This is a genomic window from Streptomyces sp. NPDC000594 (assembly GCF_040299965.1).
Taxonomy (GTDB): domain Bacteria; phylum Actinomycetota; class Actinomycetes; order Streptomycetales; family Streptomycetaceae; genus Streptomyces.
Map to the genome: position 1 here is coordinate 1 of NZ_JBEPCY010000001.1, position 57671 is coordinate 57671.

Annotated in this window: 5 protein-coding genes (1 of these 5 running past the window's edge); 3 read left to right on the top strand and 2 right to left on the bottom strand. The window is 73.0% G+C overall.

Going from position 1 to position 57671, the window contains the following annotated elements:
* Window positions 1-160 precede the first annotated feature (160 nt).
* Both ABT354_RS00005 and ABT354_RS00010 read right to left on the bottom strand, forming a co-directional pair.
* Entirely contained in the window at window positions 161-2194 is a 2034-nt protein-coding gene (locus ABT354_RS00005) for a 3-hydroxyacyl-CoA dehydrogenase NAD-binding domain-containing protein (RefSeq protein ID WP_502983301.1), read from the bottom strand.
* A gap of 105 nt (window positions 2195-2299) precedes the next feature.
* Window positions 2300-3490, bottom strand: a complete 1191-nt coding sequence (locus tag ABT354_RS00010; protein WP_351486667.1) for a cytochrome P450 — start codon at window positions 3488-3490, stop codon at window positions 2300-2302.
* Between the two features lie 750 nt (window positions 3491-4240).
* Between ABT354_RS00010 and ABT354_RS00015 the strand changes: the two genes are divergently transcribed.
* The 3 genes in view from ABT354_RS00015 to ABT354_RS00025 are tightly spaced (each overlapping or abutting the next) and all read left to right on the top strand, a layout consistent with a single transcriptional unit that may run on beyond the window.
* Complete coding sequence (locus ABT354_RS00015; RefSeq protein WP_351486670.1) at window positions 4241-32869, top strand: SDR family NAD(P)-dependent oxidoreductase; 28629 nt, start codon at window positions 4241-4243, stop codon at window positions 32867-32869.
* Window positions 32866-46788 (top strand): SDR family NAD(P)-dependent oxidoreductase, encoded by a 13923-nt coding sequence (locus ABT354_RS00020; protein ID WP_351486673.1) that lies wholly within the window; start codon window positions 32866-32868, stop codon window positions 46786-46788. Before ABT354_RS00015 ends, ABT354_RS00020 begins: the two co-directional genes overlap by 4 nt.
* Window positions 46785-57671, top strand: partial view of an SDR family NAD(P)-dependent oxidoreductase gene (locus tag ABT354_RS00025; protein WP_351486676.1) — the 5' portion only. 7194 nt of this gene lie beyond the right edge of the window; 10887 of the gene's 18081 nt are visible here — the first part of the coding sequence; its start codon is at window positions 46785-46787; the stop codon falls past the right edge of the window. Before ABT354_RS00020 ends, ABT354_RS00025 begins: the two co-directional genes overlap by 4 nt.

The following is a 57671-nucleotide window of genomic DNA, read 5'->3' on the forward strand; positions in this document are numbered from 1 at the left end:
GTTGGGGGTCGGGGCGCCGGTCGGGGAGCGCCGGGGCGGCCCGGGGTGAGCTGGTCGCCGGGGCGCTCCGGTCCGGGTTCCGCGCTCCGGTCCGGGTTCCGCGCTCCGGTCCGGGTTCCGCGCTCCGGTCCGGGTTCCGCGCTCCGGTCCGGGTTCCGCGCTACTCGGCGGGAACGCTGGCGATGCCCGGTGGCAGGAACCGCCGGCCGGTCACCCGCTCCGACACACCGGTCCGGTCGAGGTACGGGGTGATCCCACCGAGCCAGAACGGCCAGCCGACGCCCAGGATCAGGCACAGGTCGACGTCCTGCGCCTCGGCCACCACGCCCTCGTCCAGCATCCGCCGGATCTCGTCGGCGAGCGCCGCGGCTGTGCGGTCCAGCACCTCCGCCGGGGTGGACGGCGAGGAACCGGCCTGCCACCCGGCCAGGACCTCGGGGTCGGGGGTCTTCCCGCCCGCGGCGTCCCGGAGCCATACGGAGGTCCTGCCCGCTTCGACGAGCCGCCGCAGGTTCCCGCTCACCGTGAACCGGTCGGGGAAGGCCGCGTGCAGGGCCTCGATGACGCGCAGGGCGGTCGCGGGACCGATGAGCTCCAGCAGGTCCAGCGGTGTCGCCGGCAGCCCCAGCGGGTGGAACGCCCGGTCCGCCGGCCCGAAGGGGGTGCCCTCGTCCAGGATCGCGACGATCTCGCCCAGCAGGCGGGCCAGCACCCGGTCGACGACGGACGCGGGCGTGTCCGGGATCAGTACACCGGTCTTGCCCAGCCCCTTGCCCAGCGCGAAGGCCGTCGCCAGCGTCGCCTCATCGGTCCCGTCGGCACGGATGATCTCCACCAGCGGCATGACGGCTGCCGGGTGGGCGAAGCGGAGCCCCACCACCCGTGCCGGGTGGCGCAGCTTGAGCGCGACCTCCGCGGGCGAGGTGCCGGGCGCGGTGGTCGCCAGCACGCACCCGGGCGGGACCTGCTCCTCGATCTCCGCGAACACCCGCTGCCGGGTGGGGAGATCGCCGTCCAGTGCCTCGACGACGAGACCGGCCTCCCGGAGCGCCTCCCCGTCCGGCGACCCCGACACCCGTGCCTTGACCCGGACGGCCGCGTCCGGGGTCAGCAGGCCGCCGTCCAGCAGTGCGTCGGCCTCGGTGTGCACACGGGCCACGGCCTCGTCCACCTGCGCCCGGTCGGCGCCGGTCAGGACGACGGGGACGTCCAGCTGTCGCGCGAACAGCAGGGCCAGCCCGGTGGCCCCGGGACCCGTACCGGCGATCCCGACGCTCTCCACCGGGCGGGCCAGCGACTCGTCGGGCAGGCCCGGCTGCTGGGCCGCACGCCACTGCACCAGGCTGAACGCGTACAGGCTGGCCCGTGCCTCATCGCCCATCAGTACCTCGGCCATGGCCTCGGACTCGGCCGCGTAGCCGCGGTCCAGGTCGTGGTGGCGGGCGAGGTCCAGCAGCTCCACGGCCCGCTCCGGCCCCGGTGACGCGCCGTGGGTCTTGGCCTCGACGAGGGCCCGCGCCCGGGCGATGGCCGCGTCCCAGCCCGCGCCGCGGTCGAACTCGGGGCGGGGGACCGCGGTCGTGCCGTCGACCACACCGGCGATCCAGCGCAGTGAGGCGTCGAGGAAGTCCGCCGAGTCGAGCAGCACATCGGCGACGCCCAGTTCGACGGCGTCGGCGGGCTGGAGCATCGTGTTGGTGAACGCGTTCTCGATGATCACGGTGACCGCGCGGTCCGGACCGATGAGGTTCGGCAGCAACTGGGTGCCGCCCCAGCCCTGGAACAGGCCGAGGGCGCACTCGGGGAAGCCCAGTGCGGGCACATCGGATGCCACGGTCCGGTACTGGCAGGACAGTGCCAGTTCCAGTCCGCCGCCGATCGCGACCCCGTTGACCAGGGCGAAGGTCGGGATCGTGGAGTCGGTGAAGCGGCGGAACGCGTCGTGGCCGAGCTTGCCGACGGCCAGCGTCGTCTCGCGGTCCATCCCGACGGCGGCCAGGTCGGCGCCGACGGAGAAGCAGAAGGGCTTGCCGGTCACCGCGATGGCCGCCGGGTCCGCGGCCAGCGCGGCGTCGAAGGCGGCGTCGATACTGCGGAGACCCTCGCGGCCGAAAGTATTCGGTTTAGTGGGGTCGAGCCCATTGTCCAGGGTGATCAGTGCGACCGGCTTCGCCAGTCCGGAGACCGGGATCATCCGGGTGGTCGCATGGGTCACGACTTCGTTTCTCACTTGCCCCTCCAGTGTGGGTTCTGCCTGATCATGGTGTGGCGCGGCGGCATACCTGTGTCGCCGGCCGCCTCACCAGGCAATAGGGAGGGAGAGCAGCCCCTGGACTGTGTCGCCCGGTGCACAGGGGAGCTGGTCGACCGGGCCGGTCAGGCGCAGGCCGGGCAGACGGGTGAAGAGGGCCCGCAGCGCGATCTCCATCTCGGCGCGCGCGAGATTGTGACCGAGGCAGAGGTGGATGCCATGGCCGAAAGTGATGTGGTGGCGTGCCGAGCGTGTCAGGTCCAGCTCATCGGCGGCCGGGTAGACGGACGGGTCCCGGTTGACCAGTGAGGTCGCGAAGAACACCGCGTCGTCGGGGCGGATGACCACGTCGCCGATCTCGATGTCCTGGGTGGCCACCCGGGCCAGGCCCTCCACGATGGAGAGGAACCGCAGGAGTTCGTTGACGGCGTTCGGGAACAGGGTGTCGTCGGCCCGCAGTGCGGCGAGTTGCTCGGGGTGTTCCAGCAGGGTCAGGGTGCTCAGTGTGATCATGCTGGCGGTCGACTCATGGCCGGCGATGAGCATGAAGATCGCCAGGCTGACCGCGTCCTGCCGCTCCAACTCGCCCGCGTGCATGTGCTCGACCAGGGTGTCCAGCAGGTCGCCGCCCGGCTCGCTCTCCTTGTGGGCGATCAATTTGCCCATATAGGCCATGAGTTGCATGGCGGCACCCGCGGCCTCCTCGCCCGTGGTGGCGCGCAGCAGGAGGGAGGACTGCTCCTCGAAGAAGTCGCGGTCGGAGACCGGTACGCCGAGCAGTGCGCAGATCACGCTGGAGGAGAGCGGGAGCGCGAACTGGCTGACCAGGTCGGCGGTCGGGCCCTTCTCGATCATGTCGTCCAGCAGTTCGTCCACCAGCTGCTGGATCTGCGGGCGCAGGTCGGCGACGCGCTGATTGGTGAAGCGCGGCATCAACATGCGCCGCTGGGCGTGCTGTTCGGGACCGTCGGCACCGAGCAGCGGGGTGCGGCGCTGTTCGAGGGGGATGGCCGCGAAGCGCGGCGAGGTCACCGGGAAGGCCGGGTTCTCACGGACCGAGGAAAGGCGATCGTCGGTGAGGAGTTGCCGTGCCTCGGCGTGCCCCGTCACGATCCACGCTTCGCGTCCGTCGTAGAGCCTGACGCGGGAGATCGGCCCCTCGTCCACCAACGGCTGATAACCGGTGGGCGGGTGGTAGGGGCAGGAACGATCCTGCGGGAAGGAAACGGCTTCGGTCACGAGTGAACCCTTCGCGAATGTCGGTCCCCGGCAGCTACTGCGCCAGGCCTCGGATCATCCCGGTGCGCCTCTGACGGGTCAACAGCACTCAGGCGCGCGCGGGGCGGTGGGGATGCCGCTGCCGCGCACTGCGACATCCTGCCGAAAACGGCTGTGACCTGCGATGACGCACTTATCGTCCCGGTTGGGACGCCCGAAGGGTCCCGGCCGCGAGGATTGTCCGCAGGGAAAATGATCAAGCCTGATCGAAGGGTTTGACGGGCCTGCCTTGTGGGGTAGCGTGTGGCTGCGGACCGAACGAACAGGCGAGTTCACGCAGCGTAGTTGACGGAGGCGATGGGGGCATGGCCGTGGAACGGCAGGCACGCGTACGCGTCGCAGGAGTTCTGCGTCATTGTCCGGAACCACACCTCCTTCCTCCCTTGTTGTGAACCGCCGGTCCCGGCACTTTCTGCACACCCCCGGCCTCGCCGACGATGCCGGTCGCACCATCCACACCGTTTGCCTCATGCAAGACGGCTGCCCCTTCTCGGTGCCCCCTGTCCGCTACGCGGCCTGAGGGAGACCACACCGAGGGGTGACCGGGCGGATGCCGGGGCAACGGGGCCCGTACGGCGGGGGCTTGCACCACGGCCCTGTTCCGCTGTCGGATCAACGCGCGAAGTTCGAAGTTGAAGTCCTTTCCTGATCGCCACTCGCGGTTGTGGCCTGTCTCGATCGGGATGTCGGGGTTTGAAAGAGGGCTTTTCTGTGCAGAGCAACGACATCGCCATCATCGGCATGTCCTGCCGGTTCCCCGGTGCTGACGACTACCGTCAGTTCTGGGCCACGGTGGAGGGCGGTCGCTCCCACATCGGTGAGGTTCCGCGCGGCCGTTGGGACTGGCGGAGGTACGCCGACACCGAGGGCCCGGGGACCAGCAGGTGGGGTGCCTTCCTGACCGATGTGGCAGGCTTCGACGCCGCGTTCTTCCGGGTGTCCCCGCTGGAGGCGGAGAGCATGGACCCGCAGCAGCGGATCATGCTGCACCTCGCCTGGTCCTGTTTCGAGGATGCCGCCGTACCTCCCGCGGAGCTGGCGGGCCGCGATGTCGGGGTCTTCATCGGCGCCTTCAACCTGGACTACAAGGGGCTCCAGGAGACAGCGGTACGCGAGCCGGCGGCGCACCACGCCACCGGGACGGCGGGTGCCGTCATCGCCAACCGCGTCTCCCACTTCTTCGACTTCACCGGCCCCAGCGTGACTGTCGACACGGCGTCCTCCGCATCGCTGGACGCCGTGCACCTGGCCGTGCAGTCCCTGCGGCAGCAGGAGTGCGGCCTCGCGGTCGCGGGCGGGATCAGCCTGGTGCTGACGCCCGAGCGGACCGTCTCCTTCTCCAAGGTCGGCATGCTCTCCCCGACCGGATCCTGCAAGACCTTCGACGAACGCGCCGACGGATATGTACGCGGTGAGGGCGGCGGCGTGGTGCTGCTCAAGCCGCTCGCGGACGCCGTCCGCGACGGCGACAGCATCCACGGTGTCATCAGGGGCAGCGCGGTCAGCCACGGCGGGCGGACCAGGAGTCTCACCTATCCCAGCGCCGACGCGCAGGCCAGGGTCATCGCGAAGGCCTTCGCCCAGGCGGGCGTCGCACCGGAGACCGTCGGCTATGTCGAAGCGCACGGCACCGGCACACCGACCGGCGACCCGATCGAGATCCGCGGACTGGTGGAAGGGTTCCGTGCGGCCCGGGGCGGGGCGGCGGACCCCGGTCCTGACCACTACTGCGGGCTCGGCTCCGTCAAACCCAACATCGGCCATCTCGAACCCGCCGCGGGAATCGCCGGTCTCATCAAGGTCCTGCTCTCGATGAAGAGCGGCACGATACCCGGCCTGCCGGACTTCGAGCGGCTCAACCCCGCCATCACACTGGACGGGACACCCTTCTACATAGCGGACGCCCCGAGGGAGTGGGAAGCGCCCCGCTCGGAGACGGGCGAGCCGCTCCCGCGCCGCGCCGGGGTCAGCTCATTCGGCTTCGGCGGGACGAACGCGCACGTCATCCTGGAGGACGCGCCGTCCGGTGAGCCGGTCACGCCATGGGCAGGGCCCGCCTATCTCATCTGTCTGTCCGGCAGGACCGCGACGGCACTGCGGCGGCGGACCGGTGATCTCGCGGACTGGCTCGGCCGGGCGGACACCGCCGCCGGTATCGACCTGATGAACCTGAGCGCCACGCTGCTGCGGGGACGGGAACACTTCGGCGTCCGGGCGGCCTTCGTCGTACGGAGCGCCGACGAGCTCCGCGACATGCTGGACCGATTCACGGAGACGGGCCACGCCGCCGATGGGGTCCACCACCTCGGCGAGGACGCGGGCGTGGGAGCGAGAAAGCTGAGACCGGGCCCTGCCGGCTTCCGTCTCGCCACGGAGCCGGCCGCCCCCGAGTACCTCGCGCACCTCTCCGACCTGGCCGAAGCCTTCGCCGCAGGCGCCGAACTCCCCACGGACAAGCTCTTCGCCGGGATCCGCACCGAGAAGCTCCGGCTGCCCACCTATCCGTTTGACGCACAGCAGTGGTGGATCACGGCCGACCCGGTGTCCGGAGTTCCCGTGCCCGAGGTCCCCGGGCCCGCAGCCCCGGCGTCCGATACCCCGGCGTCCGAAGCCCCGGTGTCCGCAGCTCCGGCGGAACGATTCTTCGCGAGACGCGACGACCGACCGGAGACGGCGGAACTGCTCCGGGCCGACCTCCGCCGCATCGCCTCCGCCGTCCTCAAACTGTCGGAGGACGGCATTCGGCCCGCCGACAACCTCTCCGACCTGGGCTTCGACTCCGTCGGCAACACCCGGCTGGCCACCGAGCTGAGCGAGTACTACGGCATCGGCCTCACCCCCTCGGACCTGTACACCCACTTCACCCTGGGCATGGTCCAGGACCACCTGCTCCAGGACCACGCCGAGGCCGTCGCCCGGACGTACGAGGGCAGGGGCGAGGAGACCGCCGACACCCCGCGCCCACGGCAGGACACCGCCCCCGTGCCCCAGCGGGACACCACCCCCGTACCCCGGCCGGAGCCCACTGCCGCACCCGCCGCGCCGTCCGGCGACGACATCGCCATCATCGGTCTCAGCGGGCGTTTCCCGCAGGCGCGGACCGCCGACGACCTCTGGGACATCATCGCGGGCGGCCGGGACGTGGTCGGGCCCCTCCCGGCCGAACGGCGACAGGACTGGGCCGGAGCACCCGGCGACCACCCGCCCCAGGGGGGATGGCTCCCCGGCGCGGCCGAGTTCGACCCGCTGTTCTTCGAGATCGTTCCCAGCGAGGCCGAGGCCATGGACCCCCGGCAGCGACTGCTGCTCCAGGAGTCCTGGCGGGCCCTGGAGGACGCGGGCTACGGCGCGGCCCGGCTGCGCGACAACACCATGGGCATGTTCGTCGGCGCCGAACAGGGCGACTACCAGCGGCTCGCCGGCAGTGGTGAGACCCTCACCTCCGCCCACGACGGCATCCTGGCCTCGCGCCTCGGCTACTTCCTCAACTTCTCCGGACCGGTCGTCGCGATCAACACGGCATGCTCCGCCGGACTGGCCGCCGTCCACCAGGCCTGCGCGAGCCTGCGCGCCGGCGAGTGCGACACCGCGCTCGCGGCGGGCGTCAACATCCTGGCGACCTCCCAGTTCTTCCAGCACGCCGACCGCGCCGGAATGCTCTCCGACGACGGCGTCTGCCGCCCCTTCGACCAAGGCGCCAACGGCATGGTCGTGGGCGAAGCGGTCGCCATCGTGGTCCTCAAGAGCCTGTCCCGGGCCGTGGCGGACGGCGACCGGATCCACGCCGTCATCCGCGGCAGCGGCATCAACTACGACGGCCGTACGAACGGCATCACCGCCCCCAGCAGGTCCGCGCAGTCCTCACTGCTGCGCTCCGTGTACGAGCGGTTCGGCATCGACCCCGGCGAGATCGGGCACATGGTGGCCCATGGCACCGGGACCCGGCTCGGCGACCCCATCGAGGTGAACGCCCTCGCCGATGCCTTCACCCCGTACACCGACAAGAAGCAGTACTGCGCGCTGACCTCCGTGAAGAGCAATCTCGGGCACACCCTGGCCGCGTCCGGCGTGGTGAGCCTGATCGGCCTGGTGCAGTCGCTGCGGCACGAGACCCTGCCCGCCAGCCTCCACTGCGAGCAGGACAGCGACTACATCGACTGGGCCCACAGCCCCTTCTACGTCAACAAGGAGACCCGGCCCTGGAAGAGCGGGCCCGGCGGGAAGCGACTGGGCGCGGTCAGTTCCTTCGGGATCAGCGGAACCAACGCCCATGTCGTCGTCGAGGGATACGAGCCACCCCCGGCCCCGGAGACCGGTGACCCCGCGCGGCGCCACCTCCTCGTCCTCTCGGCCAAGACCCCCGAGGCGCTCACCGCCGCAGCCGCCGAACTCCTGACCTTCCTGGAGAACCACGGTCACCGGCCGGCGGATCTCGCCCGGATCAGCGCCACCCTCCTGCTCGGCAGACACCACTTCGCCCACCGCTGCGCCCTGTCGGCGGCGACGGCCGAGGAGGCCGTACGGCTGCTCCGCCAGGTGGTCGCGGGGCAGGAGGGGGCCGACACCTTCCGGGGCGTCCGCCCACGGGACTTCGCACCGCAGGTCGCGCTCGCCGAGTACGCCGGTCAGCTCGTCGAGCGCGCGGGCGGCCCGGCCGAGGACCGGAGCAGGCACCAGGACACCCTCCGTGCGCTGGCCGACCTCTACCGCCAGGGCTACGACCTGGAGTGGGCTGGTCTGTTCGGCGACCGGGTCCCGCCGGTCACCTCCCTGCCCCTGTACCCCTTCACCCGTGAGGAGTTCTGGACCGGAGGGCGGCACGAGTCGGCGGCGGAGCAGCCGCTCGCCGCCGCCCCCGGCAGCGAGGACCTGCACTTCTATGTACCGCGCTGGGTGACGGCGGAATCCGGGGCGGAATCCGGGGCGGACACCGGGACGGAGACCGGAGCGGACGCCACGGCGGAACCGGGCTCCGTGCCCGCCCTGCTCGTCCTCGACGACGAACCGGCACGCGTCGCGCTCTTCCGCCGCCACTACCCGGGAACCGTGATCCAGGTACGGTCCGGCACGTCCTTCGCGGCCCACACCGCCGACCGGTACACCGCCGACCGGTACACCGTCGACCGGCGCGGCCAGGCGGACTTCGACCGGCTGCTCTCCGCGGTGGGCCCGGCGGGGCGGACACCGCTCGCCGTCGTCAACCTCTGGCCCCTGGCCTCGGACGGCTCGGACCGCACCATCGAGCTGGAGAGCCTCCTCCACTTCTTCCGGGCGGCACACCGCACCGGACTCGAACACGACCTCCGGCATCTGTCCGTCGTACCGGGTGAGCCGGGACCGGCCGGAGCGGCGGCCCAGTCGCTCGCGGGGTTCGCGCGCGCCATGACCCCGGTGAACCACCTGATCCGGATGAACACCCTGGAGTTCGCCGGGACGCCGGACGCCGGGACCGTGGTGGCCGGGGTGCTCGACGAACTCCGTGTCATCGAGCGGACCTCCGCCCGCGGCCAGGAGATCCGGCGGGCTGGCGGCCTCCGGTCGACCCGGGTGCTGCACCGGTGGACCGGCGGCACGGACGCCGCCCCGTCCGGACTGCCGCTGAAGGAGAACGGCGTCTATCTCATCACCGGCGGCGCGGGGGAACTCGGCGGCCACCTCGGCACCTATCTCGCCGAACAGTGCCGGGCGAGGCTCGTCCTGCTCGGCCGCCGGGCCCCGGACACGGGAGTGCGCCAGCGGATCACGGCGCTGGAGGCGGCGGGCGCACAGGTCGAGTATCTCCGCTGCGACGTCGCCGACCGCGACGCGGTGCGCGCCGCGCTCGACACGGCCCGGAAGCGGTTCGGCGGACTGGACGGCGTCTTCCACAGCGCGGGCGTCATGGGCGCCAGCGACGCACTGACCGTGTCGAAGAGCGAGTTCGACGGGGTTCTGGCGCCCAAGGTCCACGGCACCGTCCACCTGGACGAGCTGACACGTGAGGAGTCGCTCGACTTCTTCGTCCTGTTCTCGTCGATCGCCGCCCACCTCGGCGACTTCGGACAGGGCGGCTACGCCGCCGCCAACCGCTTCCTCGACGCCTATGCCCACCACCGTGAGGCGCTGCGGGCCGGGGGCGAGCGCCTCGGCCGGACCATCGCGGTCGACTGGCCCTACTGGGCCGAGGGCGGGATGCTCGGCGACATCGCGGACGACGCCACGTCGAAGGCCCTGTACTTCGACCACTCCGGCCTGCGCGGACTCGGGACGGCCGAGGGCATCCGGGCCCTGATGGCGATCCTGACCTCGGACGAGACCCAGGTCGTGGTGGCCAAGGGCGAGCGGAAGAAGATCGAGCGGGTCCTGCGCGTCGCGGAACGCGAGCCGGCGGACGGTGTCGCCCGGAGCGCGCCCCAGTCGGTGCGCCCCGTGGCCGAACCGGCCGGGACGGCCGCCCCCGACCTGTTCAGCGGGGCCGTCGGCTATCTCAGGGGCAGGATCTCCGAGATCTTCAGGATCGCACCGGAGCGCATCGACGCCGCCGCCGAACTCGGCGAGTACGGCATCGAGTCGATCCAGATCCTGGAGCTGCTGCGGCTGCTGGGGAAGGACTTCGACTCCCTGCCCGGCACCCTGTTCTTCGAGTACCGCACCATCCATGAGCTGGCCGGGTATCTCGTACGCGAACAGGCGGAGCGGCTGACCGCCCTGCTCGGCACCGGCTCTGCGCCTGTCTCCGTGCCTGCGGCCGCCCCGGCGGCCCCCGTCGCGCGGTCCAGGGTGACCGTGCCCGCCGAGGCGCCGGGCGGGCCCGGGCAGCCGGGGGCCGGCGGTGCCGGGCGCTCCCGCGATGTGGCCGTCATCGGGATCAGCGGCCGCTATCCGCACGCCGCCGACCTCGACCGTTTCTGGGACGTGCTGCGCCGGGGCGAGGACTGCGTCGAGGAGATTCCGCCGCACCGGTGGGACAAGGACGCGTACTACGACCCCGAGGCCAAGCCCGGCCGGACCACCGGCAAGTGGGGCGGCTTCATCGACGGCGCCGAGAACTTCGACAGTATGTTCTTCGGCATCCCGCCCAAGCGGGCCGCCGTGATGGACCCGCAGACCCGGCTGGTCCTCCAGGCCGCCTGGGCCGCCATGGAGGACGCCGGGTACACCCGGCAGGGCCTGAACCCCGACGGGACCGGCACGGTCGGCGTGTATCTGGGCATGACCTGGAACGAGTACCAGCTCTACAGCGGCCAGGACGTGTCCGACCGTGCGGAGGCCGCCAACCTGGTCTCGTACTTCTTCGACCTCCACGGCCCGAGCCTCACCGTCGACACGGCCTGCGCGTCCTCGCTGTACGCGGTCGCCATGGCGTGCGAGAGCATCAGGAGCGGCGAGACCTCGATGGCCTTCGCGGCGGGCGTGAACCTGTCGCTGCACCCCAACAAGTACGTGGCACTCAGCCAGATGAACTTCCTCGCCGCCGACGGACGGTGCCGCTCGTTCGGCGAGGGCGGCACTGGATACGTCCCCGGCGAGGGCGTGGGCTGTCTCCTGCTCAAGTCCCTGGACCGGGCCGTCGAGGACGGCGACCACATCCACGCGGTGATCCGGGGAGTGGCGACACGGCACGGGGGAAAGACCAACGGCACCACCGTCCCCAACCCGGCGGCGCAGGCCGATCTGATGGTCGCCGCGCTGCGGGACGCGGGGATCTCCGCGGACGACGTCAGCTGTATCGAGGCGCACGGAACCGGCACGGAGCTCGGCGACCCGATCGAGATCACCGGTCTGACCCGGGCGTTCCGCGAGGACACCGACAGGACGGGCTTCTGCTCGATCGGCTCGGTCAAGTCGAACATCGGCCATCTGGAGGCCGCGGCGGGCATCGCGGGCATCACCAAGGTGGTCCTCCAGATGCGGCACGGGATGCTCGCGCCCTCGCTGCACGCACGGCGGCTCAACCCCTACATCGACTTCTCCGGCTCACCGGTCCGGGTGCAGCAGGAGTTGGAGCCGTGGCGGCGGCCCACGCGGACCGTCGCGGGAGTGACCACGGAGGTGCCCCGTATCGCGGGCGTCTCCTCGTTCGGCGCCCACGGTGCCATCGCCAGTGTGCTGATCGAGGAGTACGACGCCCCGGACGTCCGTCCGGTCCCCGACGCGGCACCGGAGCTGGTGGTGCTGTCGGCGAAGAACGCCGAGCGCCTGCGGGAGAAGGCGGGCGAGCTGCTGCGCTGGCTCCCGGAGGGCGGCCGGGACCTCCGGATCGGCGATATCGCGTACACCCTCCAGACCGGCCGGGAAGCCATGGAGGAGCGGCTCGCCCTGCGGGTGGCGAGCCACGGCGAACTGCGGGACGGGCTGCGGGCGTTCCTCGACGGAGCCCGGGACACCGACGGTCTGCGCCACGGCCGGACCCGGCGGACCAGGGAGGCACTCGCGGAGTTCGAGGCCGACGAGGAGCGGCAGCGGACGGTGCGGCGCTGGCTGGAGCGCGGCGAGCACGGGGAGCTGATGGACCTCTGGACGGACGGCTTCAGCGTGGACTGGACCCTCCTCGCCCGCACCACGGCGCCGGCCCGGGTTCCCCTGCCCACGTACCCCTTCGCGGCCGAGCGCCACTGGGTGGCCGCCCCGCGGGCGGCGGAGGCGGTCACGGACGAGGGCGGTACCCGGCTGCACCCGCTGGTGCACGCCAACACCTCGACGCTGGAGGCCCAGCGGTTCGCATCGGTCTTCTCCGGCGAGGAGTTCTTCCTGCGGGACCATGTCGTCACGGGTGACCGTGTGCTGCCCGGCGTGGCGTATCTGGAGATGGCGCGGGCGGCGGTGACGGCGTCCGTCGAGAGCCGCCCCGATGGGCTGAGCCTGCGCAATGTGGTGTGGGCGCGCCCCGTCAAGGCGGACGGCCGGCCCGTCCGGGTGCGTACGGAGCTGTACCCCGCCGGGGACGACGGGATCGCGTTTGAGATCTCCAGCCTTCCGGAGACAGCCGGTGATGAGACTGCCGGTGACGAGGCGGGCGGTGTTGCGACGGCCGGTGGTGAGGCGGTTCCGGTCGTGCACAGCCAGGGCGTGGTTTCGCTCGGTGCGGCGGAGCCCGTCGGCCCGCTGGACCTGGCCGGTCTGCGGGCGGCGTGCGACGGGCCGCGGCTCGACGCGGAGCACTGCTACCGGAGCTATGAGCGGCTCGGTCTGGCGTACGGGCCCGCGCATCGCGGCGTCGAGAGCGTCTGGGCCGGGGACGGCCAGGCGCTCGCCCGGCTGCGGCTGCCCGCCGAGGTGCGGGACTCGTTCGCGGCCTGGGTGCTGCACCCGAGCCTGCTGGACTCGGCGTTGCAGGCGGCGATCGGTCTGGGGCAGGAGGACGCGGCCCGCGTCCCCTTCGCCCTGGACGAGCTGCGGGTCCTCGGGCCGTGTCAGGAGGTGATGTGGGCCTGGGTACGTCCCAGCGCCGACGACAGACCCGGGAGCCGGGTGCGCAAACTCGACATCGATCTGTGCGACGCATCGGGCACCGTCTCCTGCCGGTTCACGGGGTTCTCCGCCCGGCCCTATGGAACCGGGACCACCGGTAGCACCGACAGCACCAGTAGCACCGAGAACACCAGTAACACCGAGAACGCTGGCAACGCCGAGAACATCGAGAACATCGAGAACACCGGGCTCGGGGCCGTGCGCCCCACCCCGCCGGAGCTGCCCGGCAGGGCCGCCCCCGGGCCGCAGGACGCCATTCCTGCCACTCCTGCCACGCCCGCCGCACCGGCCGGCCCGGCCGTGAGCGGGCCGGGACTCGACGACCGGACCTCCCGGTACCTCATCGGACTGCTCGCCTCCGAGCTGGGCCTCGCCGAGGACCGGATCGACGCCGACGACGCGTTCGAGGTCTACGGCATCGACTCCGTCATGACGATGGCCCTGACCACCACGTTGGAGCAGGCCTTCGGCTCCCTGCCCAAGACCCTGTTCTTCGAGTACCAGAGCATCCGCGCCCTGACGGAGTACTTCCTGGAGGCCCACGCGGACACGCTGAACGGGCTGCTCGGCACGGCGACGCCGACAGCGGGGACCGGCCCGTCCGCCATGGACTCCGCGCCTGTCACTCCTGTCACACCTGTTGTGCCTGCCGCGCACGCCGTCGGCGCCTCCGTCACGGCCGTCGTACCGGCCGCGGCGCCCCGGCGGCGCTTCGCCCGGCCGACCGGGCCCGTGGCGCGGCCCCGCCCCGAGGGCCCCGTCGACATCGCTGTCATCGGACTGGCGGGCCGTTACCCGCAGGCCCGGAACGTCCGGGAGTTCTGGCGGAACCTGGCCGAGGGCAGGGACTCCGTCACCGAGGTGCCGCGCGACCGCTGGGACCACGGCCGGTTCTTCGACCCGGACGTGCACGCCGACGGCCGGACGTACTCCAAGTGGGGCGGCTTCCTGGAGGGGGCCGACCGCTTCGACCCGCTGTTCTTCAACATCTCTCCGCGTGAGGCGGAGTACATGGACCCGCAGGAGCGACTGTTCCTGGAGTGCGTACAGGAGACGTTCGAGGACGCCGGGTACACCCGTGCCGCGCTGGGGGCCGCCGGGGCCGGCAATGTCGGCGTGTTCGTCGGGGTGATGTACGAGGAGTACCAGCTGTACGCGGCCCAGGAGCAGGCCAGGGGCCGCAACCTCACCCTGGCGGGCAGTGCCTCGTCGATCGCGAACCGTGTCTCGTACTTCTTCGATCTGCACGGACCGAGCATGGCCGTCGACACGATGTGCTCCTCGTCGCTCACGGCGATCCAGCTGGCGTGCCAGAGCCTGCTGACGCACGGCTGCGAACTGGCCGTGGCGGGCGGGGTGAACCTCTCCGTGCACCCCAACAAGTACCTGATGCTCGCGGGCGGCAAGTATCTGTCGAGCAAGGGGCAGTGCGAGAGCTTCGGCCAGGGCGGCGACGGCTATGTGCCGGGCGAGGGCGTCGGTGCCGTCCTGCTGAAGCCGCTGGCGAAGGCGGAGGCGGACGGCGACACGATCCACGGCGTGATCCGGGGCGTCGCCGTCAACCACGGCGGCAAGACCAACGGCTACTCCGTGCCCAACCCCCGTGCGCAGTACGACGTCATCGGCCGGGCGCTGCGCGAAGCGGGCGTCGACGCGCGGTCGGTGAGCTATGTCGAGGCGCACGGCACCGGCACCTCCCTGGGCGACCCGATCGAGGTCGCGGGCCTGGCCAGGGCATTCCGTGAGTACTCCGACGAAGACCAGTTCTGTGCGATCGGTTCGGTGAAGAGCAACATCGGCCATGCGGAGAGCGCCGCCGGTATCTCGGGGCTGACCAAGGTCCTGCTCCAGATGAAGCACGGGCAGCTGGCGCCCTCGCTCCACTCAGAGGTGCTGAACCCGCACATCGACTTCGCGAACAGCCCCTTCTTCGTCCAGCGCGAGCTGACCGAATGGCGGCGCCCGCTGTCGGACGACGGGACGGAGCTGCCGCGCGTCGCCGGGGTGTCCTCCTTCGGCGCCGGCGGCTCCAACGCCCATCTGATCGTGGCGGAGTACATCCCCGGTCCGCGGCTCCGGCAGCCGCAGCAGGGCCCCGAGGTGGTCGTGGTCTCCGCCAGGACCCCGGACGCCCTGCGGCAGCGGGCCGAGCGGCTGGTGGAGTGGCTCGCCGGTGAGGAGGGTGCCGGGGCCTCGCTCGCGGATGTCGCGCACACCCTGCGGACCGGCCGGGACGCGTTCGAGGAGCGCCTCGGTCTCGTGGCGGACACCACCGCCGGGCTCGTCGCCGGGCTGACGCGCTTCCTCACCGAAGGCGGGGCTCCCGGTCTGCACCGGGGCACGGTCAAGCGGCGCAAGGACGACGCGCTCCACCTCTTCAGCGCGGACGACGACATGGCCCGCACGCTTGCGGCCTGGGCGGAGAAGGGCAAGTTCGACAAGCTGCTCCAGCTGTGGGTGACGGGCGTGGCGGTCGACTGGGACCTGCTGCCCCGGCAGGGCGTACCGCGGCGGATCTCCCTGCCCTCCTACCCCTTCCAGCGCGAGCGCCACTGGCCCACCCTGACCACCGGGACCGGGGCTTCGTCGCAGGCGGCGGCCCTGCTCCACCCGCTGGTGCACACGAACACCTCCAGCCTGACCGGGCAGCGGTTCACCTCCGTGTTCACCGGGGACGAGTTCTTCCTGGCCGACCACCGGGTGCACGGCGAGCGGGTGCTCTCCGCCGCTGCCTGCCTTGAGCTGGTACGGGCCGCTGTCGAGGCCTCGCTGGACGAGCCGTACGCGGTGCTGACCATCGCCGACGCCGTGTGGGCGCGCCCGGTCACGGTGGACGGGGAACACCGGTCCGTCGAGGTCCGCCTGCTCCCCCGGGGAGCGGACGAGATCGGCTACGAGATCGTCGGCCCGCGCTCCGGCGCGGACCCGGTGGTCCACGGCGAGGGCGTGGTGCGGCTGTCGCGGGAGCCCGCCATGGACCCCGCCGGGACCGAGCTGGACATCGAGCGCCTCCGCGCCGCCTGCGAGGGCACCACGGTGGACGCCGACCGGATGTACGACTGGTTCCTGGCCCAGGGCATCACCTACGGGCCCGGCCACCGGGGCGTCGAGCGGCTGTGGATCGGCGAGGGCGGGGCCATGGCCCGGCTGACGCTGCCGGACGCCGTCGGCACGACCCTGCCGGAGTACGGACTGCACCCCGCCCTGGTGGACTCCGCGCTCCAGGCGTGCGTCGGTCTCCTCCCGGGGGACGGGCCGCAGCGTGAGCTGTTCCTGCCGTTCGCCGTGGACGAGGTGCAGGTCCTCGGCGCGTGCACCGCGTCGATGTGGGCGTGGGCGCGGACCGCCGACGGCACACCGGTGGCCGCGGACGCCCCGGTGCGCCGTCTCGACATCGATCTCTGCGACGACGCGGGAACGGTCTGCGTCCGGCTCCGGGGCGTCGCACTGCGGGCGCTCCCGGCGGGGCGGCGCGGAAGCGGTCGGCCCCTGGCCGAAGAGCCCCTGGGCGGGCTGCTCGCCGCGCCGCGCTGGGTCGCCCACGACCGGGCCCGGGAGGCGGACGGGGCGACGCCCGCCGCGCTGGCCCTGCTCATCGGTCTTCCCGAGGTCGCCCGGGTGCTGCGGGCGCGCGGGGCCGGCCGGGTCGTGCTCCTGGACTCTCCCGAGGTGAGCGTCGACGGCCGCTACTCCGACCACGCCCGGCAGGTCCTCGCACGGGTCAAGGAGCTGCTCGGCGAACGGACGCACCACCCCGTCCGGCTCCAGCTGGTGGTTCCCGCGGACGCGGACGCATGGCTGTGGACGGGTCTGGCGGGCATCCTCAGGACGGCTCAGCTGGAGAACCCCCGTATCGCGGGCCAGTTGGTCCTGGTCGACCCGGCGGACGGCCCGGAACGTGCCGCGTCCGAGGTGGCGGCCGACCGGTCCGCGCCGCAGGACACGGCGGTCCGCTACCGGACCGGTGTGCGCGAGGTGCTGGAGTGGCACGAGTCCGATTCCGGGTCCGAGCCCGAGTCCGATTCGGAGTCCGGATCCGGATCCGGGTCCGAGCCGCCGCCGTGGAAGGACGGCGGTGTCTACCTGATCACCGGTGGCGCCGGCGGGCTGGGCGCGCTGTTCGCGCGGGACATCGCCACCCGGGCGGACCGGCCCCGGCTGGTGCTGACCGGGCGGACCGCGCGGGACGAGGGCAAGGACGAACTGCTGGAGCGGCTGCGGCTGCTGGGCGCCGAGGCGGAGTACCGGCAGGCGGACATCGCTGTCGCGGAGGACGTCGTCTCGCTGGTGGAGTGGACCCGTCGGACATACGGCGGGCTGGACGGCGTCCTGCACTCCGCCGGGGTGCTCAGGGACGGTTTCATCCTCGGGAAGACGCCCGAGGACCTCTCCGCCGTCCTCGCCCCGAAGGTCTCGGGACTGGTGCATCTGGACGCCGCGACCCACGACGCCGACCTGGACTTCCTCATCCTCTTCTCGTCCTTCACGGGCGCGTTCGGCAATGTGGGACAGGCCGACTACGCGGCGGCCAACGGCTTCATGGACGCCTTCGCCGCGTACCGGAACGGACGCGTGGCGCGGGGCGAGCGCCGGGGCCGCACGGTGTCGGTGAACTGGCCGCTGTGGGCCGACGGCGGGATGCGGGTCGACGCGGGCGTGGAGGAGTGGCTCCGGACGCGGTTCGGCCTGGTTCCGCTGCGCGAGGAGACCGGGGTACGGGCCCTGTACCGGGCGCTGGCCGCCCCGGACGACCAGGTGCTCGTCCTCGAAGGCGACCGGGCCCGGATGCGGCACACCCTGCTGACCGCGCCTGCGGCCGGGACCGAGGCCGGGACCACGGCCGCGTCGCGGCATACGGAGGACCGCCGCCCGGCACCGGCACCGGCATCAGCACCGGCAGCGGCACCGTCGGCGCCGGTGGCGGGGGAGCGGGCGGAAGCCCTGGCCGGCCGCGCCGAGGCCTACTTCAAGAAGCAGCTGTCCTCGGTGATCGGCCTGCCCCCGGCCAGGATCGACGCGGAGGCGGCGCTCGACGACTACGGCGTCGACTCCGTGATGACCATGACCATGACGCGGGCCCTGGAGGAGGTCTTCGGACCGCTGTCGAAGACCCTGTTCTTCGAGTACCGCACCATCGAGGCGCTCGCCGCGTACTTCCTCGAAGCCCATCCGGAGCGCATGCGGGAGCTTCTGTCCACGGGGGAGACCGGCGCCGGCGCCGGGGAAGCGGTCCGTGCCGCCGCCTCGACGAGCGCCGCCGGGCAGCAGCGCGCCTGGCGGGTCTCCGCGACCCTCCCCGCCGCACTCCCCGCGCGGGCCACCGCCCCGGAGGCAGTGGCTCCGGAGGCCGTCGCCCCGGGACGTACCGACATCGCGATCGTCGGCCTGGCGGGCCGCTACCCCCAGGCGCGCGACACGGCGGAGTTCTGGGAGAACCTCGCGGCGGGCCGGGACAGTGTCACCGGCATCCCGGAGTCGCGCTGGGACCACGGGCCGTTCTTCGATCCGCGCAAGGACGCCGCCGGGACCTCGTACAGCCGATGGGGCGGGTTCCTCGACGGTGTGTACGAGTTCGACCCGCTGTTCTTCAATATCTCGCCGCGCGAGGCGGAGATCATGGACCCGCAGGAACGGCTGTTCCTCCAGTGTGTGTACGAGACCCTGGAGGACGCCGGGTACACGCGGGGCGGCCCGAGGCACCGGACCGGCCGGGTGCTGGACGGGCAGGTCAGCGTCTTCGTCGGCGTGATGTACGAGGAGTACCAGCTCTACGGGGCCCAGAACCAACTGCTGGGCGGCGGTTCCGCGGTGGCGGGCAGCTCGGCCTCCATCGCCAACCGGGTCTCGCATGTCTTCGGCTTCCACGGCCCGAGCCTGAGCCTCGACACCATGTGCTCGTCCTCGCTGACCGCCGTTCACCTCGCCTGCCAGAGCATCGCCTCCGGCGAGTCCGACGCGGCGGTCGCGGGCGGTGTCAACCTCTCGCTGCACCCGAACAAGTACCTGCTGCTGAGCCAGGGCAGGTTCGCCGCCACCGACGGCCGGTGCCGGAGCTTCGGCGCGGGCGGCGACGGCTATGTGCCGGGCGAGGGCGTCGGCGCGGTGCTGCTGAAGCCGCTGGCGAAGGCCATCGCCGACGGGGACCGGATCCACGGGGTCATCAAGGGCACCGCCGTCAACCACGGCGGCGGCGCCGGGGGATACACGGTGCCCAGCCCGAAGGCACAGTCGGAGGTGATCGGCCGTGCCCTGGCGGCCGCCGGGGTCAGCCCGCGCGCGGTGAGTTACATCGAGGCACACGGCACCGGGACCGCGCTGGGCGACCCGATCGAGATCACCGGCCTGTCGAACGCCTTCCGTGACGGCGGTGACGGCGGTGACGGTGGCGCCGGCACGGACGACCGGCAGTTCTGCGCGATCGGCTCGGTGAAGAGCAACATCGGCCACGCCGAGAGCGCCTCGGGCATCGCGGGCATCACCAAGGTGCTGCTCCAGCTGCGCCACGGCAAGCTCGCGCCGTCCCTGCACGCCGAGACCCCGAACCCGCACATCGACTTCGCGGACACCCCGTTCGTCGTCCAGCGGGAACTGGCCGACTGGACCCGGCCCGTACTGCCCGGTGGCGGTACGGGAACGGAAGCGCCGCGCATCGCCGGGATCTCGTCCTTCGGCGCGGGCGGATCGAACGCCCATGTCGTCATCGCGGAGTATCTGCCGGACGGCCACCAGGAGACCTCCTCGCCCGCCCCCGCGCTCGGCGCGGTGGTGCCGCTGTCGGCACGCACCGAGGACGGGCTGCGAGCGCTGGCCGGGAATCTGCTGACGTGGCTGGAGCAGCCGGCGAACGCCGCCGTCGAGCTGGCCGATGTGGCGTACACGCTCCAGGTCGGCCGGGAGGCGATGGAGGAACGCCTGGGCGTGCTCGCCGCCTCCCTGCCGGAGCTGGCGGCGGCGCTGCGCGCCTTCCTGGCCCCGGACGGCGCCCCGGACGGCGGCCAGGACGGCCCGGCGGGCGGTGCCACCGGGGACGTGGTGCGCGGTTCGACCCGCAGCGACAGCGGTGTGCGGACGCTGCTGGGCGCCGACGCCGACCTGGGCACGATGGTCGCGACCTGGGCCGCCAAGGGGAAGTACGACAAGCTCCTGGAGCTGTGGGTGAACGGTGTGCCCGTCGACTGGAGCGTCCTCTACGACGGCCGTCCGCCGCGCCGCATCGGCCTGCCCACCTACCCCTTCGCCCGCGAGCGCTACTTCCCCTTCGACGGCCAGCCGCTCACCGGGGCCCAGCACGCCGGACAGGCCCAGTACGCCGGTCAGATTCAGAACGCCGGTCAGGTTCGGTCCGCCGGTCAGGTCCGGCCCGGCGCGTCCGCCGGGCGGGAGCGCCCGCGACCCCTCGTCTTCACCGAGGGCTGGGAGCCCGAGCCCCTGCCGGAGCCGGTGGCGGGCCGGGCCCGGCGGCTCGGCAGCGTCGTCGTCCTCTGTGACGGTGCCGGGGACCGGGCCGAGGTCGCGCGGGCGGTCCGTGCGATCGACCCCGACGCCCGCGTCGCCTTCCTCGGGCAGGGGACCGAATGCCGCCGGATCTCCCCGGATGTGTACGAGGTCCGCCCGGCGGAGGCGGGCGACTACGCGGAGGCGTTCGGCGCCATCGCCGCCGGCCACCAGGGCATCGACCTCGTCTGGGACCTGTGGAAGCTGGCACCGGACTCCCGCCCCGACGACATCGGCGAGGTCGTCCTCGTCCTCCAGGCCCTGGCCCGGACCGGGGTGACCGCCCGGCGGTTCGTCCTCGCGGGCCAGTACCGCGACGGTGCCGGGCGCGCCCACCTCGAAGCGGCCATCGGCTTCGAGCGCTCGCTGGGGCTCGTCCTGCCGCAGACCGCGTTCACGGTCGTGCTCCAGGACGCGGCCGATCCGCGGCGACCCCGCGGACTCGCCGACTGGGTCGGGCGGCTGGCCGCCGAAGGGAGCCGGGAGACCGTCTCCAGCGCCCTGTACCGGGACGGCGAACGCCATGTCAGCCGGGTACGGCCGACGGAGCCGGCCGAGGCTCCCAGTGTCTTCAAGCGCGGTGGGACCTACCTCGTCACCGGTGGTCTCGGCGGTCTCGGTCTGCTGGTGGCAGGACATCTCGTCCGCACCTATGGGGCCGGGGTCGTGCTGACGGGCCGCTCCGCACCCGACGAGCGGAGCCGGGAGAAGCTCAGCGGACTCGGCGCGGACAAGGTCCTGTACCTCCAGGCCGACGTCTGCGACACGGAGGACATGAGGCGTGTCCTGACCCGGGCGCGCGAGCGCTTCGGAGCCGTGCACGGCGTCATCCACGCCGCGGGCGTCGAGGGCGAGGGGAGCGTACTGGAGAAGAGCCTGACCGCCTTCGAACGGACGACGGCCGCCAAGGTCGCGGGCACGCTCGCGCTCGACGAGGCGCTGGCGGGGGATGTCCTCGACTTCGTCTGCTACTTCTCCTCGACCTCCGCGGTGATCGGTGACTTCGGCACCTGCGACTACGCGTTCGGCAACCGCTTCCAGACGGCCTATGCCGCCCGGCGCGCCGAACGGGGTGCCGCCGGAGAGGTCTCCGGCAAGACCGCGGTGATCAACTGGCCGCTGTGGCGCGACGGAGGCATGCGTCTCGACGACGACGCGACCGACCTGTACCTGCGCTCCAGCGGTCAGGGTCTCCTGGAGACGGAGGACGGCCTGCGGCTCTTCGAGACCCTGCTGGCGCAGGACGCCGTCCAGCACATGGTCGTGGTCGGGGAGCCGGACCGGGTGCACCGCTTCCTCGGTCTGCTGCCGCCGCCCGCGGCGGTCGCCGCCACGGAGCCCGCCACGGAGTCCGTCACCGTATCCGCCACGGGGCCTGCCCCCGCGCCTGCCACGGTGCCCCTCGCGACCCGTCCCGGGCCGTCGGGAGCGGGTGTCGACGCGGCGCTCGACCAGGACCTGCGGGATCTCGTCCGCCGGGTGGTCAGGATCGCGCCCGACCGGATCCACGAGGACGACAACCTCTCCGAGTACGGCTTCGACTCGGTGAGCCTCGTCGAACTGGCGACCGGCATCGGCAAGCACATCGGCGTCGAGGTCACCCCGTCGGTCTTCTTCAGCCACCCCACCCTCGGGAAGCTGCGCCGCCACCTCGCGGGCAAGCACCGGGACGCCCTTGAGGTGCTGTACGCGCCGACTGGGGCCGAACCCGCCGACCCGCCCGCCGTCCCCGTACAACAGGACGTACAGCAGGACGTACAACAGGACCGGCAGGACCGGCAGGAGACCGCTCGCACGGCCCGGACGGCGCTCCCCGCGCCGCCGCGCTCCACCGACGACGACGAAGCCGTGGCCATCATCGGCATGAGCGGGCGCTTCCCCGGCGCGGGCGATGTCGACGAACTCTGGTCCGTGCTCGCCGAGGGCCGCGATGTCGTCGCCCCGGTGAGTGCCGAACGGCTCGCGCTCTGGGGCGAGCCGGCGGACAGCCCGCTCGGCGCCTTCCGCTGCGGACAGCTCTCCGGGCCGGAGGAGTTCGACCCGCTGTTCTTCGAGCTGTCCCCCAAGGAGGCCCGGGCCCTGGACCCGCGTCAGCGGCTGGTTCTCCAGGAGTCGTGGCGGGCGCTGGAGGACGCGGCGTGGAAGCCCGGCGCACCGGGCAAGGTCGGCATGTTCGTGGGCGTCGAGCACGGCGACTACGAGGGCCTGGCCGGGAGCACGGGCAGCATCACCGCCAACCACGACGGGGTGCTCGCCGCCCGGCTCGCCCACTTCCTCGACTTCACCGGCCCGGTCCTGGCGATCAACACCGCCTGCTCCTCCGGACTCGTCGCCGCCCACCAGGCCTGTCTGAGCATCCGCGCGGGCGAGTGCGACACGGCACTCGCCGCGGGCGTCAGCCTGATCACCACCCCCCGGCAGCTCACCGATATGCGGCAGGCGGGAATGCTGTCGGAGGACGGCGTCTGCTACGCCTTCGACGAGCGGGCCCAGGGCATGGTGGCCGGTGAGGCCGTCGCCGTCGTCGTCCTGAAGCGGCTGTCGGCGGCCGTCGCCGACGGCGATCGGATCCATGGCGTCATCCGCGCCAGCGGGATCAACTACGACGGCAGGTCCAACGGCATCACCGCGCCCAACGGCGCCGCACAGGTCGAACTCCTGCGGTCGACCTACGAGAAGTACGCCATCGACCCGGCGGAGATCGACTACCTGGTCGCCCACGGCACGGGCACCCGGCTCGGCGACCCGGTGGAGGTCAACGCGCTCAACGAGTCCTTCAGCGGCCTCACCGACCGGCGCCGGTACTGCGCGCTGACCTCGACCAAGCCCAACGTCGGCCACACACTCGCGGCGTCCGGGCTGGTCAGCCTGATCGGGATCCTCCAGGCCATGCGCCACGAGACCATCCCGGCCAGCCTGCACTGCGAGCAGGAGAGCACCTACATCGACTGGCAGGACAGCCCGTTCCTCGTCAACCGGGCCAACAGAGCGTGGCCCCGCACGGCGGGACGCGAGCGCCTCGCGGCCCTGAGCGCCTTCGGAATGAGCGGAACCAACGCACACATGGTGGTGGAGAGCTTCGTGACCCCCGAGACCGAGCCCGACCCGACGGTGCCCGCCCATCTGTTCGCCGTTTCGGCGAAGGATCCCGAGGCGTTGCGGCGGCGCGTCGCCGACCTGGCGGACTTCCTCGGCGCCGGCGCCGGCGGGCACGGCCCGCGCGAGATCAGCGCGACGCTGCTCGACGGCCGGACCCACTTCCGGCACCGGTGCGCCGTCGTGGCCCGTGACACGGACGAGGCCGCGCGCCTGCTCCGCGACTGGCTGGACGGCGCGACACCGCCCGGCACCGCCCACGGCAGTGTGGCCAAGGGCTTCGTACCACGGACCGACATCCAGGAGTCCGGCAACGGTCTGCTGCGGGAGGCGTATCTGCTGCGCCACGACCGGCAGGCGTTCACGGAGGCACTGCGCGCCGCCGCCGGACTCTACTGCCAGGGGTACGAGCCGGAGTGGCGGGAGCTCTTCGGCGGCAGCCGCCCGGCCCCCGTATCGCTGCCCGGATACCCGTTCGCCCCACGGCACTGCTGGCCCGCCGAGGTGGCGCCGCCGGCGGCCGGGCCCGCCGGTGGAGCCGGCACCGGGGGCGGGAGCGTCGGGGACGCCCTGCTGCGGCGCGTGATCGCGGACTCCGGGAGCGGCCGGGGATTCGACGACGACCTCCTGTGCGGACTGCTCCTCGCACAGCTGCGGGAGCTGGGCCTGGCGGCGGAGGGCGGCTCGGTCGCCGCTCTCCGGGACGGCATCGAGCCGGGCCCCGTCCACCGCCGCTGGCTCGACGAGAGCCTCCGGTTCCTGGCCGGGCACGGCTGTCTGGAGCTGGACGCGGAGCGCTACGCGCCGACCCCGAAGGGGGCGGAGAACGCCGCCACCGCCTGGCGGCGCTGGGCGGCCGTCTGCCGGGACGGCGCGGACGCCAACCCTTACGTCAACCTCATGGACCGGGCGATCCGCGGGTGCGCCGATGTGCTCTCCGGCCGCAGCAGGGGCACTGACGTGATCTTCCCCGATGCCTCCACCTCGCTGGTCGAGGGCGTCTACCGGCGCTGCGACAGCGCCGAGGCGCTCAACGAGCTGGTCGCGGAGCAGGTCGCGGAGCGCGTCGCGGCCCTGCGCGCCGCCGACCCCGGCCGCCGGGTCCGTATCGTGGAGATCGGCGCGGGCACCGGCGGCACCACCGAGAAGGTGCTGCGCGCGCTGGACCGCCACCCGGACGCCGTCGCCGAGTACCGCTACACCGATGTCTCCGCGCACTTCCTGCGCACGGGGAAGCGGGAGTTCGGCGCCGACCACCCGTATCTGGGCTTCGGCCACTTCGACGTGGAGCGGAGCCCGGCGGAGCAGGGCCTGGCCGAGGGGGCGTACGACATCGTCCTCGCGACCAATGTCCTGCACGCCACCGGTGATGTACGGGCGGCGGTGCGCCATGCGCGGGCCCTGCTGGGGGACGACGGCACGCTCGTCCTGAACGAGCTGGCCGGGCGCACCCTGTTCTCGCACCTGACCTTCGGCCTGCTCGACGGATGGTGGCGCTACCGGGACCCGGAGCTGCGGATCGACGGATGTCCCGCGCTGGAGCCCGACCGCTGGCGGTCGGTCCTGCGGGACGAGGGTTTCGCGGCCGTCTCCTTCCCCGCCGACGCGGTCCACGCCGCCGGACACCAGATCGTCGTCGCCCGAAGGGGCGTTGGGGCCGGCGCGGGGGACACGGGCCACCGGGACCCCGGTACGCGGATGGGCGCCGGCCAGGACCGTGCCCCGCAGGGCCAGGACCCCGACGGCCGTGCCGTACGCGAAACGGCCGTACGCGAAACGGCCGTACGCGAAACGGCCGTGGGCGGAGCGGACGTGCGCGCACTCGAAGCACGGGTGCGGCGCGCGATCGTGGCCCAGCTCCAGACAGCCCTGGAGCTGGCGGAGCACGAGATCCACATCGAGGACTCGTTCGCCAACTACGGTGTGGACTCCATCGTCGGGGTCCAGCTGGTCCAGGACCTCAACGAGATCCTCGGCGGGGTACTGGAGCCCACCGACCTGTTCGACCACAGCTCGGTCCAGCGGCTGGCCGCCCATGTCACCGGGAACTTCGCGGACCGGATCCTGGCCCTTCCAGGGTGGCGCGGGCAGGACCACGAGGCCGCGCCCCCCACCACGGATACGGCCCGTACGGCCCGTACGGTCCACAGGGCCCCCGCGGCCCCTGTGGTGGAGCCGGCCGCCGGTACCGACAGGGAGCCGGCCGGGCGCGCCGATCCGCAGCTGGAGCCGATCGCGATCGTCGGTATGAGCGGCCGGTTCGGCCGGGCGGAGAGCGTCGACCGGCTGTGGGAGCACCTCGCCAACGGGGAGAGCCTCGTCGGAGAGATCACCCGCTGGGACATCGCGCGGTTCGCCGAGCCCGGCGCGGACCTCCCCCGGTACGCGTCCGCGATGAACGACATCGACCTGTTCGACCCGGCGTTCTTCCAGATCTCCGGCGTCGAGGCCACCTATATGGACCCCCAGCAGCGCATCGCCCTGGAGGAGTCCTGGCGGGCACTCGAGGACGCGGGCTACGCGGGCTCCGGCACCCGGAGCACCGACTGCGGTGTCTACATCGGTACGCAGCCCGTCGACTATCTGCCGTCGCCGGGGGCGGACACCCCGGCCCAGGCCATGTGGGGCAACGCCGAGTCGATCATGCCGGCCCGGATCTCGTACCACCTCGACCTGCGGGGTCCCGCCATCGCCGTCGACACCGCGTGCTCGGGCTCGCTGGTCGCCGTGCACCTGGCCTGCCAGGCGCTGCGGGCCGGCGAGGTCGGGATGGCCCTGGCGGGAGGGGTCTCCGTCCAGTGCGCGCCCCACTACTACCTCCAGGCCCACCGGGCCGGGATGCTCTCTCCGAACGGACGGTGCCACACCTTCGACGAGCGGGCGGACGGTTTCGTCCCCGGCGACGGTGTCGGCTTCGTCGTCCTCAAGCGCCTCGGCGACGCGCTCGCCGACGGCGACCACATCCATGGTCTGGTCCGTGGCTCCGGCCTCAACCAGGACGGCACCTCCAACGGCATCACCGCGCCCAGCTCGAAGTCCCAGGAGCAGCTGGAGCGGGCCGTCTACGACAAGTACGGCGTCGACCCCGCCGACATCGGGCTGGTGGAGGCGCACGGCACCGGCACCCGGCTCGGTGACCCGATCGAGTTCCAGGCGCTGACCCGGGCGTTCCGCGGCTACACCGACAAGCGGGAGTACTGCGCCATCGGCTCGGTCAAGACCAACATCGGGCACACCTCGCCGACGGCGGGCGTCTCCGGGCTCATCAAGATCCTGCTCGCGCTGCGGCACCGCGAGATCCCGCGCTCCCTCCACTTCGAGCGGGGCAACGCGCACATCGACTTCGCGGCGAGTCCGTTCTATGTCAACACGGTCCACCGGGAGTGGCCCGCCGAGGCGGGCCGGCCCCGGCTGGCGGCGCTGAACTCCTTCGGGTTCAGCGGGACCAACGCCCACCTGGTGGTCGAGGAGGCGCCGGTACGGACGCGTGAGGGCGCTCGCCCCGCCGTCCATCTCATCGTGCTCTCGGCCTTCTCCCTGGAGCAGGTGCGCACCCAGGCGGCCCGGCTGGCGGACCAGCTGGCCGCCGACCCCGGCGCCGAGCTGGGCGATGTCAGCCTGACGCTGCTGCTCGGGCGGAGACACTGCGCGGTCCGGCTGGCCTGTGTCGCCCGGACCACCGGTGAGCTGGTGGAGCTGTTGCGGGAGTGGCTGTCGACCGGACGCGAGGAGCGGGTGCGCGTCGCCGATCTGTCCGAGGGGAGCCGGGGCGGCGACCTCGACCAGGAGCAGCGCGGCACCTCCCACCTCCGGCGGTGCGCCGCCGGTGCGCCGGAGGGGGAACGCGCCGAACTCCTCGCGGTCGTCCGCGACCTCTATCTCCAGGGCTGCGAACTGGAGTACGCGGAGCTGTTCGCCGGTGGGGTAGACCGGCGGACCCCGCTGCCGGTCTACCCCTTCCAGCGCCAGCGGTACTGGCTGCCCGAGGCGGTCGAGGCCCCCAGCAGGCCCCCCGTCGCCCCCCGGGATCCGGCGCCGGCCGGACCCACGGCCCTGGCGCCGGCCGCCGCGCGGACCGTACCGGCGGAGCCCGTACCCGCAGGCCCCGTACCCGCAGGCCCCGTACCCGCCGACGGCGACCGTCTGACGCTGACCCCGGTATGGGTCCGGGAGCAGGCCCCCGTACCGGAGCCCCTCCCGCACTCCGGGGTGATCGTGTTCGGCGCCGACCCGGCCGAACGCGCCCTCCTCGCCGCCGCGTTCGGCGCGCCCGTCTTCCTGGACGCCGGACCCGCGCTCGGCGAGGCGGAGCTGACCGCACGGCTGCGGGACGCCGGGCCCGTCCGGCACCTCGTCTGGATCTCGCGAACGGGAGACGAGGCGGACGCCACCGCCCTGCTGCGGCGGACCGACGCAGGGGTGATCGCCTTCTTCCGCCTCGTCAAGGCGGTGCTCGCGCTGGGGCACGCGGGCTCGGACCTGACCTGGACCGTCGTCACCCGGCAGACACAGCCCGTACGGCAGGGCGAGCAGGTCCACCCCGCGGACGCGGGCCTGCTGGGCCTGGCCGGTGTGATGGCCCAGGAACTCCCCAACTGGCGGGTCAACCCGCTCGACCTCGGCGCCGACGACGCCCTCCCCGTCCCCGCCCTGTTCAGCGCCGCGTCCCAGCCGGTCCGCGCACTGCGCGGCGGGCAGTGGTTCCGCCGGCGGCTGACGCCCACCGCACTCGCCGGGCCGTCCGGCAGCCCGTACACCAGGGGCGGCGTGTACGTCGTCCTGGGCGGGGCCGGAGGTCTCGGCGAGATCTGGAGCGAGGATGTGATCCGGCGCTTCGGCGCCCAGGTCGTGTGGATCGGCAGGCGGGAGCAGGACGAGGAGATCCAGCGCCGGATCGACCGGCTGGCCGGGCTGGGCCCCGCGCCCTGGTACGTCCGCGCCGACGCCGCCGACCGCGACTCCCTCGCCGCCGCCCACGCACGGATCAAGCAGCGGTTCGGCACCGTCGACGGTGTGGTCCACTCCCTGTTCGGCCTGGTGGACCAGAGCCTGCCCAACACCGACGAGCAGCGGCTGAGGCTCGGCCTGAGCACCAAGCTCGACGCCAGTGTGTGGATGGCCGAGATCTTCGGCGCCGACGGCCTGGACTTCATGCTGTTCTTCTCGTCGATCTCCTCGCTCAACCCGGCCATGGGGTTCTGCAGCTATGTCGCGGGCGGCGCCGTCGAGGACGCCCTCACCCACCGGCTGGCCGCCGAGCGCCCCTACCCCGTACGGGTGATCAACTGGGGGTACTGGGGCGCGGTGGGCAGCGGCGTCGGGGTGCCGGAGCACATCAAGGAGCGGCTGTACGAGCAGGAGGGCCTGGCCGACATCGACCCGGCCCTCGCCATGGCCACCGTCGAACGGCTGCTGGCCTCGCCCGTGGTGCAGGTGGCCCATCTCCATACGCGCAAGCCGGAGAAGCTGGCCTCGTTCGACGGCCGGGAGTCGGTCCGGGTGCTGGGGCCCGCCGTGCTGGGACCCGCGCTCTCCCCGTCCCTGCCGTCCCGTGCCGAGCAGGTACGGGAGGTCCGGACCGGCACCAAGGCCAAGGCGATGGAGCTGGACGAGATCCTGGCCCGGCTGATCTGGAGCGACCTGCGCGAGCGGGGCTGGTTCGACAGGCGGACCTTCGATGTGGCGTCCTTCCTGCGGGACAACGGGATCCAGGACGGATTCGACCGGTGGGTCGGGGAGTGCTTCACGGTCCTGACCCGCTTCGGCCATATCGAGGAGACCGGCGACGGCTTCTTCACCGCCGTCGGCGACCGGCTGGACGCGCGCCGCTGCGCGGAGGAGTGGGAGCGCGGCAAGCGCGCCTGGCTCGCCGACCCCGAGCTGCGGGCCACGGCCGTCCTGGCCGACCGGACCTTCCGGGTACTCACCGGGATCCTGACGGGGACGGTATCGGCCGTCGAGATCATCTTCCCGGGCTCCTCGGTCGAACTCGTCGAGGGCATCTACAAGCACAACATGATCGCGGACCACTTCAACGACGTCGTCGGCGACTGTGTCGTCGAGCTGGTCGAGCGCCGGATCGCCGAGGACCCCGACGCCCGGTTCCGCATCGTCGAAGTGGGCGCGGGCACCGGCGGCACGACCGCGACGGTGATGCGGCGGCTCAAGCCGTACCAGCGGAACATCGGCGAGTACTGCTACACCGACATGTCGAACGCCTTCCTCATCCACGGCACCCGTGAATTCGGCGCGGACAACCCCTTCCTGCGCTGTCAGCTGTTCGACGCGAGCAGGCCGGTGACGGAGCAGGGCTTCACCGAGGGCGCCTACGACCTCGTCATCGCGACCAATGTGCTGCACGCCACCCGCGACATCCGTGAGTCGCTGCGCAACGCCAAGGCGCTGATGAAGCCCGGGGCCGCGGTGGTCATCAACGAGATCGACGGATACACGCCGTTCAGCCTGATCACCTTCGCGCTCCTGGACGGCTGGTGGCTGTACGACGATCCGGAGCTGCGCACCGAGGGCGGCCCCGCGCTGTCGCCCGGGATGTGGCGGTCCGTTCTGGAGTGGGAGGGGTACGCGGCGGTCGAGTTCCCCGCCGCGGACGCGCAGATACTCGGGCAGCAGGTCGTCGTGGCCTACAGCGACGGGGTGATCCGGCAGACCGGTGGCGGCGAGCGGCCGGTGGCCGCCGGAGCGGGGGCGCCCGTGACGTCCGCCGTGCCGCTCCCGGCCGTGGCGTCCCCCGCCGCGCCGGACCCGGCCGTGGCGGACCCGGCACCCCGTACGGCGGCCCGGGTGGACCCGGGAGCCCTCCGGGAGGCCGTGGTCACCCACCTCAAGGATCTGGTGGCGCGCACGCTGATGATCCCGGCGGACTCCATCAGGACCGCGGAGCCGCTCTCCACGTACGGCATCGACTCCATCCTGATCCTTCAGCTGATCAACGGCCTCCAGAAGGACCTGGGGGAGGTCAGCAGCACGCTGTTCTTCGAGTACCGGACCGTCGGCGCGCTGGCCGACCACTTCGTCGCCGACCGGCAGGAGGAGATCACCCGGGTGGTGGGCCTCGCGCCGTCGCGGGAGGACACCCCTGCCCCGGCGCCCGCCCTGCCCCCTTCCGCCGGAACTCCTTCCGCCGGAACCCCTTCCGCCGGCCCCGGTGCCGCCGTGGTACCGGCTCCCGTGGTGGAGCCCCGGCGGCGGGAGCGCGCCGTACGGCCGCGCCACGACGGGGATGTCGCGATCATCGGTATGAGCGCGCGGTTCCCGCAGGCCGACACCCTGGACGAGTTCTGGGACGGTCTGCGGTCCGGCAGGGACTCGATCACCGAGATCCCCGCGGACCGGTGGGGGCTCGACGGCTTCTACGAGGCCGACAAGGACCGCTCCGCCGACGAGGGCAAGAGCTACAGCAAGTGGGGCGGCTTCCTCGACGGCTTCGCCGAGTTCGACCCGCTGTTCTTCGCGATGACGCCCAACGAGGCGCTGGAGGTCGACCCCCAGGAGCGCCTGTTCCTCCAGGAGACCTGGAAGGCCTTCGAGGACGCCGGCTATACCCGGGCGCGCCTGGAGCGGCAGCACGGCGGGCGCGTCGGGGTCTTCGTCGGCATCACCCGCGCCGGTCACAACCTCTACGGTCCCGAACGGTGGCGGCGCGGCGACACCACATCCCCGTACACCTCCTTCGCCTCGGTCGCGAACCGGGTGTCGTTCAAGCTGAACCTGAACGGCCCCAGCATGCCCGTCGACACCATGTGCTCCTCCTCGCTCACCGCGCTGCACGAGGCGTGCGAGCACCTGCTCAGGGACGAGTGCGAGCTGGCCCTGACGGGCGGGGTCAACCTCTATCTGCACCCCTCGGGCCATGTCGCCCTCTCCCGGCTCCAGATGCTCTCGGACGACGGCAGGTGCCGCAGCTTCGGACGCGGCGGCAACGGGTTCGTCCCGGGCGAGGGCGTCGGCGCGCTGGTCCTCAAGCGGCTCGACGACGCGGAACGGGACAACGACCGCATCCACGCCGTCATCCGCGCCACCGGCATCAACCACGGGGGCACCACGAACGGCTACACCGTCCCCAACCCGGTGGCCCAGGGGGACCTGATCCGCCGGACGCTGGACAGGGCGGGCATCGACGCCGCGACGGTCAGCTATGTGGAGGCCCACGGCACCGGCACCGCGCTGGGAGACCCCATCGAGATCAACGGACTGAAGCGCGCGTTCGCCGCCGACACCCGGAACACTCAGTTCTGCGCGATCGGCTCGGTGAAGAGCAATATCGGGCACGCGGAGGCCGCGGCGGGTGTGGCGGGCATCTGCAAGATCGTGCTCCAGATGCGCCACGGCGAGCTGGCACCCACCCTCCACGCGGACGAGGTGAACCCGCACATCGACTTCGCGTCCTCGCCGTTCGTCGTCCAGCGCGAGCGGGCCGTGTGGCGGCGCCCCGTCGTCGAGGTCGACGGCGTCGCCCGCGAGGTACCGCGCAGGGCCGGTGTCTCCTCATTCGGCGCGGGCGGCGCGAACGCCCACGCGCTGATCGAGGAGTACCGCCCGGCCGGGCCCCGCTCCCCGCGCGTCCCGGACGGCGGACCGGCCGTGATCGTGCTCTCCGCGATGGACGGCGAACGGCTGCGCGAGCAGGCCGACGCGCTCCTGCGCTGGCTGTCCGGCCCGGAGCGGGAGGAGGTGCCGCTCGCCGACATCGCGTACACGCTCCAGATCGGCCGGGAGGCCATGCCCGAGCGGCTCGGCACGGTCGTCGCCTCCTCGGACGAACTGGCGGACCGGCTGCGGGGCTTCCTCGACCGGCCCGAGCGCACCGACGGCCTGCACCGCGGCCGGACCGGCCGCGGCACCGCCCGCACCGCGTTGACCGCGTTCACCGCCGACGAGGGCCCGGACGAGGGTCTGGACGAGGTGGTCGGCGCCTGGCTCGCCAGGGGCCGGTACGCCAAGGTGCTCGACCTGTGGGTGAACGGCTTCGACGTCGACTGGCGGGTCCTGCACACCGGTACCGGTACCGGTGCACGGCCGGTCTCCCTGCCGGGCTACCCCTTCGCCCGGGAGCGCTACTGGGTCGCCGATGGGGCGACCGACCGGCCCGGCGATCACGGCGATCCCGGTGACCCCGATCCCGTGGAACCGGGCGGCGACGGCCCGCGACCGCAGGTCGACGACATCCTCGACGACTATCTGAACGGCTCACTCGATCTGGCCGCCGCGGCACGGATACTCGGCCCGGCGTTCACTACCGTGCCGGTGCGCACGACGGAGAACGGAGACGCGGCCAAGTGAACGACGCACTGGTCACGATGTTGCTGGACCTCAAGGCGAACCGCATCTCCAAGGAGGAGTTCAAGGAGGGGTTCAAGGCGGAGTTCCAGGAGGAGTTTCAGGAGGAGCCCCAGGGGGCGGTGAAGAGCGGCGCGGCACCGGCGGGCGAGGCGACCGGCCCGGACCTCGTGCGACTCGGTCCCGTCTGGGAGCGGGCCACCGGGGACACCGCCGCCGGGACACCCGGGCACGTCGTCCTGCTCGCCGGGGAGCCGCGCACCGCGGACGCCCTGCGGGCGCTGCCGGGCGCCCCCGAGGTCCACCTCCTGGAGAGCCCGGAGCCCGGACTCGCGGAGCGCTACACGGAGTTCGCCTGCCGGCTGCTCGACACGGTCCAGCGGCTGTTCGCCGAACCGGCGCTGCCCCGTACGCTCGTCCAGCTCGTCCTCCCGGAGACCGGCGACGACGCACCGCTGTCCGGCCTGCTCGCACTGGTGCGGACCGCGGCACTGGAGAACCCGAGGCTCGTGCCGCAGCTCGTCCTCGTCGACCGCGACCAGCCCGGGGAGCGGGTGGCCGGGCAGGTCCTGGAGGCCCGGGAGCACGCCGGCGCGTCGGCGGTGCGCTGGCGCGACGGCGAGCGGCAGGTCCTGGCCTGGCGGGAGCTGCCCGCGCCCGACCGGCGCGACCTGCCCTGGAAGGAAGGCGGCACCTATGTCGTCACCGGCGGCCTGGGCGGCCTGGGCCTGATCTTCGCCGAGGACCTGCTGCGGTCGGTCCGCAGCGCGAACCTCTATCTGACCGGCCGCTCGGCCCTCGACGACGAGCGGGCGCGGACGCTGGAGACACTGCACCGGCCGCACGCCCGGGCACGTTACGTACGGCTCGATGTCACCGACGCGGCGGCCGTCGAGGAGTTCGTGGCCGGGCTCCGGCGGGAACACGGCTCGATCGACGGCATCATCCACAGCGCCGGGGTCACCCGGGACGGCCTCATCCGTACCAAGACCGAGCGGACCCTGCGCGAGGTCCTGGCCCCGAAGGTGAGCGGAACGGTCCATCTCGACCACGCCTGCCGGGACCTCGCGCTGGACTTCTTCGTCACCTTCTCCTCGGGGGCCGCGGTCACCGGGAACACCGGCCAGGCGGACTACGCGACCGCCAACGCCTTCATGGACGCCTTCGCGCACCACCGCGACACCCTGGTCACGGCGGGACGGCGCTCCGGGCGCAGCCTCTCCGTCAACTGGCCGCTGTGGGCGGAGGGCGGCATGACCGTCGACGAGGAGACGGCGCGCGTGCTCTTCGAGGACCTCGGCATGGCTCCGCTGCGCACCCGGAGCGGCGTCCGGGTCCTGCACGAGTTCCTGCTGTCGTCCCACAGCCAGGTGATGGCCGTCGAGGGCGACGGCCCCCGGATCCGCCGGGCCTTCGCCACCGTGCCCACCGCCGCGCCCGCCGCCGTGCCCGCCGCCGACCGGCCCGCCGTGGAGCCGGTCTCCCCGGTGCCCGCCGCGACCGTCGTCGACGAGGACGAGCTGCGCGGGGCGGTGGTCGACCGGCTCGCCAGGATGCTCGGCGCCGTCACCGGCCTGCGGGCCGCGCGGATCGACCCGGGCGCGACCCTGGAGAGCTACGGGATCGACTCCATCGTCGTCACCCGTCTGAACCGCAAGCTCGCGGAGGTCTTCCCCGGTCTCTCGGCGGCGCTGCTGTACGAGTACAACTCGCTGGCGAGCCTGGGCGCCCACTTCGTGGCGGAGCACCGGGAGCAGTGCCTGGTCTGGACCGGCGCGGACACGGCGCGCCCCGTGACCGCGGCCCCCGCCGCGGAGCAGCCCCCCGCCGTACAACCCCCGGCCGTACAGCCCGCCACCCGGGTGGCTCCCGCACCGGCCGCCGTCGTACGGGACACGCCCGCCGCCGTACGGGACACGCCCGCTGTCGTACGGGACACGCCCGCTGTCGTACGGGAAACGCCCGCCGACGCCGCCGACACCGACGACGCCATCGCGGTCATCGGGGTGAGCGGACGCTTCCCCCGGGCGCGCAACCTCGACGAGTACTGGGAGAACCTGGCCGAGGGACGCGACTGCGTCGCGGAGGTCCCCCCGCAGCGCTGGAACCTGACGGACTTCTTCCACGCCGACCGTGACGAGGCGGTCGCGCGAGGGCTCAGCTACAGCAAGTGGGGCGGCTTCCTCGAAGGGTTCGCCGACTTCGACCCGCTGTTCTTCGCCATCTCGCCCCATGAGGCGATGAGCATGGACCCCCAGGAGCGCCTGTTCCTCCAGGAGTCCTGGAACGCGCTGGAGGACGCCGGCTACACCCGCCGGCGCCTGGCCGATCTGCACGGCGGACGGGTGGGCGTCTTCGCCGGTGTCTCCAAGACCGGCTTCGAGCTGTACGGTCCGCAGCTGTGGGAGCGGGGCGAGAACCTCCACCCCGTCACCTCGTTCGCCGCCGTGGCCAACCGGGTGTCCTACTTCCTCGACCTCAAGGGCCCGAGCCTGGCCATCGACACCATGTGCTCGTCCTCGCTGAGCGCCGTCCACGAGGCGATGGAGCAGCTGCGCCGAGGCGCGTGCGACGCCGCCATCGCGGGCGGCGTCAACCTCTACGCCCACCCGTCGAGCTATGTCCTCATGTCCCGGGTACGGATGCTCTCCGACGACGGGAAGTGCCGCAGCTTCGGTGCGGGCGGCACCGGATTCGTCCCCGGTGAGGGCGTGGCGGTCCTGCTGCTCAAGCGGCTCGCGGACGCGCGGCGCGACGGCGATGTCATCCACGCCGTGCTCCGGGGCAGCAGTGCCAACCACGGCGGCAGGACCCACGGCTACACCGTGCCCAACCCGGCCTCCCAGGCCGAGGTGGTGCGCGAGGCCATGGACCGGGCCGGGGTGTCCGCGCACGACATCGGCTATGTCGAGACGCACGGCACCGGGACCTCCCTCGGCGACCCCATCGAGATCGGCGGCCTCTCCCGCGCGTTCGCCCAGGACACCGACGCCCGTCAGTACTGCGCCATCGGCTCGGCGAAGAGCAACATCGGCCATCTGGAGGCCGCCGCGGGCGCCGCCGGGCTGGTCAAGGTGGTGCTCCAGCTGCGGCACGGGAAGATCGCCCCCAGCCTGCACGCACAGGAGCTGAACCCCGGGATCGACTTCGACGCGACCCCGTTCCGCGTCCAGCGGGAGCTGGCCGAGTGGAAGCGTCCGACGACCGTCGGCGACGGCATCGTTGTCGAGCGCGACCGCGTCGCCGGAGTCTCCTCGTTCGGCGCCGGAGGCTCCAACGCCCATGTGATCGTGGCGGAGTACCGCGACACGGACCCCGCGGACACCACCCCCGGCGAGCACGGCCCGCAGCTGATCGTCGTCTCGGCGAGGGACCGCGACCGGCTGCGCGAGCGGGCCGGGGAGCTGGCGGAGCTGCTCGGCCGCCGGGACCGCGCGCACCTGCGCCTCGCCGATGTCGCGTACACGCTCCAGGTGGGCCGCGAGGCGATGGAGTCACGGCTCGCGCTGCGCGTCACCTCGCTCGCCGACCTCACACGGAAGCTCACCGCGTTCGCGGCGGGCGACGACGAGGTCGAGGACCTGTACCTCGGCGAGGTCAAGCAGCACCGGGAGACCCTGGCGCTGCTCACCGCCGACTCCGACATGGCGTCCACCGTCGGGGCGTGGATCGCCAAGGGCAAGTACGCCAAGCTGATGGACCTCTGGGTCAAGGGAATCGCCTTCGACTGGGAGACCCTGCCCCGCGCGGGCGCGGTGCGCCGGGTGTCCCTGCCCGGGTACCCGTTCGCCAGGGAGCGCTACTGGGTCGGCGACGTGGACACGGCGGCTCCGCGCACCGGCGGCGCGCGGGGCGCGGACGCGGTGCATCCGCTGGCGCAGGTGAACTCGTCGACCCTGGAGGTGCAGCGCTTCGACGCGGTCTTCTCCGGCGACGAGTTCTTTCTGCGGGACCATGTCGTCCAGGGGGAGCGGGTGCTGCCCGGCGTGGCCTACGCGGAGATGGCGCGGGCCGCGGTCGAGGCATCGGTCGAGGGCCTCGACGGCCTCGACGGCGCCGGGATGAGGCTGCGCAACCTGGTGTGGGCGCGGCCCGTCAAGGTGGGCGACGAGCCCGTACGGGTGCGCACGACGCTGGTCGTCGACCCCGGGGGAGAGGTGCGCTTCACCGTCACCACCTCCCCCGGGCCGGACGGCGACCTGGTGCACTGCCAGGGCGCGGCGGAGCCGGGCGCGCCGGACCCGGTGACGCCCGTGGACCTCGACGGAGTGCGGGCCGTCTGCGCGGGCGAACGGTGGGACGCGGAGCGCTGCTACACCCTGTACCGCTCGCTGGGCCTGGAGTACGGACCCGTCCACCGCTGCCTGGAGAGCATCGCGGTCGGCGGGGGACAGGCGCTCGCACGGCTGCGTCTGCCCGCCGAGGTCACCGACTCCCTGGAGGAGTTCGTCGTCCACCCCGGCCTGATGGATTCGGCGCTCCAGGCGACCGTGGGACTGCTCGCCGGGAGCGACGACACCGGGGACGGCGCGCTGTTCCTGCCGTTCGCGGTGGACGAGGTGGAGATCCTCGCGCCGTTCCGCGCCGCCATGTGGGCCTGGGTGCGGTTCAGTGCCGACGACACCCCCGGCGGCGCGGTGCGCAAGCTCGACATCGACGTCTGTGACGACGACGGCGTGGTGTCCTGCCGGTTCACCGGTTTCTCGACCCGTGCCTACGGCACCGGCACCGCTACCGGCACCGGCGAGGCGGCGGCGCCGCGGGCCGTGGCGGAGGCCCCGCGCACGGCTCCCGCCGCCCGGCCGGTCCCCGTGCCGGAGCCGGGAACGGACCGGGAGGCGGGCACCGGCCGGTCCGGCGACACCTGGGACGAGCGCGTCTGCGCCTATCTGGCCGGGGTGCTCGCGGCCGGGCTGCGCCTCTCCGCCGACCGGATCGATGTCGACGACGCCTTCGAGGTGTACGGCATCGACTCGATCATGACCATGAACCTGACCGCCAAGCTGGAGCAGGACTTCGGTTCGCTCCCCAAGACCCTGTGGTTCGAGTACCAGAGCATCCGTGCCCTCGCCGGATACTTCGCGACGGCGCACGAGGATCGGCTGGCCGAGCTGATCGGCGTGGCCACGACCGGTGGGTCCCCCGGCGGGGAGAGCGGCGGGGGGACCGGACGTACCGGGGACCCGGCCGCCGGGCCCGCCACCGCCGGCCCGGTCACGGTGTCGGCGAAGCGCCCGCTCGCCCGGGTGCGGGCCCTCCCGCGGCCGAGGGCCGCGGGCCGGGCCGATGTGGCGGTCGTGGGTGTGGCCGGACGGTACCCGGGAGCGGCGAACGTCCGGGAGTTCTGGCGCAACCTGGTGGACGGCAGGAACAGCGTGACCGAGATCCCGGCGGACCGCTGGGACCACGGCCGCTACTACGACGCCGACCGGCACGCGGCGGGCAGGACCTATGCCAAGTGGGGCGGGTTCCTCGACGGCGCGGACCACTTCGACGCGCTGTTCTTCAATATCTCGCCGCGCGAGGCGGAGTTCATGGACCCGCAGGAGCGGCTCTTCCTGGAGTGTGTGCAGGAGACCCTCCAGGACGCCGGGTACACGCGTCCGGCGCTGAGCCGCCACAGCGCCGACGGGCTCGGTGGCAATGTCGGCGTCTTCGTCGGGGTGATGTACGAGGAGTACCAGCTGTACGGCGCCCAGGAGCAGGCGCGGGGCCGCAACATCGCGCTGTCGGGCAACCCGTCCTCCATCGCCAACCGGGTGTCGTACTTCTTCGATCTGCACGGGCCGAGCCTGGCCGTCGACACGATGTGCTCCTCGTCGCTCACGGCGCTGCATCTGGCCTGCCAGAGCCTCGCCGACGCCGAGTGCGAGGTGGCCGTGGCCGGTGGGGTCAACCTGTCGCTGCACCCCAACAAGTTCCTGATGCTGGGCAGCGGCCAGTGGGCGTCGAGCCGCGGGCTGTGCGAGAGCTTCGGCGCGGGCGGCGACGGCTATGTCCCCGGTGAGGGTGTGGGCGCGGTCCTGCTCAAGCCGCTGGACCGGGCGGAGGCGGACGGGGACACGATCCACGGCGTCATCCGCGGTACGGCGGTGAACCACGGCGGCAGGACGAACGGCTACTCCGTCCCGAACCCGCGCGCGCAGGCCAAGGTGATCGGCCGGGCGCTCGGCCGGGCCGGTGTGGACGCCCGGGACGTGTCCTATGTGGAGGCGCACGGCACCGGCACCTCGCTGGGCGACCCGATCGAGATCGCCGGTCTGACGAACGCGTTCCGCGAGGACTCCGGCGACCGTCAGTTCTGTGCGATCGGTTCGGTGAAGAGCAACATCGGCCACGCCGAGAGCGCCGCCGGGATCGCCGGGCTGACCAAGGTCCTGCTCCAGATGAAGCACGGGCAACTGGTCCCCTCGCTCCACTCCGAGGAGCTGAACCCGCACATCGACTTCGCGGACAGCCCCTTCACGGTCCAGCGTTCGCTGGCCGAGTGGACCCGCCCCCGGGCCGCCGACGGCACCGAGTCGCCGAGGATCGCGGGAGTGTCCTCCTTCGGTGCCGGCGGGTCCAACGCCCATGTCATCGTGGAGGAGTACCTCCCCGCCCAGCGGTCCGGCGAGGAGCCGGACGCCGAGGTCGCGGTCGTGCTCTCCGCGCGGACCGGGGACGCCCTGCGCGATCAGGCCGGGCGGCTCCTGGAGTGGATCACCGGCGACGGGGCGGCGGAGGCGCTGTCCGACATCGCGTACACCCTCCAGACCGGCCGTGACGCGTACGAGGAACGGCTCGGCCTGGTCGTCGCGGACACCGCTGGACTCGTCCGGGCGCTCCGCGGTTTCGTCGCGGGCGAGGACGTTCCCGGCCTGTACCGCGCGAAGGCCGCCCGCCGTGGTGACGGCAGCCTGCGGATGTTCGCCGCCGACGAGGACATGGCGGGGGCGCTGGACGCCTGGATCGGGAAGCGGAAGTACGGCAAGCTGCTCGAACTCTGGGTGGCGGGCGTCGCCGTGGAGTGGGACAGGCTCCACCGGCCCGGTGCACGGCGCCGGATCTCCCTGCCCGCCTACCCCTTCCAGCGCGAGCGCTACTGGCCGTCCCTGGACGAGGACCGGGCGCCGCTGTCGGGCACCGCGCGGCTGCACCCCCTCGTCCACACGAACACCTCCAGCCTGGCCGGACAGCGCTTCGGCTCGACCTTCACCGGGGACGAGTTCTTCCTGGCCGACCACCGGGTGGGCGGTGACCGCGTGCTCTCCGGGGCGGCCTGCCTGGAACTCGTCCGGGCGGCCGTGGCGGTCTCCCTGGACGGTGAGCCCCATGGCACGATCCGTCTCACCAACGTGGCCTGGACGCGGCCCGTCATCGTGGGGGAGACCCCGCTGGCGGTGCAGCTGCGCCTGACCCCGGCAGGGGGCGACGAGATCGCCTTCGAGATCTCCAGCCACCCCGGCGGGGACCCCGCCGCACCCCCGGTGATCCACAGCGAGGGCGTGGTGCGCGTACCGCCCGCGACCGCGGGCGACACCCCCCGTACCACCCTCGACCTGGCGGCTCTGCGGGCCGGGTGCGGGGACACGGAGCTGGACGCCGATCAGGTCTACGGCGTCTTCGCGGCACACGGCATCGACTACGGCCCCGGCCACCGGGGAATCCAGCGGCTGTGGGCGGGCGGCGGACAGGCCGTCGCCCGGCTGGTGCTGCCCGACGGCGTCGGGACGACATTGGACGGCTACGGCCTCCACCCCGCCCTGCTCGACTCGGCCCTCCAGGCCGCCGTGGGGATCACCGCCGACACCGGCGGGACCCCGCGCCTGCCCTTCGCGGTCGACGAGGTGGAGATCATCGGGGAGTGCGCCCGGTCCATGTGGGCCTGGGTGCGTCCCAGCGGCGGCCCGGCGGACTCCGGCGTCCACCGCCTCGACATCGATCTGTGCGACGAGGACGGAACGGTCGCCGTCCGGCTCAAGGGCCTGGCGGCACGGGCCTACGCGGCCGGGCGGACCGGGGCCGGGGAGGCCGGGGCGTTCCTCGCCGCGCCGCACTGGACCGGCGGGGAACACCGGGGCGGCGCGCGCGAGGGCGGCGCCGCGGTGACGGTGGTCGCCGGGCTGCCCGCCGTCGCGGACGCGCTCGAAGCGCGCGCGGGGTCCCGGGTCGTCCGGCTGGACTCCGGCGCGCCGGGCCTGGACGGGCGGTTCGCCGAGGACGCCGCGCGGCTCTTCGGCGTGGTCCGGCAGGTCCTGGCCGAGCGTACGCACGACGAGGTGTGCGTCCAGCTGGTGGCGGGCGCCGACGGGGAGTCGTCGGTGTGGTCCGGGCTCGCCGGGGTCGTACGGACCGCCGCGCTGGAGAACCCGCGGATCACGGGCCAGACCGTCCTGGTGGAACCGTGGGAGGACCCGGAGCGGGTCGCCGGGTGGGCGGCCGCCGACCGTACCGCCGCGGACGACACGACGGTGCGCTACCGCGGCGGTGCCCGCGAGGTGCTGCGGTGGCGCGAGCTGCCCGCCGCCACCGCGAGCGCTGACACGGCGGTGGCCTGGCGGGACACCGGGGTCTACCTGATCACCGGTGGCACCGGCGGGCTGGGTGTGCTGTTCGCCCGCGACATCGCCGCCCGGGTACGGGACGCGCGGATCGTGCTCACCGGCCGCGCGGCCCTGGACGAGGGCCGGGAGGCGGTCCTCGCCGAGCTGCGGGCCTCGGGTGCGGAGGCGACGTACGAGCAGGTCGATGTCACGGACCGGGCCCAGGTGGAGGCGCTGGTGCGGCGGATCCGCGACGCGTACGGCCGGCTGGACGGCGTCCTGCACAGCGCGGGCGTGATCCGGGACGGCTTCATCCTGAAGAAGACCCCGGCCGACTTCGACGCCGTGCTGGCGCCGAAGGTGACGGGCCTGGTGAACCTCGACACGGCGACCCGGGACATGGAGCTGGACTTCCTGGTGCCCTTCTCGTCGGTCGCCGGAGTCTCCGGCAATGTCGGCCAGGCCGACTACGCGGCGGCGAACGCCTTCATGGACGCCTTCGCCGCGTACCGCAACACCCTGGTGGCCCGGGGCGAACGGCGCGGCCGGACGCTCTCGGTCAACTGGCCGCTGTGGGCCGAGGGCGGCATGGGTGTCGACGCCGGAACCGAGCGGGCGATGCGCGAGAACTTCGGCATGGTTCCGCTGCGGACCCGGACCGGTATCGACGCCCTGCACCGGGCGCTGACCACCGGTGAGGACCAGGTCATGGTCCTGGAGGGCGACACCGAGCGCTTCGCGTCCCTCATCGGCGCCCCGGCGGACGCTCCCGTACCGGCGGACGTTCCCGCCCCCGTGGACGGGCGCCCGTCCGGTGAACCGGCCTCCGGTGCCCGGACCACCGACGTCCCGGCCTCCGAGGTCCGCAGCCCCGACGCTCAGGGATCCGACGCCCACGGCCCCGAAGGCATCGAGCGCACGGCCGTGGCGTACCTCACCCGGCTGCTGTCGTCCGTGATCAATCTCCCCGCCGCGCGGATCGACCCCGAGGCCTCGCTGGAGGACTACGGCATCGACTCCGTGATGACCATGGACCTCACCCGGGCCCTGGAAGAGGTCTTCGGCTCCCTCTCCAAGACCCTGCTCTTCGAGTACCAGAGCATCGAGGCGCTCGCCGGGCACTTCATCACCGCCCACCCGGAGAAGATGCGCGCACTCGTGCCGGCCGCGGACGGCGGCGCACGGACCGCCCCGGCGGTCGAGCGGACCGCGCCCGAGCCCGCCGCCCCCGCGCGGACGGACTCCTGGCGGGAGCGCGCCGGACGCCCGCGCACCGGGGCGGCGGCACCGGGCGCGGCACCGGCCGGGCCCGCCGACATCGCGATCATCGGTCTGGCGGGCCGCTACCCCCAGGCGCGCGACCTCCACGAGTTCTGGCGCAACCTGGCCGAGGGCAGGGACTGCGTCACCGAGATCCCCGCCGAGCGGTGGGAGTACGAGCGTCACTTCGACGCGGGCCGCCGGACCGCCGGCAAGGCCTACAGCAAGTGGGGCGGATTCCTCGACGGCGCCTACGAGTTCGACCCGCTGTTCTTCAATATCTCGCCGCGCGAGGCGGAGATCATGGACCCGCAGGAACGGCTGTTCCTCCAGTGTGTGTACGAGACCCTGGAGGACGCCGGATATGTACGGGAGTCGGTGCGGACCCGCGCGGGCAACGTCCTGGACGGCCGGGTCGGCGTCTTCGTCGGGGTGATGTACGAGGAGTACCAGCTCTACGGCGCCCAGAGCCAGGCACTCGGCGACCCCCTCGCGGTCAGCGGCAGCGCCGCCGCCATCGCGAACCGGGTCTCCTACTTCTGCAACTTCCACGGCCCGAGCATGAGCGTGGACACCATGTGCTCGTCCTCGCTGACCTCGATCCATCTGGCCTGCCAGAGCATCCGGTGGGGCGACTGCGACATCGCGGTCGCCGGCGGGGTCAACCTGTCGCTGCACCCGAACAAGTACCTGCTGCTCAGTACGGGCAACTTCGTCTCCAGCTCCGGCCGCTGCGAGAGCTTCGGCGCGGGCGGCGACGGCTATGTCCCCGGTGAGGGGGTGGGCGCGGTCCTGCTCAAGCCGCTGGCGAAGGCCGTCGCCGACGGCGACCGGATCTACGGGGTGATCAAGGGCACGGCGCTCAACCACGGCGGGAAGACCAACGGCTACACCGTGCCGAACCCGCACGCCCAGGCCGGAACCATCGCCGACGCGCTGCGGACGGCGGGGATCAGCGCCCGTGACCTCGGCTATGTCGAGGCGCACGGCACGGGGACCTCGCTCGGCGACCCGATCGAGATCACCGGCCTGTCGAAGGCCTTCCGTGAGCACACCCAGGACAACCAGTACTGTGCGATCGGTTCGGTGAAGAGCAACATCGGCCACGCCGAGAGCGCCGCCGGGATCGCCGGGCTCACCAAGGTCCTGCTCCAGCTTCAGCACGGCCAACTGGTCCCCTCGCTCCACTCCGAGGTGCTCAACCCGAACATCGACTTCACCGGCACCCCCTTCAGCGTCCAGCGCGAACTCGCCGACTGGCGGAGCCCCGACCCCGCGACCCCGCGGACCGCCGGGATCTCCTCCTTCGGCGCGGGCGGCTCCAACGCCCATGTCATCGTCTCGGAGTACCTCCCCGCACCGAGGGAGCACACCCCGGAGGCCACCGGCCCCGTCGTCGTGCCCCTGTCGGCGCGTACCGGGGACGAACTGCGCACCGTGGTCCACAACCTCGCCGCATGGCTCACCCGCCCCGGCAACGACCGGCTCCGGCCGGCGGATGTGGCGTACACGCTCCAGGTCGGCCGCGAGCCGCTGGCGGAGCGCCTGGGCATCCTCGCCACCTCAGTGCCCGAGCTGGTGGAGAAGCTGCGCCAGGTCCTCGCGGGCACCGAGTCCGAGGGCATCGTGCGCGCCGGGGCCAGGGACGGGAACGGCGGGAACACCGTCTCCGCGCTCTTCTCGCAGGACGCCGACCTCGACACCCTGATCACGACCTGGGCCGCCAGGGGGAGGTACGAGAAGCTGCTCGAACTGTGGGTCAACGATGTCCCCGTCGACTGGCGCCTCCTCCACCCCGGCGGTACGACACCCCAGCGCGTCGCCCTTCCCACCTACCCGTTCGGCCGGGAGCGCTACTTCCCGTTCGACGACCACCGGGCCGTGGACACCCGAGGGCCGCGCCTGCTGCACCCGCTCGTCCACGAGAACACCTCGGACCTGACGGAGCAGCGGTTCACCTCGGTGTTCACCGGAGACGAGCCGTTCCTGCGCGACCATGTCGTCGACGGTGTCAGCCTCCTGCCGGGCGCGGCCCTGCTGGAGATGGCCATCGCCGCCACCTGCGTCACCTGCCGGACCCAGGCCGAGCCCACGGCGCCGGTGGCGCTCAAGAACATCGTCCTGGCACAGCCCCTGCGGATGACCGGCGAACCGCGCGAGGTGCACACCGGCCTGTATCCGCAGGCCGACGGCGACATCGGGTTCCGGGTCTACAGCACCACCGACGAGGCGGAACCCGTCGTCCACGGCGAAGGCGCCGTCTACCTGGCGGAGGGAGCCGATCAGCCGGTGCTCGACCTCCCGGGCCTGCGCGCGGCCTGCGACCGGGCGGAACTCACCGCCGAGCAGTGCTACGCGGCGTACGAGGCCGCGGGCATCACCTACGGCCCCACCCACCGGGGCGTCCGGCACATCTGGATCGGCCGGGACCAGGCCCTGGCCCGGCTCCAACTGCCCGCGGCGGCCCGGGGCACCGAGGGCGACCACACGGTGCACCCGAGCCTCCTCGACGCGGCGCTCCAGGCGTCCGTGGGCGTGGCCGGCAGCCTGGGCGCGCGGCGCGAGGGCGCCGTGCTCGTGCCCTTCGCCATCGACGACATGCTTGTCCTCGACCGTGCCGACACCCCCCTGTGGGCGCTGGTCCGCCCCAGTGCGGAGCAGCCGGGCGACACCGCCCTCCCCAAGGTCGATGTGTGCCTCGCCGATGACGAGGGCCGGGTGCGCGTCCGGATCGGCGGTCTGTCCTTCCGGGCCCTCGACGGGCGGACGGACGGCCGGGAGCGGGAGACGGCCGGGGCGAGGGCGCTGCTGCACCCCCAGTGGCGGGCGCGGCCCGTGACGAACACCCCGCCGGAGGACGGCGGCGGGCGGCGTACCGTACTGCTCGTCGAGATGCCGGAGGTGGCGGCGCTGCTGCCGCCGGACGACAACGCCGTCGTCCTGACCTCCGGTGACAAGGAACTGGACCGGCAGTACACCGCGTACGGGCTCCAGGCGCTCGCGCATGTCCGTTCCGTGCTGCGCGTCGCGTCCGCGGGCCGGGCCGTTGTCCAGCTGGTCATCGGCCAGGGCCCCGCCGCCGCCCCGCTGGCCGGGCTCGCCGGGCTGCTGCGCACGGCCATGCTGGAGAACCCCCGGGTCTCGGCGCAGGTCATCCTGCTGGAAGAGACGGACACCCCGGAGACAGCGGCCGAGCGGGTGCTGGAGAACCGCGCGCACCCCGAGGACACGCTCGTCCGGTACGCCGGTGGGCGGCGCGAGGTGTCCGTCTGGACCGAGGTCGGCGACGGCACCGCCGCCGTCCCCCCGGTTCCCTGGCGGGAGAGCGGGGTCTATCTGCTGACCGGCGGGGCGGGAGCGCTGGGCCTGGTCTTCGCACGGGAGATCGCGACCCGTACGCAGAGCGCCACCCTGGTGCTGACCGGGCGTTCCCCGGCCGATGAGCGGATACGGGACGCCTTGCGGGAGCTGCGTTCCCACGGTGCGTCGGCGCGGTACGTCCGGCTGGACGTCGCGGACGCCGCCGCGGTGGAAGCCGTGGTGGACGGCCTGGTGGAGGAGTACGGCCGGATCGACGGCGTGATCCACGCCGCCGGGGTGACCCGGGACGGCTACATCCTGACCAAGCGCGCCCAGGACTTCGTGGAGGTCCTGGCCCCGAAGGTGTCCGGAGCGGTCAATCTGGACCGGGCGACCGCCACCCTGCCGCTGGACTTCTTCGTGACCTTCTCGTCCACGACGGGGGCGTTCGGCAACGCGGGTCAGGCCGACTACGCGGCGGCGAACGCCTTCATGGACGCCTACGCCTGGCACCGCCAGGACCTCGTGGCCCGCGGCGAGCGCTCCGGGCACAGCCTCTCCGTCAACTGGCCGCTGTGGGAGAACGGGGGGATGGATGTGACACCGGAGATCCGGGCGATGCTGCACGCGCGCCACGGTGTCGTCCCCCTCGACACGGCGGCCGGGGTCGAGGCCTTCCTCCAGGTCCTCGCCTCCACCCACCACCAGGTCATGGTCGCTTCCGGACCAGGCCGCGCGGGAGCCGGGGACACCGGCTCGCCCCCTCCGCGACAGAGCTCCCAGCCGAGCTCGTACCAGACCGCCCCCTCCTCCTCTGCCGCCGGGACGCATCAGTGACGCACAACGACACCAGCACCCTCGAAGCCAGAACGACGGCCTTCCTCACGGGCATCCTCGCCGAGGTCATCAAGCTGCCGGCCGAGCGCATCGACGCCCGTGCGGCCTTCGACAGCCTGGGGCTCGACTCGGTGATGATGATGAGGATGACCGATGAACTGGAGGCGGTCCTCGGGTCGCTGCCGAAGACCCTGTTCTTCGAGTTCCGCGATATCCGCGCCCTCACCGGCCACTTCCTCACCACCCACGGACCCCAGCTCGCCCGGCACCTGGGGGAGCCCGCCGGCGGGGGCACGGACGCCTCCGGGGCGCCCGCTCCGGCCGCCGCCCCGGCGCCCGCGCCGCGGGCCGGGGCCGCCGCACCCGGCCGGGCCGCCTTCGCGCGCAAGCCGGTCAGGGCGGGCAAGTGGGCGACGCGGTTCGACGCGACGGGGGCACCTCCGGCCGTCCCCGCGCCCCAGGCTCCGGGGGTCCCCGCGCCGCAGGTACCGGCCGTCCCCGCGCCGCAGGCTCCGGCGACCGGGCTCGACATCGCGATCATCGGCCTGGCCGGGCGCTACCCGAAGGCCCGTACGCTCGAAGAGTTCTGGGCGAACCTGGCCGAGGGACGCGACTGCGTGACCGAGATCCCGGCCGACCGCTGGGACCGGAATGTGTACTACGACGCGGACAAGGCGGCGCTCGGCAAGACGTACAGCAAGTGGGGCGGATTCCTCGACGGCGTCGACGAGTTCGACTCCCTGTTCTTCCGCATCTCGCCGCCCGAGGCGCAGCTGATGGACCCGCAGGAGCGGCTCTTCCTCCAGTGCGCCTATGAGGCCGTCGAGGACGCGGGCTACACCCCCGAGCGGCTGAACACCATGCCCGGCGGCGGGCACGGCGGCGGGGACCGGGCCCGGGTCGGTGTCTATGTCGGCGTGATGTACGAGGAGTACCAGCTGTACGGTGCGCAGGAGCAGGTCCTGGGCAACCCCGTGGCGCTCTCGGGCAATGCGTCCGCCGTCGCCAACCGGGTGTCGTACTTCTTCGACTTCCACGGTCCGAGCATGAGCGTCGACACGATGTGTTCGTCGTCGTTCACCGCCATCCATCTGGCCTGTCAGAGCATCCGGTCCGGCGGGTGCGAGGTGGCCATCGCGGGCGGGGTGAACCTCTCGGTCCACCCCAACAAGTACCTGATGCTCGGGCAGGGCAAGTTCGTGTCCGGCAAGGGCCGGTGCGAGAGCTTCGGCGAGGGCGGCGACGGCTATGTCCCCGGTGAGGGCATCGGCGCCGTCCTGCTCAAGCCGCTGGAGCGGGCCGTACGCGACGGTGACCGCATCCATGGCGTGATCAAGGGGATCGCGGTCAACCACGGCGGCCGGACCAACGGTTACTCCGTGCCCAGTCCGCAGGCGCAGGCCCGGTCCATCTCCGACGCCTGGCGGGAGGCGGGGATCGACCCGCGCGCGCTGAGCTACATCGAGGCGCACGGCACGGGCACCTCGCTCGGCGACCCCGTCGAGATCGCCGGGCTCACCCGGGCGTTCCGGGAACACACCCCGGACGACCGGTTCTGTGCGATCGGTTCGGTGAAGAGCAACATCGGCCACGCGGAGAGCGCCGCCGGTATCTCGGGGCTGACCAAGGTCCTGCTCCAGATGAAGCACGGACAGCTGGCGCCCTCGCTCCACTCGGAGGTGCTGAACCCGCACATCGACTTCGCGAACAGCCCCTTCTCCGTACAGCAGACGCTCAGCGAGTGGAAGCGGCCCGCGCTGGTGGTCGACGGGGCGGAGCGGGAGTTCCCCCGTATCGCGGGGATCTCGTCCTTCGGCGCGGGCGGCTCCAACGCGCACCTGGTCGTCGAGGAGTACCGGGCCGGGCCGCCCGCCGCCCCCGCCCACGAGGGGCCGGTCGCGGTCGTGCTCTCCGCGCGCAGCGCCGAGCGGCTGCGGGTGAAGGCCGCCGAGCTGGCCGACTGGATCGGGACACAGGGACTGTCCGACGCCGATCTGCCCGCACTCGCCCACACCGCGCAGACCGGCCGGGAGGCCATGCGGGAGCGGCTCGGCATCGTCACGGACTCGATGTCCGGACTGCTCGCCCGGCTCCGGGACGCCGCCGCGGGACGGGAGGACGGCATCGCGCGCGGCCGGGCGCCCCAGGGCGCCGAGGACGATCGCCCCACCGGGGTCACCGGCGGCCCCGCCGAACTGGTGGACCGGTGGGTGCGGGGCGGTGCCGTCGACTGGTCCGCCCTGTACACCGGCGGGACGCCGCCGCGGATCGCCCTGCCGTTCTACCCGTTCGCCAGGGAGCGCCACTGGATCGACACCTCCGCCACCGCTCGCGCCCTGCGGCGGGACGAGGACCCCGGGGCCCATGTGTTCGAGGAGTACTGGGAGCCCGTGTCCGCCCCGGAACCGGTCCGGCGGGAGGCGGGAGCGCGCACCCTGGTCTGTCTGTGCTCCGACCCCGCCAACCAGGCGGAGCTGGAGCGGGCCGCCGCTGCGGCGGCCCCCGGGACGACGCTCGTCTTCGTCGCGCGGACCCCGGCGGCCGGCGATGGGGCGCGGCACCGCTGGGCGGTGGACGCGGCGGAGCGGGCCGACTGGATCCGCGTCTTCACGGAGATCCGCGAACGGTTCGGCGCCGTGGCCGGTGTGCTGAATCTGTGGCCGGTGGAGGAGGGGGTGGGGCCGCACTCCGCCACCGACACCGTCCAGCTGCTCCAGACCGTCGCGGCGGCGGCACCGGACGTCCGGCAGGTGCTCCAGGCGGGCGCTTTCCGCGACGGTACGGAGCGTGCCCACGCCGAGTCGTGGATGGGCTTCGAACGCTCCCTCGGCCAGGTCCTGCCCGGTGTGCGGTTCGCCGCGGTCCTGGAGGACGCCCGGGGTACGAGCGCCCCTACGCCCATGGCCACCTGGTTCGCCCGCCTGAGCGCCGGACCGGCCGTGCCGGTGAGCACCCTGTACCGGGACGGGACACGCCATGTGAGCCGGATCCGCCCGGTCACCACGGGCGCCGGGACCGGCCCGCTGAAGGAGACCGGTTCGCTGAAGGAGCGCGGCACCTATCTGATCACCGGAGGGCTGGGAGCGCTCGGTCTGCTGTTCGCCGAGCATCTCGCCCGTACCCGGTCGGCCCGGCTGGTGGTGACCGGCCGCTCGCCCCGCGACGAGGACCGGGACCGGCGGATCGCCCGGATCGAGGCGCTGGGCGGCGAGGTCCACTATGTACGGGCCGACGTCGCCGACCGGCGGGCCATGCGGGAGGTCGTCCGCTCGGCGCGCGAGCGCTTCGGCGGGATCGACGGCGTGATCCACGCCGCGGGCGTCCCCGGCACGGGGAGTGTGCTCGACGGGGCGGCGGGCGCCTTCCCGGGTCTGCTGGCCGCCAAGGTGGACGGCACGATCGTGCTCGACGAGGTCCTCGCGGACGAACCGCTCGACTTCGTCTGCTACTTCTCGTCCTCCTCCGCGCAACTCGGTGACTTCGGCGGCTGCGACTACGCCGTCGGCAACCGGTTCCAGACGCTCTACGCCCACCACCGCGACGAGCTGGTCCGCCAGGGCACGCGCTCGGGTGCGACCGTCGCCGTCAACTGGCCGCTGTGGCGCGACGGCGAGATGGGCTTCGAGGACGCGCGGGCCACGGAGCTGTACCTCTCCTCCAGCGGCCAGCGGCTGCTGGAGAACGCCGACGGCATCCGGCTCTTCGAGCGGCTCATCGGTGAGGGCGGGCCCCAGCGGCTCGTCCTGGTGGGCGAGGCGCGGAGGCTGTCCCGTCTGCTGGAGACGGCCGAGGAGTCCACCGTGGACACCGCCGTGCCTGCCGTGCCTGCCGTGACCGCGGTGACCGGCGTGCCCGCCGTCGCGGTGGAGCCCGGGCTGCCCGGCACGCCGGCCGCGGCACCGGATCGCGAACAGCTCGCCGCCCGTGTCCTGGCCGACCTGGAGACGGTGATCGCCGAGACCGTCCGGGTGCCGCGCGAACAGATCCACGCCGATGAGAACCTCGCCGAGCTGGGGTTCGACTCGATCACCCTGGTCCGGCTCGCGAGCGCGATGACCACGTGCTTCGGCGTCGAGGTCGTCCCCTCGGTGTTCTTCTCCCACCCCACCCCGGAGGCGCTGGTGGCGCATCTGGTGTCCGAACACGGGGACCGACTCGACCGGCTCCACCCGGTGGAGCTCGCCGGGAACCCGCCCGGGGCCCCGGTGACGGTCCCCGCGCCGGCCACGGTCACGGCCGCCCCGCGCCCGGAGCCGGGCCCGGGGTCCGGACCGGAGCCCATCGCCGTCATCGCCATGACCGGCCGCTTCCCGGCCGCCCGTACCGTGGACGAGTTCTGGCGGATCCTCACGGACGGGCGGGACGTCCTGTCGGCCGTCCCCGACGACCGGCGTGCCGACTGGAGCGACCCGGGGGCCCCGGACCCCGCGACGGCCCGGGTCGGCTTCGTCCCCGGGATCGGCGAGTTCGACCCGGCCTTCTTCGAGATCTCGCCGCGCGAGGCGCGCACCATGGACCCGCGGCAGCGGCTGCTGCTCCAGGAGGCATGGCATGTCCTGGAAGCCGCGGGCTACGGTGAGCGGAAGCTGCGCGACGAGCGCATCGGGATGTTCGTCGGCGCGGAGCAGGGCGACTATCTCCACCTGGGCGGTGGCGAAGGCAGCCTGACGGGACACCACGAGGCGATCCTCGCCTCCCGGCTGGGCTATCTGCTCGACTTCACGGGACCCGTGCTCGCCGTCAACACCGCCTGCTCCTCGGGTCTGGTCGCGGCCCACCAGGCATGGGCCAGCCTGCGCGACGGCGAGTGCGACGCGGCCATCGTCGCCGGGGTCAATCTGGCGGCGTCCTCCCGGGTGTTCGCCGAGACGAGCAGGGCGGGCATGCTCTCCCCGAGCGGCGCCTGCCACGCGTTCGACCGGCGCGCCGACGGCATGGTGCTGGGTGAGGCCATCGCCGTGGTGATGTTCAAGCGACTCTCGCAGGCGGAGGCCGACGGGGACGACGTCCTCGCCGTGATCCGCGGCAGCGGCATCAACTACGACGGCCGTACCAATGGCATCACCGCCCCGAACGGCGCGGCACAGGCCCGTCTCTACCGCTCCGTCTACGAGCGGTACGGCATCGACCCCGGACGCATCGGGCATGTCGTCGCGCATGGCACCGGCACCCGGCTGGGCGACCCCGTCGAGGTCAACGCCTTGAACGAGGTGTTCTCCGAGCACACCGACAGGACCGGGTTCTGCGCGCTCACCTCGGTCAAGCCCAACGTCGGGCATACGCTGGCCGCCTCGGGCATCGTCAGCCTGATCGCGCTGGTGCAGTCGGTGCGCCACGGCGTCATCCCGCCGAGCGTCCACTGCGAGCAGGACAGCGACTACATCGCCTGGCAGCGGAGCCCCTTCTACGTCAGCAAGTCCTCGACGGCCTGGCCGGAGAGCCCGGCCGGGACGCGGCTCGGTGCCGTGAGCGCGTTCGGGATGAGCGGCACCAACGTCCATATGGTCGTGGAGAGCCACCGGGCCCGTACCGCCCCGGCGCGGCCCGCCGAGGCCCCCGCCCGACTGCTGGTCCTGTCCGCGAAGACCGCGGGGGCGCTGCACGACCGCATCCGCGACCTGGGCGCGGCGCTGGGGAACGCGGACCGTGACACCGTCTCCCTCACCGATGTGAGCCATACGCTGCTGGAGCGCAGGCAGCACTTCGAACACCGCTGTGCGATCGTCGCGCGCGACCTCGGCGAGGCCGTCTCCCTGCTGGGCGCCGCCGAGCGCGGCGAGCGGCACCAGGGGGTCCGCTTCGGCCAGGTGCCGGGCGACCGCGCGGACCGGCCGAGGGAGGCCGAGGTCGAGGCGGTGCTCGCACGGCTCGCCGCCGAGGGGGCCGCCGGGCCGGGCGAGGTGCTGCCGGAGCTGGCGGAGCTGTACTGCCGGGGCGCATCGCCCGACGGGCGGGCGCTGTTCGCCGGTGCCGCACCGCGGCTGGTGGACCTGCCCGGCTATCCCTTCTCACGCAAGGTCTACTGGGTGAACCGGGAGAACCCCGTAGTGACACGACCGTTGTCCGGCACGGCTGTCGAGGCCGTCCCGTCCGCTGCCGCGCCGTCCCCTGCCGTCCGGTCCGCTGTCGCGCCGTCCGGAGCCACGGCGGCGCGACCGGCGGACGGGGCGCCTTCGGGTCCCGTCGCCGCAGGCCGCCGGGTCACCCTGCGCGACCCGGCCGAGGTGCCCGCCGGGGCGCTGCCGACCGCCGCCAAGCCGAGGAATGTCCGGCTGGCCGATCTGGGGGGACGGTCCGCCGCTCCGGTGGCCCCGGTCCCGGCCCCGGTCCCGTCGCCGCCCGCCGCCCCGGTGGCGGCGCCGGTGCCCGCCCCCGTACCGGCGGACGCGGCCCCGGTGAAGGCCGTGGGCGAGCTGCGGCGGGAGCTGCGGGCCGGCCTCGCCGATGTCCTTCAGATCCCGGAGGAGGACATCGACCCCGGCCGTAACTTCATGGACCTGGGCCTGGACTCCATCCTCGGAGTGGAGTGGGTCAAGGTCATCAACAAGCAGTACGGGACCGGTATCGCCGCCACGAACCTCTACGACCATCCGTCGGTGCGCCTGCTCGCGGACTTCGTCCGGGACCAGCAGGCCGCGTCGGCACCCGTGCGGGCCGTGCCCGTGCCACAGGAACCCGTGGCGGCGGTGCCCGTACCGCAGGAATCCGTACCGCAGGAATCCGTACCGCAGGAATCCGTGGCGGCGGTCCCCGCGCCGGTCGTCGAGCCGGTCCCGGCCCCGGCGCCCGCCCGTCCCGGGGTCTCCCGGGCCGCGCTGCTGGAAGGGGTCCGCGACAGCCTCTCCGACGTGCTGTTCCTCGCCCCCGAGGACATCGCGGCCGACCGCAACTTCGTCGAACTCGGCATGGACTCCATCGTCGGCGTGGAGTGGGTGAAGGTCCTCAACAAGAACTACGGGACCTCGCTCGCGGCCACCCAGCTGTACGACCACCCCACGGTGCGCCGGCTCACCGAGTTCCTGCTGACGCTGGTGGAGTCGGCCCCCGCCCCGGCGCCTGCCCCTGCCCCGGTGCCTGTCCCCGCCCCTGCCCCTGCCGCTGTCCCCGCCCCTGCCGCTGTCCCCGCGCCCGTCGCAGCGCCCGTCGCTCCTGTCACGCCCGTCGCGCCCGTCGCGCCGGTGGCGGGCGGAACCGCCGATGTCCCGGTGGCGGGTGAACCCGTACCCCCCGCCCGGGCCGCGGACCGGGTGGCCGTCATCGGGATGTCCGGGCGCTACCCCCAGGCGCCGGACCTCGATGCCTACTGGGAGAACCTCCGCGCGGGCCGCGACTGCGTGACCGAGGTCCCGCCGTCGCGCTGGGACGTCGCGCGGTACTACGACCCCCGGCCCGGCCAGGAGGGCAAGACGTACTCCAAGTGGCTCGGGTACCTGGCGGACGCCGACCACTTCGACCCGCTGTTCTTCAACATCTCCCCGCTGGAGGCGGAGGGGATCGACCCGCAGCACCGGCTGTTCCTCCAGGAGGCGTACCGCGCGTTCGAGGACGCCGGGTACGACCCGCAGTCCCTCGGCTCCCAGAAGTGCGGCGTCTACCTGGGCATCAGCGGCAGCGAGTACAGCTTCCTGGTCTTCGGCGGCGACGGTGTGTCCGCGTCCGCGACGAGCAGCAGCAACGCCATCGCCGCCTCGCGCATCGCCTACTACCTCAACCTCAAGGGCCCGGCCGTCGCGGTCGACACGGCGTGTTCCTCCTCGCTGGTCGCGCTGCACCTCGCCCGGCAGGCGCTGCTGAGCGGCGAGATCGACATGGCGCTCGTCGGCGGTGTCTCGCTCTACCTGCTCCCCGATACCTATGTCGGCATGTGCCAGGCCGGAATGCTCTCCCCGGAGGGCCGGTGCAAGACGTTCGACAACAGCGCCGACGGGTTCGTGCCGGGCGAGGGCGTCGGCGCCCTGGTGCTCAAGCGCCTCGGCGACGCCGAGGCGGACCGCGACCACATCCACGGTGTCGTCGCCGCGTCCGGCATCAACCAGGACGGCCGGACGAACGGGATCACCGCACCCAGCGCCACCAGCCAGATGGAACTCGTCCGCACGGTCTACGACCGCCACGGCATCGAGCCGGCGACCATCGGCTATGTCGAGATGCACGGCACGGGTACCAAGCTGGGCGACCCGATCGAACTCCGGGCGCTGGGCACCGTCTACGGAGAGGCGGGAGTCCCCGCGCGGTCCTGCGCCATCGGAGCGGTGAAGGCCAGTATCGGGCACACCTCCGAGGCCGCCGGGGTCGCGGGCGTGCACAAGGTACTGCTGAGCATGCGCCATGGCACGCTGGCGCCCTCGCTCAACTTCACCACCCCCAATGAGCACTTCGGCTTCGAGGACTCGCCCTTCCGCGTCGTCACGGACCCCGAGCCGTGGCAGGCGCCGCCCGGAGACCTGCCGCGCCGCGCCGCCGTCAGCTCGTTCGGGTTCAGCGGGACCAATGCGCATGTCGTGCTGGAGGAGTACCGCGCCACCCCGGGCGGCACCCCGGCCGGGTCCGGGTCCGTCGTCATCGCCCTGTCCGCGAGGACCGGGGAGCAGCTGGACGAACTGGCCGGGAACCTGCTCGCCTTCGTCGACGACAAGCCCTGGCCCGGCCTGGCGCGTCTGGCGTACACGCTCCAGGTGGGCCGGGAGGCGATGGAGGAGCGGCTGGCGTTCGTGGCGGGCTCCCGCGCGGAGCTGGCCCGGGGACTCAGGGCGCACCTGGACCGGGCGGCGGAGGGCGCGCCCGTGCGCGGTCGGGTGACACCGGACCAGCTGGCCCGCCAGGAGGACGACGAACGGCAGCGGGAACGTGTGCGGGCCTGGACCGAGGCCAAGGAGCTGCGGCGGCTCGCGGAGGCATGGACCGAGGGGTGCGCCGTCGACTGGCGCGCGCTCCACACCGGTCCCGCCCCGCTGCGCCTGCCCCTGCCGGCGTACCCCTTCGCCCGGGAGCGGTACTGGGTCGAGCCCGTGCCGCGGGTGGCGGGCGCCCCGACGGCGGTGCTGCATCCGCTGCTGCACCGCAACACCTCCGGGTTCGCCGCCCAGCGCTACACCTCGACGTTCACCGGTGACGAGGAGTTCCTCACCGGCCACCGGGTGCGGGGCCGGAAGGTCCTGCCGGGCGCGGCCTACCTGGAACTGGCGCTGGCCGCCGTGGCCGACGCGTCGGGAACGAAGCCGCCCACCGGCCTGGCGCTGACCGGCGTGGTGTGGTCCCGGCCCTTCGAGCTGCCGGACGGCCACCGGCGCGATCTGCACATCACCCTGCGCCGGGACTCCGCGCTGACCACGCACTTCGAAGTGCTGGCGACGGCGACGGACACGGACACCGACGGCGACCCGGTGGTGCCGGTGGTGCACAGCGAGGGCTCGGTCGTCCCGCTCCCCGCCGACGCCGCCGGGCCTGCGGACCACCTCGACATCGCCCGGCTCCGCGCCGCCTGCGGCACCCGCGAGCTGGACGCCGCGCAGGTCTATGCCGCGTTCGGGACCGCGGGCATCGAGTACGGCGACACGTTCCGCTGCATCGAGCGGATCCTCATCGGCGAGGGCCAGGCCCTGGCCCGTCTCACGCTGCCCGCCGCCGCGCGGCCGGCGCGGGACGGCTATCTGCTGCACCCCGGACTCCTGGACGCGGCCCTGCAAGCCGCGCTGGGAGTGCTGGTGAACGGCGCCGACACCTCGCGTCCCCTGCTGCCGTTCGCGGTGGAGCGCGTCGAGGTGCTCGGTGCCCTGGAGGACAGCCTGTGGGTCTGGGTCCGCGAGGCGGCGGACGGACCGTCCGGCGGTTCCGTCCGCCGCCTGGACCTCGACCTCTGCGATGACACCGGCCGCGTCCGCGTCCGCGTGCGGGGCTTCTCCGTACGGGCCGCCGCAGCCGGTGTCGCCGCCGATGTCACCGCCGATGGCGTGGCCCGGGCCGACACGGGCGCCGACACCGCCGCCGCTGCCGCCGGCACCGCCCCCGGCGCGCCGGAGGACGCGGGCATCCTCCTGGTCCCGCGCTGGCAGCGGCACGAGCTGCCGAAGCCCGCACAGAGCAGGAGCGGCCCCCGGTACGCGGTGGTCTGCGCGGAGGAAGGGGCCGTCGCGGACGCGCTGGCCTCGGACCCGACCTGCGAGGTACTGGCCCTCACCTCACGGGCGACCACGGCCGACGGCCGCTACGCCGACTACGCGCTCCAGGTCTTCGAGAGGACGAAGGCGATCCTGCGCGACCGCCCCCGGGCCGAGACGCTCGTCCAGGTCGTGGTGCGGGACAGGCCGGAGACCGCCGCCCTGGCCGGCGTCGGCGCGCTGGTGTGGAGCGCCCGCCAGGAGAACCCGGGAGTCCTCGGCCAGGTCGTCGTCGTGGACGACTACGCCGATGCGTCCGCCCTGCGCGCCCGCCTCGCGGCCGAGCGGCTGCGTCCCGAGGACGCGACCGTCCGCTACCGGGACGGACGGCGGGAAGTGATCATGTGGGAGGAGGAGCGCCCGACCGACACCCCCCGCGCCCCGTGGCGGACCGGCGGCGTCTATGTGATCACCGGCGGCCTCGGCGGCCTCGGACGGATCTTCGCCGAGGAGATCGCCGGCCAGGCCGACGATGTGACCCTGGTCCTCACCGGCCGCTCCCCCGAGACCGAGCGCTCGCGCCGGTTCCTCGCGGAGCTGCGGGCGGCGGGTGCCCGGGTCTCGTACACCAGGCTGGACGTGGCCGACCGGGCCGGTGTCGACGCCCTGGTCGCCGACACCCTGCGGGACGCGGGCCGCATCGACGGCGTCATCCACAGCGCCGGAGTGCGCGAGGACAACTTCATCCTCAAGAAGTCCGGCGAGGAGTTCGCCCGCGTCCTGCCG

Excerpts from the sequence above, each read along its gene's own strand:
- ABT354_RS00005 (WP_502983301.1), bottom strand. The coding sequence starts at position 2,194 with ATGATCCCGGTCTCCGGACTGGCGAAGCCGGTCGCACTGATCACCCTG.